We start from the raw sequence: 57,460 nt of genomic DNA, 5'->3' as shown, positions 1-57,460 counted from the left end.
CGACGGCGGCCGGAGCCCCGCGCGTCAGCGGTTCTCGCCGGGGACCCAGAGGATGTCGCCCACCTCCTTGTTGGCGGACCTGGCCAGGATGAACAGCAGGTCCGACAGCCGGTTGAGATAGGTGGCCGTCAGGCGGTTCATGACCTCGCCGTGCTCCTCCAGCGCCACCCACGTCGAACGCTCGGCGCGGCGCACGACCGTGCACGCCTGGTGGAGCAGGGCCGCGCCCGGGGTGCCGCCCGGGAGGATGAAGCTGCGCAGCTTCTCCAGATCGGCCAGGAAGCGGTCGCAGTCCGCCTCCAGCTTGTCGATGTAGCTCTGGCGCACCCGCAGCGGCGGGTACTCGGGGTTCTCCGCCACCGGCGTGGCCAGGTCCGCACCCACGTCGAACAGGTCGTTCTGCACCCGGACCAGGACCTTGGTGATCTCCTCGGGCAGATCGCCGAGCGCGATGGCCACCCCGATCGCGGCGTTGGCCTCGTTGGCGTCGGCGTAGGCGGAGATGCGGGAGTCGGTCTTGGCGGTACGGCTCATGTCGCCGAGGGCGGTGGTGCCGTCGTCGCCGGTGCGCGTGTAGATGCGTGTCAGGTTGACCATGGACCGAGCCTAGCCACGCACGGGCTCCGCCGAGCGCAGGTGTGCCCACCGTCACGGCACCGCCGCGCGTCCAGCCCACCGCACCGCCCAACTGCGCGCGGCGGGCGACCGGATGACCCACGCGAGTGTGATGTCCGCCATGTGAGACGTGACGCGCATCTCTTCCCCGCCCACCGCGCGCTCACGGGCGCTAGGGTCCGCCTGAGAGTCGCACCGCAAAGCCGCAGAGGGGACATACACGTGGCCAAGAAGCTCGCCGTCATCGGAGCCGGACTCATGGGATCGGGCATCGCCCAGGTCTCCGCCCAGGCGGGCTGGGACGTGGTGCTGCGCGACGTCACCGACGAGGCGCTCAGGCGCGGCACGGACGGGATCCGGGCCTCCTACGACAAGTTCGTCTCCAAGGGGAAGCTGAGCGCCCAGGACGCGGAGGCGGCGCTCGGCCGCATCACCGCCACCACCGACCTCGACGCCGCGTCCGAGGCCGACATCGTGGTCGAGGCCGTCTTCGAGCGGATCGACGTCAAGCGGGAGATCTTCCGCGCGCTCGACGGCCTGGTGAAGGAGGAGGCCGTGCTCGCCTCCAACACCTCCGCCATCCCGATCACCAAGATCGCGGCGGTGACGGAGCGCCCCGAGCGGGTCGTGGGCACCCACTTCTTCTCCCCGGTGCCGATGATGCAGCTGTGCGAGCTGGTGCGCGGCTACAAGACGAGCGACGAAACCCTCGCGGCGGCAAGGGAGTTCGCCGAGGGCGTCGGCAAGACCTGTATCGTCGTCAACCGGGATGTCGCGGGCTTCGTCACCACCCGGCTGATCTCCGCCCTGGTCGTCGAGGCCGCCAAGCTCCACGAGTCGGGCGTGGCGACCGCCGAGGACATCGACATCGCCTGCAAGCTGGGCTTCGGGCACGCCATGGGTCCGCTGGCCACCGCGGACCTCACCGGCGTCGACATCCTGCTGCACGCCACGGAGAACATCTACACCGAGTCGCAGGACGAGAAGTTCGCCCCGCCGGAGGGGATGCGGCGCATGGTGGACGCCGGGGACATCGGCCGCAAGAGCGGCCAGGGCTTCTACCGCTACTGAACGAACCCGTACGGCACACGGACGGGTCGCCCCTACGGGTGAATTCGGTGTCGATTCGGCGGCGGACGGCAACTCCGCCGCCGAACAGGCGGTCAGTTGTGGTGAGACATAGGCAGACAACAGTCACGGATGGACCACTTCTTTTCCGGGGGAGCGGATATGCACATCAGGGGCGACCACGCTGAACTGGTCGTCGGAGGTCGCCTCGACGTCCGCAACGCGGCGGACGCCCGTTCGGTCCTGCACACCGCGGTCGACTCCGGGGAGGGCGATCTCGTGCTGGACCTCGCCGAGCTGGACTCGTGGGACGCCACCGGCCTCGGCGTGATCATGGGCGCGCACCGGCGGGCGGGCCGGTGCGGGCGCCGCCTCGTCCTGCGGGACGTGCCGCCCCAGATGCAGCGCCTGCTGGTGGCCACCCGTCTGCACCGCATCCTGGCCATCGAGGGCGGCGGGCTCACCGAGGGCGGGACGCTGACCAAGCCATAACTATTGGGTCAGGGCTCCCGTCCGGGCTTGCCCCCACTCCCGGGCCAGGCAATAGGGTTCTGGAACCCGCCGCCTACACTGCGCTGCGGACGGCCACCGGACCACGAGCGAAGGCCAGCGTACGGTCGGCCCTGGAGAGCTGAGCTTCGAGTACGCACCGCATCTGGGGGCACCCACCATGGACCCGAACGACCGGGGACCCGAGGAACAGGACAGCGGGAGCATCACCCGCGCGATCCCGCTCATAGCGGGCGAGTACCTGCTGACCGTCAACCCCGTCGACGGCAGCGAGATAGAGCCCTGCCCGCCCGGTGAGCACCCCGGCGCGCCCCACAGGCGCACCCCGGGGTCCCGCGCCGAGCGGGAGCGCGCCGCCGTGGCACCGCTCCCGACCGGGATCTCCCTGCCCGACCTGCCGCTGCTGGAGCGCACGGCGGAGCGCGAGCGCCTCCTCCAACTGCTCAGACGCGGACGCTCGGTCCGGCTCACCGGGGCGCCCGGCTCCGGGCGCACCTCCCTGCTGGCCGCCGTCGCCGCCGAGTGCGCCGACCTCGCCCCGGACGGCGTCATCCGGCTCAACGGCTGCCGGCGCACGGCCTCGGACGTGCTGTACGAGCTGTTCGCCGCCGTCCACGAAGCGCCCCGGCACCGACCCGACCGCGCCGAGCTGGAGGAGGCGGTGCGCGGCGTGGGCGCGGTCGTCCTGCTGGACGACGCCGAGTTCGGCGGCGAGGCGCTCGACTCCCTCCTCGACGCCACTCCCGAGTGCGCCTTCCTGATCACGGCCGAGCCCGGCGCCCCCGCGCCCTCCGCCGACGCGCCCCTGGAGGAGGTCGCCCTCTCGGGGATCAGCCGGGCCGCCTGCCGGGAGCTGATGGAGCACATCGTGCGCCGCCCGCTGACCGAGGACGAGGCGGCCTGGGTCGGGGATCTGTGGTTCGAGTCCGAGGGGCTGCCGCTGCGTTTCGTCCAGGCCGGCGCGCTGCTGCGGCAGCGCGACGCGGAGTCCGGGGACGGCGGCGAGGCGGACGGCGGGAACGCCGGGGACGCCGGCGGCGCCGAGGGGAGCGGCCGGGCCGGCGCACCGCTGCCGACGCTGGCCGAGGGCGCGGCCCCCGCCGCCCTCCTGGCCGCCCGGCTCTCCGACAGCACCCGCGAGGTGCTGCGCTTCGCCGTGGCGCTCGGCGGAGTGCTGCCGCACCCGGCCCATCTGCCCGCGCTGGTGGACGACGCCGACGCCGACGCCTCCCTGGGCGAACTGCTCGCCTGCGGCCTGGTCACCACCGCCGGCACGTACTACCGGCTCGCCCCGGACGTGACCGGGCAACTGGCCGACGCCGGATACGCCGAAGGAGCCGACGACCGCGCCCGCACCGCCGCCCAGCACTACGCCTGGTGGACCGGCCACCCCTCGGTCACCCCGGAGCGGGTGGCGCAGGAGGCCGAGGCGGTGCTCGCCGCCGTCCAGGGCGCCAAGCGAGGCGGTCACGCGAGCGCGGCCGTGCTGCTGGCCCGTACCGCCGCGCCCATGCTCGCCGCCTCGCTGCACTGGGGCCCCTGGGAGCGGATCCTGCGGGGCGGCCAGGAGGCGGCGCGTACGGCGGGCGAGGTCGCCGAGGAGGCGTACTTCCACCACGACCTCGGCGTGCTCGCCCTGTGCACCGGCCACCTGGACCGGGCCCGCGCCGAACTCGAGGCGTCCATCGGGCTGCGCGGAGTGCTCGCGGACCGCCGGGGCACGGTCGCTGGGCGGCGCGCGCTGGCCCTGGTCGAGGACCGCTTCGCGATCGAGGCCGAGGGCGGCCCGGAGAAGGCGGGCAAGGCGGCCGGGGAGCCCGGTGACGGCGGCGAGGCACTCGGCGGGCCGCTGCCCGTCGTCGTACCGCCCGCCGCGCCCGACGCCTCCGCCCCGCCCGCCCTCCCCAGACGCCAGAGCACGGCGAAGCCGCCCGGGGCCTTTCCACCGCCGCCCGCGGCGCAGACGCCGCCCGGACCGCAGAGCACCGGCGGCACGCCGTCGCTCGACAAGCTCCCGCCCGCCCTGGCGGTTCCGCCGGTGACGGTGGGCAGCGCCTTCGACGAGACGCCCGGCGGCGGCACCTTCGGCAGCGAGGCGCTGACCCGGCCGACGCCGTTCGTACGGCCCGGGTACGGCGAGGACGGCCCGGACGACGGCCGTCGCGGCCCGCGCGGACTGGCCCTGCGGGGAGCCCGGCGCAACGTCTTCGCGGCGGGCGCGGGCGCGCTGCTGGCCGCGCTGGTGGGCACGGTCGTCACCATCGGCATGACCGCGGGGGGCGAGGAGCCCGCCGGCAACGTCAACCCGGCGGTCACCTCCCGGGAGGACGACGGCATCACCGTCGACGAGCCCGCGCCGAGCTCCAGCGACGAGCGGGGGAAGAAGCCGGGAGCGAGCAGCGCGCCGGCCGTCCCCGGCGAGCCGTCCGGCAGCGAGACGGGCTCGGCCTCCCCGGACGCCTCCGAGTCGGATGACGCGTCCGGGGAGACGGAGGAGGAGAGGGGCACGACCTCCGGGGGTGGGGAGAAGGACACCGAGAAGCCCGGTGGGTCGACCACATCGGGCGGCGGTTCAGGTGGTGCAGGCGGTTCGGATTCCGGTGGTTCGGACTCTGGTGGTTCGGATTCAGGCGGCTCGGGCTCTGGTGGTTCGGGCTCTGGTGGTTCGGATTCAGGCGGCTCCGACTCCGGTGGTTCGGACTCTGGTGGTTCGGATTCCGGCGGCTCCGACTCCGGCGGCACGGAACCCGGGGGCTCCGACTCCCCGTCCCCGTCCACATCCACTCCTTCGGAGCCGACCACGGGCGGAGCCGGCGGGAGCGTCAGCGCCAGCGGACCCGCGCCGAGCACCGCCGCGCCGAGCAGCGGTCAGGCGTCCCAGGACTCCACGGAGAGCCCGGTCATCTGATCCGGGCCCGGAAGCCCGCGCACACCGGGGCCGGGCAGCGCTCGACGCGCGGCCCGGCCCCGGTGTGCGTACCGGGCAGCTCGCAACGGTCAGAACAGCCGCAGCTTGTCGTCCTCGATGCCGCGCAGCGCGTCGTAGTCGAGGACGACGCAGTCGATGCCGCGGTCCGTGGCCAGCACGCGCGCCTGCGGCTTGATCTCCTGGGCCGCGAACACCCCCCGTACCGGGGCGAGACGGGGGTCGCGGTTGAGCAGTTCCAGATAACGGGTGAGCTGCTCGACGCCGTCGATCTCGCCGCGCCGCTTGATCTCGATCGCGACGGTGGTCCCCTCCGCGTCCCGGCACAGGATGTCCACCGGCCCGATGGCGGTGGGGTACTCACGCCGTATCAGCGACCAGCCCTCGCCGAGGGTCTCCATTCGGTCAGCGAGGAGTTCCTGAAGGTGTGCCTCCACACCGTCCTTGATCAGGCCGGGGTCGACGCCGAGTTCGTGTGAGGAGTCGTGCAGGACCTCCTCCATGGTGATGATGAGTTTCTCCCCCGATTTGTTGACCACCGTCCAGACGCCGACGCCGTCCTCCTCGCCCTCCTTGAGGGTGCATGGTGGAGACATCCAGTTGAGGGGCTTGTAGGCCCTGTCGTCCGCATGGACCGAGACCGATCCGTCGGCCTTCACCAGGATGAGACGGGGAGCCGAGGGGAGGTGGGCGGTGAGCCTTCCGGCGTAGTCCACGGAGCAGCGGGCGATGACGAGACGCATGGTCGGTCACGCTACTGGACGGTGGGCGGTCCACGCGATTCGCCCCTGCTTCTCCCCGTTCGATCACCGTTCGGGCGTGGCTGGTTGTGTGCCCACAAGCCTGGTGCGGCAGTACGTGCGGGCATAACGTTGCAGCCTGGGGGTCGCCGTGCGAGATCACCCGGTTACGCGCAGCCCCGACATCACGTCCCTGAGGTCCTGGTATGCCCGGGATCGCGAGAGGAGAACCCATGTCGCTCGACGTCTCACCGGCCCTCCTGGAGCAGGCCGAGCGAGGCGAGGTCGATGAGGCGGCCTTCGTCGACTGCGTCCGTACGTCCCTGCCCTACGCATGGGACATGATCAGTTCTCTGGTGGCCCAGCTGCGGGTGGACGGCGGGGAGTTCGCCGACAACCAGACGCCGCCGCCGGACGAGCGGGCGCGGGGTCAGCTGCTGCGCGCACTCGCCAGCGACGCGATACGCGGCGCCCTGGAGCGCCACTTCGGGGTGAGACTGGCCTTCCAGAACTGCCACCGGGTCGCGGTCTTCCCGGTGGACTCCTCCGCGGACGAGCGGCTCGCCCGCTTCACCTCCGTCCGCGGCCAGCTCCTCAACCAGTCGCCGGAACTGCGCGACTGCTGACCGCGGGCGGACGGCGAGCGGGCGGGCGGCGAGCGGGCGGGCGGCCGGTCAGGACGCCGTGCCCGTCTGCGCGCCCTCGTCGTCCGGCGCCGTGTCCGACGGCGCGGGAGCTGCCGCTGCTCGGGGGAGGAGCGGCAGCACCTCGGATCCCAGCCGCCAGACGTTCAGCTCGGTGGCGGCCAGGTCTCCGGACCCCTCGGCCAGCAGCGCGAACCGGCCGATCCCGGTCCGTTCGGCGGTGGCCGCGAGCCGGTCCGCGCACAGCCGCGGCGGGCCGACCGGGTGCAGCGAGCACAGCATCTCGGTGTAGGCGAGCGGGTCGCGCATCGAACGCGCCCGGCCGTCCACGGTCGTGTGGGCCTCCAGGCCCTGCCGCAGCCAGCCGGGCATCGCCTTGGTGAGCGTCTCCACGGCCTCGTCGCGGGTGTCGGCCACCTGCGCCACCCCGGCCGACACGTGCCCGGCCGCCGCCACGGCCTCCGGGTCCGCCCCAGCCGCCAGCGCCTCGCGCCGCCACAGGGCGACCATCTCCGCCTTCTGCTCGTCCCCGCAGTGCATTCCCAGCAGCATCGGCAGCCCGCGTGCCGCGGCCAGCCGCACGGAGGCGGGGGAGGTGCAGGCGACCAGCACGGGCGGTGCCTCCGGCCCGCCGAGGCCCTGGTCCGGGCGCGGTACGACGGGGACCTCGCGGAAGCGGTAGCGCTCGCCGTCCGCGCCGACGCGCGGCTCGCGCAGCCAGCGCAGCAGCAGGTCCAGCGACTCGGGGAAGCCTCGCTCGTACGCCTCGACGCCGCCGCCGAAGACCTCCAGGTCCACCCAGGGGCCGCCACGGCCGACGCCGAGGGTGAACCGGCCCTCGGAGACGAGGTGCAGCAGCGCGGTCTGCTCGCCCAGGGCGACCGGATGCACGGTGGGGAGCACGCTCACGGCCGTACCCACCTCGATGCGCCGGGTGCGCCCCAGCAGCAGCGCGGCCAGGGTGATCGCCGAGGGGCAGACCCCGTAGGGGACGAAGTGGTGCTCGGCCACCCACACGGAGTCCAGGCCGGCCCGCTCGGCGGCCTCCGCCGAGCGCAGGGCGCGGTGGAGCGCCTCTCCCTGCCCCTGCCCCGGGAACTGCCCCGCCGGCACGAAAGTCCCGATGTGCATCGCCACAGCCTCCTGCCCGGTACCGGGACCGCCCCGGCACCGCCGCGCGACGGCCTGCGGTGGCCCGCGGCGATGTGCGGCGGCCCTCCGAACGGACCGCCGGACGGTCCCCTTGAGGCAACAACGCCTGACACGTGCCAAGGGCACGGCCCGCCGGGATTTTTTTCGGACCGCGCGGGAGGGCGAGGGGAAGACGGGGGAGAGGCGCCGCGGGTGCGCGGCACGGAGCCGTCCGCGACCTGCGTAGGCTGGACGGAGCAGTCCGCCGACGGGCCCCGGAGGCCCCCGAGACCACGTGAGGTGCCTGTTGTCCCCGCGTCGAAACCGCCCGCGCGGCGGTGGCAGGTCCGCCCGCCGCGACGGGGAGGCGGACGGCCGCTACGGCATGGAGCACACCGACGAGTGGCGCGGCGAGGAGTGGGTGGTCCGGCAGATCAGCGGGCAGTCCGCGGCCAAGCACTACCGCTGCCCCGGCTGCGACCAGGAGATCCCGCCCGGGGTGCCGCACGTGGTGGCCTGGCAGCGCGACGGGCGGGTGGACGACCGGCGGCACTGGCACCGGGCGTGCTGGAACGCCAGGGACCGTCGGAGCGCGCGGCTCCAGCGGTCCCGCCAGGCCCCCAGGTACTGACCCGGCGGGGCGGGCGGAGGCGCCCGTCGGACGCCGCGGGCGGAGACGCGGGCGTACGCGCCGATCGGCGCTGCGAGCGCGAGCGTGACGCGAGCCGGCGGCCACGGCAGGCGCCGGGCCCCGTCCGGACCGGGAGGCCACCGGGAAGTTCGGTTCCCGTCCGCCCGTGGGGCCCGCGCGGGGCGCGGCGCCCCCGGAGGGCCGGGGCGGGAAGACGGCGGCGCCCCGCACCGCCCTCGGGCGGTGCGGGGCGCGGTGTCCCACCGTCTGCCGGTGCTGCCGGTCCGTGCCCGGCCTCAGCGCGACTGCTGGGCGGGAACGCCCAGCGACTCCTCGCCGCTGTCGGTGTTCGGCTGCCCGGTCGCGGCGACGGCCGCGCCGGTGAGCGTGGCCAGCATCTCGCGGACGTTGGTGAGCTGGGCGTTGATGCTGTCGCGGCGGTTGGTGAGAGCGGCCAGCTCGCGCTCGGACTCGCTGCGGATGCGGTCGGCCTTGGCGTTGGCGTCGGCCACGATGTCCTCGGCCTGGCGCTGGGCGGTCTCCACCGTCTGGCGGGCGCGGCGCTCGGCGTCGGTGCGCAGCTTCTCGGCCTCCAGGCGGAGCTGCTCGGCGCGGTGCTCGATCTCCGCCAGCCGCTTCTCGGCCTTGGCCTGACGGGACGCCAGGTCGCGCTCGGACTGCTCGCGGCGCTTGGCCAGGTTGGTCTCGAAGTCGGCGGCGGCCTGCGCGGCCTTGGCCCGGGTGTCCTCGAAGAGGGCGTCGGCCTCCTCGCGCTTGGCCTGGGCGTCCTTCTGCGCGTCCGCGCGCAGCGTGGCGGCCTCGCCCTTGGCCTTCTCGACGATACGGGCTCCCTCGTCCTCCGCCTTGGCCTTGCGGTCGGTGGCGTACGCCTCGGCGTCGTTGCGCACCTGCTGCGCGGCGGACTCGGCCAGCTCCCGGTGCTGCTCGGCGGCCCGGCGGGCCTCCTCGCGCAGGTCCTTGGCCTCCTCCTCGGCGAGACGGAGGATCTTCTCGACACGGGCGCCCAGTCCGGCGTACGACGGCTCGGAGTCGTTGATCTGCGCCTGTGCGTTCTGCGTCTCGAGGTGCAGCTCCTCGATGCGCTTCTCCAGCGAGGCGATACGGGCCAGCGCGTTGTCACGGTCGGCGACGAGCTTCGCGATGCGGTCGTCCACCTGACCGCGGTCGTAGCCGCGCCGCACGAGCTCGAAGCCGAAGGGAGAGGTGTTGTCGCTCATGGGGTTCCTGTCGGTCAGACGGGGTCGGACGGGAGAGTGATAGAGGGAATCCTAGGGGGGAAAGCGGCGTGTCTTCGAGAAGATGCCGGTTTGATATGCAGAATGTACGCCCGTTCGAGTGGCTCAGTTCTTGCCCTGTTTGCCGCCGCCATGCGTCGCTCCAGCTCCCGCACCGGCCTTGACCGCTCCGTTCGATCCCCCGTCAGAACCCTTCCCACCCTTGCCTTCCTTGTCGGACTTGCCCCTTCCGGGTGACTCGAAGGACTCCAGGGCCTCCAGTACGTCCTGCACGCGCGAGATCTCGGCGTTGATGTCCTCACGGCGACGGGTCAGCACCTCCAGTTCGCGCTTGCCCTTCTCCAGGGTCCGCTTGGCCTCGGCCTCCGCCTCGGCGAGCACCTTCTCGGCCTCCCGGACGATCGCGGCCTTCTTCTGCTCGGCCTCCTTGAGCAGCCCCTCGGCCTTGCGTACCGCGGCGATACGGACCCTGCTCGCCTCGGAGTCGGCCTCCGAACGGGTCTGACGGGCCTTCTCCCCTGCCTCGGCCAACTGCTCCTCGGCCGCCTTCACCAGCTTGTCCACACGCTCCCCGGCGGACCGCATCGCCTCGGCGGCCTCCCGGCGCGCCCGCTCGTGCAGCTCCTCGACCTCGGCCTCGGTGCGCGAACGCAGCTCCTCGGCCCGCTCCCGGATGGCGCTCGCGTCGCGGCGGGCCTCCTCCAGCATGGTGTCGGAGTCGCTGCGGGACTTCTCCACCAGCGAGGTGCTCTCGGTCCGGGCCCCGGCCACCAGCCGCTCGGCCTCCTTGCGGGCGGCGCCCACCATGGTGTCCGCCTGCTCCTCGGCGGACGCCGCGATGCGTACGGCCTCCTCACGGGCCTCGGCGACCAGCCGGTCGGCCTGCTCGGCCGCGTCGCCCAGCCGCCGCGCCGCCGCCTCACGGGCCTCGTCCCGTACGCGGTCGGCCTCGGCGCGGGTGCGCTCGGCCTCCTCGCCGGCGGTGGACCGGACCCGCTCCGCCTCGGCGATCGCCTCCGAAACGGTGCGTTCCGCCAGCGACTTGGCGGCGTCCGTCTCCTCCTTCGCCTCCCGGCGCAGGGCGGCCGCGGCGTGCTCGGCCGCGGAGCGCAGACCGGCGATCTCCTCCTCGGCCTGCTGGCGCAGCCCCGCGACCGAGTCGCGCACCTGCTGGGCCTTCTGCTCGGCGGCGGAGACCAGTTCGGCGGCCCGCCGCTCGGCCTCGGCCACCAGCCGCTCGGCCTCGGCCTGCGCCTCCTCGACCCGCTTGCGGGCCGAGGCGAGCAACTCCTCGCTCTGCTCCCGGGCCTGGGCCCGCTCCCGGTCCGCCTCCTGACGGGCGCCGGTGAGCAGCTCCTCGGCCTCGCGGCGGCGCCTGGAGGCCTCCTCCTGGGCGGCGGTCAGCGCCTCGGCGGCCTCGGCGCCCATGCGCTCGGCGGCCGCGTCCGCCTCCGCCCGCACCCGGTCGGCCGTCTCCTGCGCCTCGGTGCGCAGCCGCTCGGCCTCGGTCGCCGCCTCGGTGCGCAGCCGCACCGCCAGGGCCTCGCCCTCGGCGCGGGCCTGAGCGGCGTCGGAGACCGCCTCGGTGCGCAGCCGTTCGGCCTCCTCCTCGGCCTGCTCCCGCAGGGTGCGCAGCCGCTCCGCCGACTCCGCGCGCAGCCGCTCGGTCTCGGCGCGGGCCTCCTCGCGCAGCCGCTCGGCCTCCTCGTGGGCCCCGCGCAGCTCCTCCTCGGCGGCGGTCAGCCGCTGCTCGGCCTCCTCACGCAGCCGTTCCAGCTCCACGTCGGCCTCGGCGCGGCGGGCGGCGACGGCCTCCTCGGCCTCCGCACGCAGCCGCCGCCCGGTCTCCTCGGCCTCCTCGCGGGCCCGCTCGGCCTGCTGCTCGGCCGCCGTCCGCAGCTCCTCGGCCTCGGCGCGGGCCCGCTCCAGGGCCTCCTCGGCCTGGCGGCGCAGGGCGGTGGCCCGCTCGATCGCCTCGGTGCGCACCCGCTCGCCCTCGGCCACCGCGGCGCCGCGGGTCTCCTCGGCGTCCGCCTTGGCCTGGCTGAGCAGCTCCTCGGCGCGGCTGGCGGCCTCCTCGATCTGCTGGACGGCCTCGCGACGGGCCTCGCCGCGGATCCGCTCGCCCTCCTCGACCGCGTCGGCGCGCAGCTGCTCGGCCTCGCCGCGCAGCCGCCGCGCGTCCTCCTGGAGCTCGACGGTCCTGGCGCGGTACTCCTCGGTGTCGTCCTTGGCCGCGCCCTTGAGCTGCTCGGCCAGGTCGTGCGCCTCGGCGCGCAGCCGGTCGGCCTCCGCCTCGGCCTCCGCGCGCAGCCGCTCGGCCTCCTCGGTGGCGGCCCGGGTGGTGGCCTTGGCCTCCTCGGACGCCTTGGTGAGCACCTCCTCGGCCGTGCGCGCGGCCTCGGCGAGCTGGGCGGCCGACTCCTCGGCCGACTTGGCGCGAGCGCTCTCGCGGGCCTCGGCGATCAGCCGCTCGGCCTCGGCGCGGGCGTCGGCCCGCACCTGCTCGGCCTCGGCCTCGGCGGCCTCGGCGTCCTTGGTGGCCTCGGCGACCATGCGCGCGATCTCGGCCTTGGCGGTACGCCCGCGCTGCTCGTTCTCCGACTCGGCGTCGGCCAGCCGCTTCGCGGCGGCCTCGCGCGCCTCGGCCAGTACGCGGTCGGCCTCCGCACGGGCCTCGCGCAGCGCCGTCTCGGCCTCCTGCATCCGCTGCTCGGCCTGCCGGGCCAGCGCGGTGGCCTCGCGGCGGGCGGTCTCGGACTCGGCGGCGGTGGAGGTGCGCAGCCGCTCGGCGTGCTCGGTGGCCTCCTGAGCCTGGGTGGAGGCCGCGTTCAGCAGCCGCTCGGCGTCCGCACGGGCCCGGCGCAGCACCTGCTCGGCCTCGGTCCTGGCGGCCTCCGCCTCAGAGTTCAGGCGCTGCCGGGACTGCTCGGTCAGCCGCTGCACCTCGGCGCGGGCCGCGGCCAGGGTCTGCTCGGCCTCGGCCCGCGCCTCGTCCATCAGCCGGCGGGCCTGCGACTCGCTGCGGGCGCGCAGCTGCTCGGCCCAGGCGACGTTCTCGTTGACGTGCGACTCGACGGTCGCGCGGCGCTCGGCCAGCTCCTCGTCCAGCCGCTGGCGGCGGGCGACCGCCTCGGCGTGCAGCTCGGCCTCCATGCGGGCCTGCCGCTCGGCGTGCTCCTGGAGGATCCGCTGGGTCTGGGCCCGGGCCTCGCGCAGCTCGCGCTCGGCGTCCGCGCGCAACTGCTCAGCCTGCGTCTGGGCGTTGCGCAGCAGCTGCTCGGCCTGGTGCGACAGGTTGTCGTAGCCGGCCGGGCGCGCGGCTAGAGCGCGGCGCGCCTCGTGCAGCTTGGCGCGCAGCACTTCGACCTGATAGCCGAGGTCGTCGGCGTGGTCGACCGCCTTGTCCCGCTCGTCCTTCAGCCGCTTCATCTCGGCTTCGAGCTGAGAGAGGTGGTCGTCAGCCTCGTAGCGGTCGTAGCCCCGCACTGCGCGGTCCCATCCGTCCCCTGGTCGTGGTGAAGGTGAACTGACCCTTCGGAGAAATGGTGTCAGATCATCGGCGGAACATGGGACGGGCCCCTGCCGGCCCGCAGCCCCGGCCGAACGGTCACTCTACCGGCCGGGGGAGCGGTCGTCAGTGGTGTGAGGAAGCGGAGGTGACCAGTTCGGTGAGTACGCCGTGGCAGTCCTTGGGGTGGAGGAAGGTGATACGGGAGCCCATCGAACCGGTGCGCGGCTCGTCGTACAGCACCCGGACGCCCTTGTCGCGGATCGCCTCGGCCTCGCCGTCGACGTCCGCGGTGCCGAAGGCGATGTGGTGCACGCCCTCGCCGTTCTTCGCCAGCCACTTGGCCACCGTGGAGTCCTCGCGGGTCGGTTCCAGGAGCTGGAGGTAGGAGGCGCCGCCGTCGTCCGTGCCGTTGATCCGCAGCATGGCCTCGCGCACCCCCTGCTCCTCGTTCACCTCGGTGTGGAACACCTCGAAGCCGTAGGTGGCACGGTAGAACTCAACCGTCTTGTCCAGGTCGAAACAGGCGATACCGATGTGGTCGATGCGCGTCAGCATGGAAGACAGTGCACCGTCTCGGAGTGTGGTTACGCAACGTGCGCACGGTCACACCGACCGACCGGTGACCCGGGACGGTACCGCTCAGTACATTGGCGATAACCCTCGTTAACTCCCTGCTCCGAAGGGGCCGCACCGTGACCGAAAAGACGAACCCCGAGACCCGTTCGGCGTCCGCCGCCACCTCCGTGATCGTCGCGGGCGCCCGTACGCCCATGGGCCGCCTGCTGGGCTCGCTGAAGACCTTCTCCGGCGCCGACCTGGGCGGCTTCGCCATCAAGGCGGCCCTGGACCGCGCGGGCATCGGCGGGGACCAGGTCGAGTACGTGATCATGGGCCAGGTGCTCCAGGCCGGCGCCGGGCAGATTCCCGCGCGCCAGGCCGCGGTGAAGGCCGGCATCCCGATGAACGTCCCCGCGCTGACGATCAACAAGGTCTGCCTGTCGGGTCTGGACGCCATCGCGCTGGCCGACCAGCTCATCCGCGCCGGAGAGTTCGACGTGGTCGTCGCCGGCGGTCAGGAGTCCATGACGAACGCCCCCCACCTGCTGCCGAAGTCCCGCGAGGGCTTCAAGTACGGCGCGGTGCAGATGCTGGACGCCATGGCCCACGACGGCCTGACCGACTCCTTCGAGAACGTCGCCATGGGCGAGTCCACCGAGAAGCACAACACCCGCCTGGGCATCGGCCGCGCCGAGCAGGACGAGATCGCCGCCCTCTCCCACCAGCGGGCCGCCACCGCACAGAAGAACGGCCTGTTCGACGCCGAGATCACCCCGGTGGAGATCCCGCAGCGCAAGGGCGACCCGATCCTGTTCTCCAAGGACGAGGGCATCCGGCCCGAGACCACCGCCGAGTCCCTGGGCAAGCTGCGCCCGGCCTTCGCCAAGGACGGCACCATCACCGCCGGAACCTCCTCCCAGATCTCCGACGGCGCCGCCGCGGTGGTCGTGATGAGCAAGGCCCGGGCCGAGGAGCTGGGCCTGGAGTGGATCGCCGAGATCGGCGCCCACGGCAACGTGGCCGGCCCGGACAACTCCCTGCAGTCGCAGCCGTCCAACGCCATCCGCCACGCCCTGGGGAAGGACGGCCTGGAGGTCGGCGACCTCGACCTGGTCGAGATCAACGAGGCGTTCGCGGCCGTCGCGGTGCAGTCGATGAAGGACCTCGGCATCGACCACGAAAAGGTGAACGTCAACGGCGGCGCGATCGCGCTGGGTCACCCGATCGGTATGTCCGGCGCGCGCATCGTGCTCCACCTCGCCCTGGAGCTCAAGCGCCGCGGCGGCGGTGTCGGCGCCGCCGCGCTGTGCGGCGGCGGCGGTCAGGGCGACGCCCTGATCGTTCGGGTGCCGAAGAAGTGACGGAGCGGTCGCACGGGGCCGCACGCCGCACGTGAGGCAGGTGAGGCACGTGACGGGTGCGGGCCCGTGTGACCGGCGGCACGGCGGCGCGCGAGCGGCGCGGGGAAGAATGACGGCCGGACCAGGCGGCCGACCACAGCGGCCGCCAGGCGGCCGACAAGGGCCGGCGACGGCCGAGTATCGCGAGGAGCGCAGCACGTATGGCGGTGGACGTCCCCGGACTGGTGGAGCAGGCACGGCAGGGCAGGCCCCGGGCCGTGGCCCGGCTGATCTCGCTGGTTGAGGGGGCGTCCCCGCAGCTCAGGGAGGTCATGGCGGCGCTGGCGCCGCTGACGGGCAACGCGTACGTCGTCGGTCTGACCGGCTCGCCGGGGGTGGGCAAGTCCACCTCCACCTCGGCGCTGGTGAGCGCGTACCGCAGGGCCGGCAGGCGGGTCGGCGTCCTCGCGGTGGACCCCTCCTCCCCGTTCTCCGGCGGCGCGCTGCTGGGCGACCGGGTGCGGATGTCAGAGCACGCCTCCGACCCCGGCGTCTACATCCGCTCCATGGCCACCCGCGGCCACCTCGGCGGCCTGGCCTGGGCCGCCCCGCAGGCCATCCGCGTCCTGGACGCGGCCGGCTGCGACGTCGTCCTGGTCGAGACGGTCGGCGTCGGCCAGTCCGAGGTCGAGATCGCCTCGCAGGCCGACACCTCCGTCGTCCTCCTGGCGCCCGGCATGGGCGACGGCATCCAGGCCGCCAAGGCCGGGATCCTGGAGATCGGCGACGTGTACGTGGTCAACAAGGCCGACCGCGACGGTGCGGACGCCACCGCCCGCGAGCTCAACCACATGCTGGGCCTCGGCGAGGCCCGGAAGCCCGGCGACTGGCGCCCGCCGATCGTCAAGACCGTCGCCGCGCGAGGCGAGGGCGTCGACGAGGTGGTCGAGGCGCTGGAGAAGCACCGCGCCTGGATGGAGGAGCGCGGAGTGCTCGCCGAGCGCCGCCGGGCGCGCGCGGCCCGCGAGGTGGAGACCATCGCGGTGACCGCGCTGCGCGAGCGCATCGGCGATCTGCACGGCGACCGCCGCCTGGACGCGCTGGCCGAGCGGATCGCGAGCGGGACGCTCGACCCGTACTCGGCGGCCGACGAACTGGTGGCGGGGCTGACGGGGGATTGAGCCCCGCCGGGGGCGGTCGTCAGTCCTCGCGGCGGTCGTCGCGGTCGTCGTCGCCCTTGTCGTCGTCCCGGTCGTCCTTGCCGTCGTCGATGTCGGCACCGCGGTCGCCGTCCCGGTCGTCGCGGTCGTCGTCGCCCTTGTCGTCGTCCCGGTCGTCCGACCCGGCGCTCCGCTCCAGCACGTCGGCGCTGTCCGCGTCCACCGAGACCTCGTGCCAGGTGCCGTCCTCGCCCAGGACGTCGACCTCCCAGACCGGCCGGTCGCTGTCGTCGTCCTCCAGCTCGGCGGACTCCGCCGTGCCCGGTACGGCCTTCAGCGCGGCAGCGACGGCCTCCTGGAGGGTGACCCCGGCACCGCGCAGCGTCCGCGACTCGTCCCGGTCGTCGTCGTCGCGGTCGTCACCCTTGTCGTCGCCCCGGCTGTCGTCGCCGCGGTCGTCGGCTTCGTCGTCCCGGTCACCGGTGTCGGCGCCGGCCCGCAGGCTCGCGGCCAGAGCGTCCTGAGCGGTGTCGTCGTCGGCGAAGGCGAGGGTGCTCCCGCCGACGGCGAGGGCGGCGGTGGCGACGGCGGCGACGACCAGCTTGCGGTTCATGGTTGGTTTCCTCCCTGGAGACGGGGTCTCGCGTCTGACGTGGAACACCGTCCCAGGGCGCGGCTGAAGGCATCCTGAAAGCACCTGAAGATCTCTTCAGCTCCCTTTTGGCAGGCTGGCCCCATGCGCGTACTGATCGTGGAGGACGAGAAGCGGCTCGCCCTGTCACTGGCCAGGGGCCTGACGGCCGAAGGGTTCGCCGTCGACGTGGCCCACGACGGGAGGGACGGGCTGCACCGGGCGACCGAGGGCTCGTACGACCTGATCGTCCTCGACATCATGCTGCCGGGCATGAACGGCTACCGCGTCTGCTCGGCCCTGCGCGCCGCCGGGGACGAGACGCCGATCCTGATGCTGACGGCCAAGGACGGCGAGTACGACGAGGCCGAGGGTCTGGACACCGGCGCCGACGACTACCTCACCAAGCCGTTCGCCTACGTGGTGCTGCTCGCCCGGGTGCGGGCGCTGCTGCGCCGCCGCACCCGGGGCGGGGCGCCCGTGCTGCGGGTGGGCGGGCTGACCGTGGACCCCGCCGCGCGGCGGGTGACCCTGGAGGGGCGCGAAGTGGCGCTGACGGCCAAGGAGTTCGCCGTGCTGGAGTACCTGGCGGTACGCGCCGGGGAGGTGGTCTCCAAGTCGGAGGTCCTCGAACACGTCTGGGACTTCGCCTACGAGGGCGACGTCAACATCGTCGAGGTGTACGTCAGCGCGCTGCGCCGCAAGCTGGGCAGCGCGGCGATCGCCACCGTGCGCGGCGCCGGATACCGGCTGGTGAGGCCCGGTGCGTAGGCCCGCGCTCTCCCCGCTCGCCTGGCTCACCGTCCGGGCGCGCGCCGCGCTCGGCGCCACGCTCGTGGTGGCGGTGGCCCTGGTGGCCGCCGGGATCGGGGTGGTCGAGGTGCTCCGCGGGGGCCTGGCCGAGAACGCCCGGCTGCACGCCGAGACCACCGCCCGCGAGGTCGCCGCCGGGGTCGCCGACGTGCCGGCGGACCGGGTGGCGGAGGTGGAGGCGCTGGCGGACGACGAACCGGTGCAGGTCGTGGACGCCTCCGGCGCGGTGCTCGGAGCCGGTGAGCCGCTGCGCGGACGCGGGCCCGTGGCCGACTTCAACAGGCCGGACGAGCCCCGGCAGGCGCCCGCCACGCCCTCCCCGGAGGACGGCGGCGAGGACGGCGGCGAGGACGACGACGGTGACGACCGCGACGACCGCGACGACGACGATGACCGCGACGACGGCGCCACTCCGGAGCCGTCCGACGAGCCCGTCGCGGTGGACCGCAACAGCGTCACCCGGACCGTCGCCCTGCCCGTCGACGGGGACGGCGAGGTGACCTACGACCGCTCCCGGGCGGTGGCGACGCAGGACTTCCGCCTGGTCGCCGTGCAGAGCGTCACCCGCGACCGCGTCCCCGTCACCGTCTACGCCGGCGCCTCCCTCGCGGAGCAGGAGGAGGCCGTCTCGACCGTCACCGGCACCATGCTCGCCGGACTGCCCGCGCTGCTCGCCGTCGTCGGGGGCGTTACCTGGCTGGTCACCCGGGGCGCGCTGCGCCCGGTGGAGGGCATCCGGCGGGAGATGGCGGCCATCGCGGCCGGCAGCGACCTGTCCCGGCGCGTGCCCGAGCCCCCCTCCCGCGACGAGGTGGCACGCCTGGCGCGGACCACCAACGAGACGTTGAGCGCCCTGGAGGCGTCCGTCGAGCGGCAGCGCCGCTTCGTCGCCGACGCCTCGCACGAGCTGCGCAGCCCGATCGCCTCTCTGCGCACCCAGCTGGAGGTCGCCGCCGCCCACCCCGGGCTGCTCGACATCGACGGCGCGGTCCACGACACCGTACGGCTGCAGGCGCTCGCCGCCGACCTGCTGCTGCTGGCCCGCCTGGACGCCGGGGAGCGCCCCGGGGACGCGCGGGTGGACCTGTACGCGCTGGTGCGGGAGGAACTGGCGCAGCGCACCGGCGACCGGGTCGCCGTCGCCCTGGAGGACGGCGAGGACGGGGAGCCGGTGGAGGTGGCCGGCTCGCGCGGTCAGCTCGCCCGGGTGCTCGGCAACCTGCTGGACAACGCCCAGCGCCACGCGGCCTCCCGCGTCCGGGTGCGGGTGGGCCGCGAGCACGGGCAGGCCGTGCTGGAGGTCGCCGACGACGGCGCCGGGGTGCCGGAGGAGGAGCGGGAGAGGATCTTCGAGAGGTTCGTACGGCTGGACGACGCGCGCAGCCGGGACGACGGCGGCGCCGGACTGGGGCTGGCCATCGCCCGCGACGTGGCGGTCCGGCACGGCGGAGGCCTCACCGTCGGCCGGGCGGCCGGGGGCGGGGCGCTGTTCACCCTGCGGCTGCCCGCCGCGGCCCCGGCCCCGCCCGGGCGGGACGGGCGGGCCGGGGATTCCGGGCGGGCTTAGGGAACGTTGCTGTCGCCGATCCAGTCCAGGGTGTCGGTCCCGCCCCCGTCATCCCACTTGATCTTGATGCTCTCGCCGTCCGAGGTTTTGTTGGCGGTGCCGGCGATGTACTCCTCGTCGTCGCCCTCGCCGCACTTGAGCGCCATCCGGTAGCCGCGGCTCTGGTTCTCGCCGATCCCCACGCATATGCCGTCGCCGCCGAACTCGATCCAGGAGACCGAGTTCTTCCCCTCGGCCTCCCCGCTCTCGAACACCTTGCCGACGGTCAGCGTTTTGGCACCCTCGCCCTGCCACTGCCCCTTGAAGTCGTTCCGGGAGGGCGGCTCCCCGGTCGGTTCGTCGGTGGGCTCGTAGTCGTCGAGCGGGTCCTCCGCCGTCTCCTCGGGGGTCGGCTCCACCGGCTCCTCCGCCTCCTGCGACGGCTCGGGGGAGAGACTCGGGGACGGGCTCACGGTGGCGGCCGCGCCGGGCTCGCCGTCGTCGTCACCGACCGCCAGGTAGACCCCGCCTCCGATGAGGGCGAGCGCCACCACGGCGCCGCCGACGATGAGGGCCACCCTGCCCTTCGCGCCCTTCGGCCCGCCGCCTCCGCCGCCCTGCGGGGGCGGGGGATAGGCGGCGTACGGGTTGGGCTGCCCGTAGGGCTGCTGGGGCGGCTGCCCGCCCTGGGGGTAGGCGTAGCCGGACTGCCCGCCCTGGGGGTACGCCGCCGGGCCGCCGTAACCCGGGGGAGGCGCCTGCGGAGGCCCGCCCTGCGGCGGCGGGGGCGGCTGCTGCTGGGGCTGCTGCGGCTGCCCGCCCGGGTACTGCGGAGGGCCGAAGCCGTCGTGCGGCGGCTGGCCCGGTGGTGGCTGGCTCATCGGAGGTCACCTCTGGCGCGGGTCCGGCGGCAGAGGACCCTCCCGCTCGTCCGGTCCAGCGCTCCCCCGGAAAGGGCCGGTCAGCCGCGGACCCGCCGCGTCTTGTCCGTCACGGCAGTCGAGCGGGTCCCCCTCATCATCCCCCAAGAACTCCCCCCGGGGCGCGGGGGTTCGGCGGGGCGCCTCAGCCGCGCCCGCGCTCAGCCGCGCCCGCGCAGCGACCGCAGATGCTCGGCGACCGGGACCAGCGAGCCGTGCAGCCCGCCGAGCGCCTCGGGCGTGAGCAGGTCGATGAAGTGGCGCCGCACCGAGGCGACGTGGTGCGGCGCCACCTCGCGCATCGTCCTCCAACCGTGCTCGGTCAGCACCGCGAACAGCCCGCGCCTGTCGGACTCGCAGTTCTCCCGGCGCACCAGCCCGGCCTTCTCCATGCGGGTGATCTGGTGGGACAGGCGGCTCTTGGACTGCAGGGTGGCGGCGGCCAGATCGCTCATCCGCATCCGGTGGTCGTCCGACTCGGAGAGGTTCACCAGGATCTCGTAGTCGTTCATGGTCAGCCCGAACGGCTGGAGGTCCCGCTCCAGTTGGTGCGTGAGGAGCCTGTTGACATCGAGGTGGACGCGCCAGGCGCGCTGCTCCTCTCCGCTCAGCCAGCGGGTTTCCTTGTCGCTCTCCATGCCGTCGGACTCTACCCGGCGACCGGGAGCGCTCTCGCTGCGGACCCTCACCGCGGGAAGTGATCCGGTCACAGTCCGAAACGGCGCTGGATGTCGCCCAACTGGCCCGGGAGCTGAGGCATCTGCTGCCCGCCGCGCCCGCCGTGTCCGCCGCCCGCGCCGGGGACGCCCGGCTGCGACGGCGCGGGGGCGCCGGTGTCCCGTTCCTCCAACAGCGCCTCGGTCGACTGGATCAGCACCGTGCCCGCCCCGGTGAAGTCGAACTGGTGCTCCTCGCCGGAGACTCCGCCGATCCCGGTCATCGCCCGCAGCCCGCCGAGCACGCCGCGCATGTACTGGTGGTCGTAGTGGTGGCAGGGCGAGGGGCAGTCCGCCCAGCCGACCAGCGCCTGCGGATCGACCCGGACCGGCGGCTCCACGAAGTGCACCTCGCCGTTGGAGGCGGCCACGAACTTCCCCGTTCCCAGCAGGGTCACGAAACCGGGGATGATCGACTGCTTCAGCGCCAGGCTCGGCTCGAAGGCCAGCAGGTTGCCCGAGCGGATGGTGAGGTTGCCGTCCTGAAGGTCGTACGAGTTCACGTCGAAGGCGCGGTCGGCGAGCAGCATCTTGCCCTTGCCCTCGGCGACCACCCAGTCCGAGGCGTGCAGCGGGGAGTGGAAGCTGGTGGCGACCAGCCGGTCCAGGGGGCCGTGGCCGATGCCGTTGAAAGTGATCTGCCCGTAGTAGGCGATCATCTTCCCCTTCTGCAGGAACCACCGGCCCGACAGGTCCACGCAGAACGTGTAGGAGTCGACGTTGTCGTTCGACGGCAGTGTGTGGGCGTCGTGGACGATCGGAGTGTTCAAAGCTTCTCCTCGCTGGCCTGTACGAACACCTCGCCCTGCCCGGACAGTTCCAGCTGGAACGCCTCGCCCGAGCCGCGCCCGACCATGTCCCGCCAGCCGAGCGCCGTGGAGAGCTTGTTGCGTACGTCCCCGTGGTGGGCGACGTACGCCTGCGGGTCGACGTGGACGGGGCGGCCCGGGGTGATCGGGAGCCGGATCACCCCGCCGTGGGCCATCACGGCCACCGAGCCGTGCCCGGAGAGCGTCGTGGTGAACAGCCCCTGCCCGGTCACCTGGCCGCGCACCATGCCCATGACCCCGCCCTGGGAGCCCATGAACATCGTGCCCTGCTCCAGCGTCCCGTCGAAGGCGAGCAGCCGGTCGGCCTCCACATAGAGGGTGTCGCCGGACAGCTCGACCACCTCGACGTGGTGGCCGCCGTGGCCGAACAGCACCGTGCCGTCGCCCTCGACCACCATCAGCGGAGCCGCCTCGCCGGCCAGCCGCCGCCCGATCATCGAGCCGATGCCGCCCTGGCCGCCCTGGATGCTGGGCGTGAAGGAGACCTCGCCCTTGTACGCGATCATCGCGCCGCGCTGGCTGAACATCCGCTGCCCGGGCGCCACCCGGGCCTCGACCATCTTGGAGCTGATCTCCCGGAACGGCATCAAGCACCCCCTTCGTGAGCTTCTCCGCCCGTGCGGCGCGGAGGTGCGGGTTCGGTGGTCGTCTGCGGGCCGGTGGCCGCACGTGCGTCGCTCACGGTCAGACATCACCGCCGATCGTGTTCCGCTCGCTGGGCTGGACGTAGACCAGCCCCTCGCCCTCGAAGCGGATCTGGAAGGACTCGCCCGATCCCTCGCCCATGAAGGTCCGGAAGTTCACGCCCGTCTGGAACTCCTGCCGCAGGTCCCCGGTGTGGGCCACGTACGCCCCCGGGTCCACCTGGAGCGGAAACCGCTGTGTGACGCGCAGCACCACCGCCGGGCCGTCCGACATCAGCGCGGCCGTGCCGGTGCCCTCGACGGTGGTGGTGAACAGGCCGTTGCCCTGGGAGGCGCCGCGCAGCCCGGTGAAGGTGGTGCCGGTGCGCAGGGAGCCGTCGGCGCACAGCAGGTTGCTGGACTCCACATGGAGCTTCTGCCCCTGGAGCGCCACCAGGCTGATGTCGCTCGCGCGGTCGGCGAAGTAGCAGGTGCCCTGCCCCTTCACCTCCATCATCTCCATCTGTTCGCCGGTGAGGCGGCGGGTGACCATGCCGCGCAGGCCCTCACCGCCGCCGGTGAGCTTCTTGAAGGCCATCCGGCCTTCGTAGGCGACCATCGAGCCGTTCTTGGCCCTGACCGTGTCGCCTGCCAGGTCGACGGCGAGGACCTTGCCGCCTTGGAGTCGGAACTGAGCCACGGTGCGAATCTACCCGGATGCGGGCGCCCGGCGGGAGGCTGCCACAATGGCAGAGCTTGTGCATCCCTTCACAAAGGATCTCCCGTGGACCTCAAGACCGCTTCGGCGCTCCGCCGCCTCCGGCTCGTCTCCACCCCGGAGGCGGTCTCCTTCCTGCTGCTTCTGGTGTGCTCCGTGCTCAAGCGCACGACCGAGTTCAACGCGGTGCCGGTGATGGGCGCCGTCCACGGCGCCCTCTTCGTGCTCTACGTGATCTTCTGGCTGGACGCCTGGAACCGCGCCAGGTGGCCGCTGGGCCGCGCCGCGCTCTACTTCGTACTCTCGGTGCTGCCCGGCGGCGGTTTCTACGCCGACCGGCTGCTGCGCCGCGAGGCCGAGGCGAGCGTGATCGCCGCCCGGGCCCGCGCCGAGCACGCCAAGCAGACCGAGCGGCCCCGCACGGGGGCGGTGGACGCGTGATCGTCGCCTTCTCGGTCACTCCGCTCGGGGTCGGCGAGGACGTGGGGGAGTACGTCGCCGACGCGGTGCGCGTGGTCCGCGAGTCCGGGCTGCCCAACCGCACCGACGCGATGTTCACCTCCATCGAGGGCGAGTGGGAGGAGTGCATGGAGGTCGTGCGGCGGGCGGTGGCCGCCGTCGAGGCCCGGGCGCCGCGCGTCTCGCTCGTCCTCAAGGCCGACATCCGCCCTGGTGTCACCGACGGTCTGACCTCCAAGGTCGCCACCGTCGAGCGGCACCTGGGCTGAGCGCCGTCCCACCCCGTCCCGTCCGGCGGTGGCGACGCCGGACGGGACGGACCGAGTGCTGAGACGGAGCTGACCACGATATGACCGGCCGGTAAGGTCGTAGCCGTGCCGAAGCCGCTCAGCCTGACGTTCGACCCGATCGCCCGCGCCGGCGAACTGTGGAAGCAGCGATGGGGCTCCGTGCCCTCGATGGCCGCGATCACCTCGATCATGCGCGCGCACCAGATCCTGCTCGCCGAGGTCGACGCCGTCGTCAAGCCCTACGGTCTGACCTTCGCCCGCTACGAGGCGCTGGTGCTGCTGACCTTCTCCAAGGCGGGCGAGCTGCCGATGTCGAAGATCGGCGAGCGGCTGATGGTCCACCCCACCTCCGTGACCAACACCGTCGACCGCCTGGTGAGGTCCGGCCTGGTGGCCAAGCGCCCCAACCCCAACGACGGCCGCGGCACGCTCGCCTCCATCACCGACCGGGGGCGCGAGGTGTGCGAGGCCGCCACCCGCGACCTGATGGCGATGGACTTCGGACTGGGTGCGTACGACGACGAGGAGTGCGACGAGATCTTCGCGCTGCTCAGGCCGCTGCGTGTGGCCGCGGGGGACTTCAGGGAAGGCTGAGCCGCGCTCTTGCCGGGTACTCGCCGGACCGCCGGGTTCCGCCGCCCCGGGGCCCCGGCCGGGCGCCGCGCGGTGCCGGTTACGCTCGTGTGCATGAAGAAGAGCGTGCTCACCCGCTACCGGGTGATGGCCTACGTCACCGGTGTCCTGCTGGTCCTGCTGGTCATCGGCATGATCGGCAAGTACCTGCTGGAGATGGAGGCGGCGGAGGGCTTCACCTACGTCGTCAGCCTCGCCCACGGCTGGCTGTACGTGCTGTACCTGATCTTCGCCTTCGACCTGGGATCCAAGGCGAAGTGGAAGTTCGGCAAGCTGGCCTGGGTGCTGCTCGCCGGCACCGTCCCCACCGCCGCGTTCTTCGTCGAGCGGAAGGTCTCGCGCGAGGTCGAGCCGCTGGTCGAGGACGCCGAGGCCGTCCCCGCCGAGGCCTGAGGGCTCCCCGGGAGCCCGGGCCCGCGGTCGAGGCCCGCTGGACCGTCCGTGTGCGCCACACCGCACCGGGCGGTCCTCCATCGACAATTACTTGGACGTCCTAGTAAATTTGTGCGTATGGACGCTGACGCCATCGCAGAGGGCCGCCGCCGCTGGCAGGCCCGGTACGACGCCGCACGCAAGCGGGACGCCGACTTCACCACGCTCTCCGGCGACCCCGTCGAGCCGGTCTACGGCCCCGCGCCCGGCGACACCGTCGAGGGGTTCGAGAGGATCGGCTGGCCCGGGGAGTTCCCCTTCACCCGCGGTCTGTATCCCACCGGCTACCGCGGCCGGACCTGGACCATCCGCCAGTTCGCGGGCTTCGGCAACGCCGAGCAGACCAACGAGCGCTACAAGATGATCCTCGCGGCCGGCGGCGGAGGGCTGTCGGTCGCCTTCGACATGCCCACCCTGATGGGCCGCGACTCCGACGACCCGCGCTCGCTGGGCGAGGTCGGCCACTGCGGTGTCGCCATCGACTCCGCCGCCGACATGGAGGTCCTCTTCCGGGACATCCCGCTGGGCGACGTCACCACCTCGATGACGATCAGCGGCCCGGCCGTGCCGGTGTTCTGCATGTATCTGGTGGCCGCCGAACGGCAGGGCGTGGACCCCGCCGTCCTCAACGGCACGCTCCAGACGGACATCTTCAAGGAGTACATCGCGCAGAAGGAGTGGCTCTTCGAGCCGGAGCCGCACCTTCGCCTGATCGGCGACCTGATGGAGCACTGCGCCCGGGGCATCCCGGCGTACAAGCCGCTGTCGGTCTCCGGCTACCACATCCGCGAGGCCGGCTCGACGGCCGCGCAGGAGCTGGCGTACACCCTCGCCGACGGCTTCGGCTACGTGGAGCTGGGCCTCTCGCGCGGCCTGGACGTGGACGCCTTCGCGCCCGGCCTGTCGTTCTTCTTCGACGCGCACCTGGACTTCTTCGAGGAGATCGCCAAGTTCCGCGCCGCCCGGCGGATCTGGGCGCGCTGGATGCGGGACGTGTACGGCGCGAAGAGCGAGAAGGCGCAGTGGCTGCGCTTCCACACCCAGACCGCGGGCGTCTCGCTCACCGCCCAGCAGCCGTACAACAACGTGGTGCGCACCGCCGTGGAGGCGCTGGCCGCGGTGCTGGGCGGCACCAACTCCCTGCACACCAACGCCCTGGACGAGACCCTCGCCCTGCCCAGCGAGCAGGCTGCGGAGATCGCGCTGCGCACCCAGCAGGTGCTGATGGAGGAGACGGGCGTGGCCAACGTGGCCGACCCGCTGGGCGGCTCCTGGTACATCGAGGCGCTGACCGACCGGATCGAGGCCGACGCCGAGAAGATCTTCGAGCAGATCAGGGAGCGCGGCCGCCGCGCGGTGCCGGACGGCAACCACCCCATCGGCCCGATCACCTCCGGCATCCTGCGCGGCATCGAGGACGGCTGGTTCACCGGGGAGATCGCCGAGGCCGCCTTCCGCTACCAGCAGTCGCTGGAGAAGGGCGAGAAGAAGGTCGTCGGCGTCAACTGCCACACCGGCTCGGTCACCGGAGACCTGGAGATCCTGCGGGTCAGCCACGAGGTGGAGCGCGAGCAGGTGCGGGTGCTGGCCGACCGCAAGGCCGCACGCGACGACGCGCGCGTGCGCGCCGCTCTGGACGGGATGCTGGCCGCAGCCCGGGACGGCTCCAACATGATCGAGCCCATGCTGGAGGCGGTGCGTGCCGAGGCGACGCTGGGCGAGATCTGCGGGGTGCTGCGCGAGGAGTGGGGCGTCTACACCGAGCCCGCCGGTTTCTGAGGCGGCACCCGGCACGCGGTCGACCACCGTGCGCAGCGCCGTGTTCCGGGCCCCGCCCGGCTCCCGTCCCTCCGGTACGGGAGCCGGGCGTCCGGCCTGCCACCGCGCCTCCGGACGGCACCGGAGGCCGTCAGGCGCCCACGGAGCCGGGTCCGTCCGGGGCGGGCCGGGAGCCGGGCGACAGACCGTGCAGCAGCAGGGCGGTCAGGGCGCGGGCCCACATCGGGGTGATGCTCTCCGCGCTGACCAGCGAGCGGTGGACGACCGCGCCCGCGATCACGTCGAAGATCAGGTCGACGGCGCGGTCCGCCGCGGCGGCGCCCTCCGGGCCGGGCGCGTCGGGCGGGAGCTCGCCGCGGGCCTGGGCGCGGCGGCGGCCCTCGACCACCAGGTGCTTCTGGCGCTCCACGATGGCGGTGCGGATGCGGGTGCGCAGCGCGTCGTCGCGGGTGGCCTCGGCGACGACGGCCATCAGGGCCGTCTTCGTCTCCGGCCGCTCCAGCAGCGCGGCGAAGGCGAGCACCACGCTCTCGACGTCCGCCCGCAGGCTGCCGAGGTCGGGCAGCTCCAACTCGTCGAAGAGGACGGCGACGGCGTCCACGACCATCTCGCTCTTGTTCGCCCAGCGGCGGTAGAGGGTGGTTTTGGCCACCCCCGCGCGCATGGCCACGTCCCCCATGGTCAGCCCGCCCCAGCCCAGCTCGACCAGCGCCGAGCGCGTCGCGTCGAGGATCGCGCGGTCGGCCGCGGCGCTGCGCGGCCTGCCCGTGCGTCGAGCGGAATCGGCCATGGGGTGACTGTAACCGGGGTCGTGAGTTACGCTACGAGGCGTATCGAAACGCCCGCTCCGAGGGCCCGGAACGGGCGGCGATCACGCGACAACCACTGGCGCCGGACGGGGACCCGGCGCCGATGTGCGACACGCTGCACGGAACGGTCCGGAAACGGGGGAGACTGGTCACATGCAGCCACGCAACATGTCCATGAGCGGAGTGGTCGACCTCGCCGCGGTGAAGGCGGCCGGGGAGGCCAAGCAGAAGGCCGAGGAGGCCCGTGCCCGGGCCGCACGGCAGCAGGGCGGGGCCGGTGGTGCCGACGCGGCCGGAGCGGTCCCGGTGTCCCTGGTGATCGACGTCGAGGAGGCGGACTTCGAGCAGGAGGTGCTCCAGCGCTCCGCCGAAGTCCCGGTGGTCATCGACTTCTGGGCCGAGTGGTGCGGTCCGTGCAAGCAGCTCGGCCCGCTGCTGGAGCGGCTGGCGCACGAGTACGCCGGGCGCTTCCTCCTCGCCAGGATCGACGTCGACCGCAACCAGGCGCTCTTCCAGCAGTTCGGGGTGCAGGGCATCCCGGCCGTCTTCGCGGTGGTGGCCGGCCAGGCCCTGCCGCTGTTCCAGGGCGCGGCGCCCGAGCAGCAGGTGCGCGAGGTGCTGGACCAGCTCGTCCAGGTCGCCGAGCAGCGCTTCGGCATCACCGGCATCTCCGTGGAGGGCGGCGAGCAGGCCCCGGCCGCGCCCGTCGCGCCGGAGGACCCGGCGCTGGCGGCCGCCCACTCCGCGCTGGACGCGGGGGACCTGGGCGGCGCGATCCAGGCGTACCGGAACGTACTCGCCGACGACCCGGCCAGCACCGAGGCCAAGCTGGGCCTGGCACAGGCCGAGCTTCTGCAGCGTGTCCAGGGGCTGGACGCGGCCCAGGTGCGCAAGGAGGCGGCCGAGGCGCCCGCCGATGTCCGGGCACAGCTGAGGGCGGCCGACCTCGACCTGGCCGGCGGGCACGTGGAGGACGCCTTCGGGCGGCTGGTGGAGGCGGTCCGCCGTACGGCGGGGGACGACCGGGAGACCGCCCGGGTGCGTCTGCTGGAACTCTTCGAGGTGGTCGGGAACGAGGATCCGAGGGTGGTCGCGGCACGCGGTGCCCTTGCCCGAGTGCTTTTCTGACCTGCCGGTTCCGGTGGTCCGGGACTTATTGACATAACGATCAACAGCGGCCGCGACTTTACCGAAACTTGGTAATCGCGGCCGCTGTTACTCGTAGTAAGCCGCCTGGGGTGTTCGGTCCCGCAAAGTCCGTTTGATCCGCTCGCCCATCGTTTCTCCCGGCAACCCTGGGTGCCTGATTGATCACTTTCGGCGCAGGCCCCGTCATCTTCCCGTTACTCGCAAGTAACGAGCCCCTTGTGCCCCGGCCTCTCATGCACCACGATCGGCCACGCTCGGTCCATCGTCCGCAGCCCGGCACACCACGCCCGGGCAGAGCCGGGCCATGGGTCCCCACCGGGTGGGCCGGCGTCGGTGACGCCGGTCGCGGACAGGGGGGTCTCTGCCCAACGGCGGGGCCTGTCCGGCAGGTTGCGCGAGAGCGTGGCCAGTGGTTGTCGCTCGGGGGTGATCGCCGGCGCTCCGGAAGCAGGTGAATCCGGGGAACGGCGCTCTCCTTCCCGAGGACGTAGCACTTCTCCCATCCCGTCCGGGCCGGGCCCGGACCGGAGATGTACGTCCGAGAAGGAGGAAAGTCATGGAGTCTGTGGCTCGTGGCGGGACCAGATGGAAGCGGTTCGCCGTCGTCATGGTCCCCAGCGTCGCCGCCACGGCGGCGGTCGGGGTCGCCCTGGCACAGGGTGCACTCGCCGCGTCGTTCAGCGTCTCCGGTCAGCAGGCGAAGGTCTCGGTTGACCGGCTGGACGGCAAGGGGTTCGTGCAGTACGGCACGATCGACACCGTGCACGGGGGCAAGAAGGTCCCCGTCGCCGTGTCGGCCTTCAAGAGCGCCGAGCTCAGGGGCCTGTGCCAGTCCGTCGTGATCCCCGTTCCGGTCTTCGGCGATGTCTCGGTGAAGCTGAACGCGGGCAACAACGGCAAGGTCGTCGAGGCGAAGAACCTCTACATCGACCTCGACCAGCTCGACGCCGACGCCACGTTCAAGAACATCAACATCGGTGTCTCGGCGAACGACACGAGCAAGGGCCCGGGCCTGAAGGACGGCGACTCCGTGCTTCCGGGCTCCTTCGCCCAGGAGGCCGACGAGGCGGTGCTCACCGGCGTCAAGCAGACGTCCTGGGCCACCAGCGCCGGCACCTTCAAGCTCTCCGGCCTTTCGCTGAACGTCGCCAAGGGCAAGAACGAGTGCTTCTGACGCACTGAGCGGAGAGGGGGCGGGGGACCGCCGAGCCGGCCCCCGCCTCCCCGCAGTGCCATCGATCTTTATGGACAGTTCGGCCCTAGGGAGCTGTTTTCTGATGAGTGCCGAGTCGCCGGGAGCGCGTGAACGCATCAGCCACTGGCGGCAGTCGTTCCGCCTGTGGCGCTGGCAGCGCCCCTTCTGGGCGGGACTGCTGACGCTGCTGGGCGGTGTGCCGATCATCTGGATCCCGTACGCCGACCCCAGCCTGAGCCAGTTGTCCTTCCGGCTGGCGACCACCACGGGCTCCGGATCGCTGATCATCGGCGTGCTGCTGTTCGTGCTGGGCCTGACCCTGTGGTTCCAGCCGCACTCCCGGGTGTTCAGCGGAGTCGCCGCCATCCTGCTGGCCCTGGTCTCGCTGGTGGTCTCCAACCTCGGGGGCCTCTTCGTGGGCTTCCTGCTGGCGATGGTCGGCGGCGCGATGGCCGTCTCCTGGGTGCAGAGCAAGGAGCGGCCGGCCGAGCCCGCGGAGACCGGGGAGGTCCCCGGTGGTCCCGCACCCGAAGAGGCTCCGCAGGAGGTGGGCCTGAACATCGTCGAGCCGGCCCCCGCCGGGGCGGACGACGGACAGAACGGGGCGCACCGTGACGCCTGAGGAGTTGAACCGTGAGGACCGGGAGGCTGCGGCCGCGCCGGCCCGGCGGACGAGAACCGGGCCGCGCCACGCCGCCCCCAGGAAGCCGCTGCTGACCCGGCTGCACGTTCCCGCCGGCAAGGCGATAGCCCTGGCCGCCATGCCGTCGGCCGTGCTCATGGGCATGGGGCTCACCCCCAGGCTCGCCCTCGCCGAGCCGCTGCCCGAGAACCCCTTCAGGGACGGGCCGTGCGTGACCGCGCCCGACAAGGAGGCGGAGGAGGACAGCGGGCAGAAGGCGGAGAAGGACGAGTCCGGCCAGGGCGGTAAGGACGGCGGAAGCGGCCGGAACGAGTCCGGCAAGGACGCGAAGCCGGGCGCCACCCCCGCGCCGGAGCCCGGCGCCACGGCGCCCGCCGAGCCGCCGGCCGACGGCGGCGCCGGAGGCGGCGAGGAGGAGGACGCCGGTACGCCGGAGCCCGAGCCGACCCCCTCGGAGTCCGAGGAGCGCAACCCGCTGGACCCGCTGGGCATCGGCGACGCCATCAAGGACCTGTTCACCCCGGACGAGGAGAAGGACGAAAGCGCGCGGGCCGAGGCCGCGGCCGAGCCCTCCGCCTCGCCGAGCCCGTCGCAGTCCGGGGAGTCCGGGGAGTCCGGGGACGGAGGCTCCGACACCCCGGTGAAGGACGCCGTCGAGAGTGCCGCCGGCAGTGTCGGGAAGGGGCTGAAGGACACCACCGACCGCGTCGGCGACGCGGTGGAGGACACCACCGGCAAGGCGCGCGAGAAGGCCGGGGAGGCGGCGGACGACGCGACCGCCCCCGGGACGGACGCGTCCGGCAAGGAACCCTTCCCCTGCCCGACCTACGACGCCGAGGCGCTGGCCGAAGCCGAGGAGGAGCAGACCGAGGCGGTGCTGCCCAACGCCCCGTGGCTGCTGGAGACCAGCCTGCTCACCCTCCACGGCCTGGACTACCACGGCATCGTCAAGGTCCGCACCCACAACGGCACGGTCAAGAACGTCCTGAAGTTCACCGCCCGCTCGGTGGACATCCGGGACCTGCACCAGCTGGTGGAGGGCCCCGGCGGCAGCACCGCGCACGTCAGGGCCGCCAAGGGCAGCACCTCCACCATCCGCAACGGCACGGTGACGATGTACACCGAGGAGCTGAAGGGCAAGCTCTTCGGGCTCATCCCGATCACCTTCAGCCCCGAGTCGCCGCCGCCGCTGAACATCCCCGAGGTGTTCTTCACGGACGTGTCGGTCAGGCAGGCCGGCCAGTTCGGCGGAGACCTGCACATCCCGGGCATGAAGCTCTACAACGAGAACTGACACCCGCCGCCGTTCGCCGCGCCGCGGGCGAGGGGCCGGGTGGCCGGCCGGTCAGCGCTTGTCGCTGCCCAGGTGGTGCACCAGCACCATGTTGGTGGTACCGGGGATACCGGGAGGCGAGCCGGCCGTCATGATCATGGTGTCGCCGATGTTGTACCGCTGGAGCTTGAGCAGCTCGGCGTCGACCAGGTCCACCATGTCGTCGGTGTGGTCCACGTGCGGCACCACGAAGGACTCCACGCCCCAGCTGAGCGTGAGCTGGCAGGCGGTGGAGGGCTCGGTGGTGAAGGCCAGGATCGGCTGGGCGGCCCGGTAGCGGGAGAGCCGCCGGGCGGTGTCGCCGGACTTGGTGAAGGCGACCAGCGCCTTGCCGTTGAGGAAGTCCGCCATCTCGCAGGCCGCGCGGGCCACCGAACCGCCCTGGGTGCGCGGCTTCTTGCCGGACACCAGCGGCTGGAGGCCGCGCGAGAGCAGCTCCTCCTCGGCGGCCTGGACGATCTTCGACATCGTCTTGACCGTCTCGATCGGGTACTGGCCCACCGAGGACTCCGCCGAGAGCATCACCGCGTCCGTGCCGTCCAGGATCGCGTTGGCCACGTCGGAGGCCTCGGCGCGGGTGGGCCGGGAATTGGTGATCATCGACTCCATCATCTGGGTCGCCACGATCACCGGCTTGGCGTTGCGGCGGCACATCTCGATCAGCCGCTTCTGCACCATCGGGACCTTCTCCAGCGGGTACTCCACCGCCAGGTCGCCGCGGGCCACCATCACGCCGTCGAACGCGAGGACCACGTCCTCCATGTTCTCCACCGCCTGCGGCTTCTCCACCTTGGCGATCACCGGGACCCGGCGGCCGACCTCGTCCATCACCCGGTGGACGTCGCGGACGTCGGCGGCGTCGCGCACGAAGGAGAGCGCCACCATGTCGCAGCCCATCTCCAGCGCGAACCTCAGGTCCTCGACGTCCTTGTCCGACAGGGCCGGGACGTTGACCGCCACACCGGGCAGGTTGATGCCCTTGTGGTCGGAGATCACACCGCCCTCGATGACGATGCAGCGCACCCGGGGACCGTCCACGTCGATCACCTGGAGGGCGACGTTGCCGTCGTTGATCAGGACCGTCTCGCCCTTGGAGACGTCGCCGGGCAGGCCCTTGTAGGTGGTGCCGCAGATGGTGCGGTCGCCGGGGACGTCCTCGGTGGTGATGGTGAACTCGTCGCCGCGCACCAGCTCGACGGGACCGTCGGCGAAGGTCTCCAGGCGGATCTTGGGCCCCTGGAGGTCGGCGAGCACGCCGATGGCGCGCCCGGTCTCCTGGGAGGCCTTGCGCAGACGGTGGTAGCGCTCCTCGTGCTCGGCGTGGCTGCCATGGCTCATGTTGAAGCGGGCCACGTTCATGCCGGCCTCGATCAGCGTCTTGAGCTGATCGTAGGAGTCCACGGCGGGGCCCAGGGTGCAGACGATTTTGGAACGGCGCATGGGGGCGATCCTATCTTTTGTTCAGTGGCGGAACGTTCCAGGGGGTGAGCTGGCTCACTTCCGTCCCGTGGTGCCGTCGCCCACCAGCGCATACGTCTGGCCGGCGATCTCCAGCTCCTCGTCGGTGGGCACCACGGCCACCGCCACCCGCGCGTCGGGCGGGGATATCAGCCGGGGCCCGCCGCCGCGCGCGGCGTTCAGCTCCGCGTCCACGGCCAGGCCCAGACCCTCCAGCCCGTCGACGGCGGCCCGCCGCACCGGTGCGGCGTTCTCACCGACCCCGGCGGTGAAGGCCACCACGTCCACCCGGCCCAGCACCGCGCAGTAGGCGCCGATGTACTTCTTCAGCCGGTGGACGTAGATCTCGAAGGCCAGCCCCGCCGACTCCGCGTCCGGCCCCTCGCCCGCCATCCGGCGCAGGACCTCCCGCATGTCGTTGTCCCCGCACAGGCCCAGCAGACCGCTGCGCTTGTTCAGCAGGACGTCGATCTCGTCCACCGACATCCCGGCCACCCGCGCCAGGTGGAAGACCACCGCCGGGTCGATGTCACCCGAACGGGTGCCCATCACCAGGCCCTCCAGCGGGGTGAGCCCCATGGAGGTGTCCACGCACCGCCCGCCGCGCACCGCCGAGGCCGATGAGCCGTTGCCCAGGTGCAGCACGATGACGTTCACCTCGGACGGATCCCGGTCCAGCAGCTCGGCCGCCCTGCGCGAGACGTACGCGTGCGAGGTGCCGTGGAAGCCGTAGCGGCGCACCCGGTGGGCGTCGGCGACGGCGGTGTCGATGGCGTACCGGGCGGCGTACTCCGGCATCGTCGTGTGGAAGGCGGTGTCGAAGACCGCCACCTGCGGCAGGTGCGGCGCCAGCTCGACGGCCGTGCGGATGCCCGCCAGATTGGCCGGGTTGTGCAGCGGCGCGACGGGCACCAGGCGCTCGATCTCGGCCAGCACCGCGTCGTCGATCACGGTCGGCTCGGTGAAGCGTCGCCCGCCGTGCACCACCCGGTGGCCGATGGCGGCCAGTTCGGGGGAGTCCAGTCCCAGCCCGTCGCGGGCCAGTTCACCGGCCACCGCCTCCAGCGCCGCCTGGTGGTCGGGGACCGGCTCCTCGCGCTCGCGGCGCGGCCCGCCGGCCGGGTCGTGGCGCAGGTACGAGGTGCGCTCGCCGATCCGCTCGACCAGGCCGGCGGCCGGGCGGGAGCCGTCGGCCATGTCCAGGAGCTGGTACTTCACCGACGAGGAACCGGTGTTCAGGACGAGGACGCGGGTGCCTCTCACTCGCTCGCAGCCTTCCCCTCGGGGCCGGTCGGTCCGGCGGATTGCGCGGACCCGGCGGATTCGGTCGATCCGGCCGGCCCCGCGGGCCCCGCCGGGCCGGCCGCAGCGCCCGCGGCCCGCCGGCTGTGCTGTGCCTGGATCGCGGTGATCGCCACGGTGGTGACGATGTCCTGCACCAGCGCGCCGCGCGAGAGGTCGTTGACCGGCTTGCGCAGACCCTGCAGGACCGGGCCGACGGCCACCGCGCCGGCCGAGCGCTGGACGGCCTTGTAGGTGTTGTTGCCCGTGTTCAGGTCCGGGAAGACCAGCACGGTGGCCCGTCCCGCGACCTTCGACTCCGGCAGCTTGGTCGCCGCCACCGACGGCTCCACCGCCGCGTCGTACTGGATCGGACCCTCCACCAGCAGGTCCGGGCGGCGCTCGCGCACCAGTTCCGTCGCCCGCCGCACCTTGTCCACGTCCGCGCCGGAGCCGGAGGTGCCGGTGGAGTACGACAGCATCGCGATCCGCGGGTCCACGCCGAACCGGGCGGCGGTGGCGGCGGACTGGACGGCGATGTCGGCGAGCTGCTCGGCGTCCGGGTCGGGGTTGACCGCGCAGTCGCCGTACACCAGCACCTTCTCGGCCAGGCACATGAAGAACACCGAGGAGACGATCCGGGCGTCCGGCTTGGTGCGGATGATCTCGAAGGCCGGCCGCAGCGTCGCCGCCGTCGAGTGGGCCGCGCCCGAGACCATGCCGTCGGCCAGCCCCTCCTGGACCATCAGGGTGCCGAAGTAGGAGACGTCGGCCACCTGGTCGTAGGCCAGCTCGTGGGTGACGCCCCGGTGGGCGCGCAGCTTCGCGTACAGCTCGGCGAAGCGCTCGCGCAGCGGCGAGGTGTACGGGTCCACGGCGCGGGCGGAGGCGCCCGTCCCCTCGGGCAGCTCCTCGGGCCCCAGCAGGCCCAGGTCGATGCCCAGCTCGGCGGCGCGCTTGCGGATCTCGGTCTCGTCGCCCAGCAGCGTCAGATCGCACACCCCCCGGCGCAGCAGCACCTCGGCCGCCCGCAGCACCCGTTCCTCGGTGCCCTCCGGCAGGACGACGTGGCGGCGGTCGGACCGCGCCCGCTCGATCAGCTCGTGCTCGAACATCATCGGGGTGACCCGGTCGCCGCGGCTCACCGAGAGCCGCTCGGTGAGCCGGGCGGTGTCCACATGGCCCTCGAAGAGGCCGAGGGCGATCTCGGCCTTGCGCGGATTGGCCGTGGTCAGCCTGCCCTCCAGGGACATCAGCTCCCCGGCGGTGGAGAACGACCCGCCGGGCACCGACAGCACCGGAGTGCCCGGGGAGAGCCGGGCGGCCAGTGCCATCGTCTCCTCGCCGGGGTGCTCCCCGACGGTCAGCAGCACCCCGGCGATGGCGGGGGAGCCCGCGGAGTGGGCGGCCAGCGCGCCGACGACCAGGTCCGCTCGGTCGCCGGGGGTGAGGACCAGGCATCCCTCGGTGAGGGCGGGCAGGAAGGTCGGCAGCGTGGCGCCGCCGAAGACGAAGCCGCGCACATCGCGGGCGAGCCCGGCCGGATCCCCCTGGAGGACCTTCGCCCCCAGCGACTGGGCGACCTGGGTGACGGTCGGCGCGGCCAGCGCGGGGTCCTCGGGCAGGGCGTACACCGGCACCGGAAGATGCCCGTCCAGTCCGACGGCGCCGGCCGCCGCGCCGTCCGCCACCCGGTTGGCGATCATCGCGAGGACCTCACAGCCCAGCGAGGCGTACGCGTGGTAGGCGTTGCGGATCTCGGCGGTCAGCGAGTCGGTGTCCTGACCGGTGCCGGCCACCACCGGCAGCACCGGGGCGCCGAACTCGTTGGCCAGCCGGGCGTTGAGCGCCAGCTCCGCGGGCAGGCCGGTGTCGGCGAAGTCGGTGCCCAGGACGAGGACGGCCTCGTAGTCGCGGGCGACGGTGTGGAAGCGGTCGACCAGCCGGGACACCAGTTCGTCGGTGCCCCGGTCGGCCAGGACGGCCACCGCCTCGTCGTAACCGAGCCCGACCACGGTCCCGGCGGGCTGAGAGAGCCGGTAGCGGCTGCGCAGCAGGTCGTAGATGGGGTCGGGGCCGTCGTGGGCGAGCGGGCGGAAGACGCCGACCCGGCCGGTCCGCCGGGACAGGAGTTCCATGACTCCCAGCTCCACGACCTGGCGGCCGTCCCCGCGGCCGATGCCGGTCACGTACACGCTGCGCGTCACGTGTGCTCTCCCTGCTCGTCGTGCCCTGGACCCTCCGGGCCCTGTCCTTCCCGTCGGGTACCCGGGCACGCCGCGGCGGAAAAGCGCCGAAGAGACCGCAGGGGCCGCAGAGGCCGCGGGGACCCGGCGGGAGTCCCGCCGAAGGCCGCGGAAACCTGCGGAGACCTGCGGAGACCGGCCGGTCCGGCCTGATGGCCGGGCCGGCCGGAACAGCCCCGAAGGAGCCCGTCCGGACGCTTGTTCCTCTGACTGGTCCCGACCCTACCGCCGTGCCCCTCGGCGCCGCTCGCCGGTCGTGTCTCGAACGGTATGTGAGACGGAAGGCGGGAATGCGTTCAGAGCGTGAAACAATCGCGGCGGCGCACCCCCGAACCAGCAGCGAGCAGGAGAAGCGATCCCATGCGCATCGGAGTCCTCACCGCAGGCGGCGACTGCCCCGGTCTGAACGCCGTGATCCGTTCGGTCGTGCACCGCGCCGTGGTCGACCGGAACGACGAAGTCATCGGCTTCGAAGACGGCTTCAAGGGGCTGCTCGACGGCCGCTACCGCGAACTCGACATCGACTCCGTCTCCGGCATCCTCGCCAGGGGCGGCACCATCCTGGGCTCGGCCAGGCTGGAGCGCGACCGGCTGAGGGAGGCATGCCGGAACTCCGAGGAACTGCTGGAGCGGCTCGGCCTCGACGCGCTCATCCCGATCGGCGGCGAGGGCACCCTCACCGCCGCCCGGATGCTCGCCGACGCCGGGCTGCCGGTGGTGGGCGTGCCCAAGACGATCGACAACGACATCTCCGCCACCGACCGCACCTTCGGCTTCGACACGGCCGTCACCGTGGCCACCGAGGCCATCGACCGGCTGAAGACGACGGCCGAGTCCCACCAGCGGGTGATGGTCGTCGAGGTCATGGGACGCCACGCGGGCTGGATCGCGCTGGAGGCCGGCATGGCCGGCGGCGCCCACGGCATCTGCGTGCCCGAGCGGCCCTTCCAGATCGACGGTCTGTGCAAGATGATCGAGGAGCGCTTCGCGCGCGGCAAGAAGTTCGCGGTCGTCTGCGTCGCCGAGGGCGCTCGTCCGGCCGAGGGCTCGATGCCCTACGAGAAGGGGCAGATCGACCAGTACGGGCACGAGCGCTTCACCGGCATCGGCAACCGGCTGGCCATCGAGCTGGAGCACCGCCTGGGCAAGGAGGCCCGCCCGGTCATCCTCGGCCACGTGCAGCGCGGCGGCACCCCCACCGCGTACGACCGCGTGCTGGCCACCCGCTTCGGCTGGCACGCCGTGGAGGCCGCGCACCGCGGCGACTTCGGCATGATGACGGCCCTGCGCGGCACCGAGATCGTCATGGCGCCGCTGGCGGACGCGGTCACCGAGCTGAAGACGGTGCCGCAGGACCGGATGGACGAGACCGAGGCCGTCTTCTGACCTGTCCGGTGCGGTCGTCCCGGTGCCCGCGCCGCCGGGACGACCGCACCGCCGCCGGCTCTCGCACCGGCCCCTCCCGCCAGCCTTTCTCAGTGCCTTTTGGCGATGAGCCGGTCGAGGACCGGGCGTGGATCGTCCCCCTTCCGGACGACTTTGGTGTACAGCCCCGCCAGGCGGCCGGCGAGCTGGACGTTCAGGCCGCCCTCGCCGATGGCGTTGTCCATCTGATGGAGCGAAACCACGACGACGGCGCAGCCGCGCTCGACGAAGACGTCGCGGACGCCGACCTTCGCCGGAGCCATCGCGAAGGCCAGGCAGGCCGCGGGGTCGGCCGCGTACTCGATGATGTCGATCTTCTCCTCCGTCAGGCCGCGGTTGAGCATCTCCCTCACGCGGAGGATCCGTTTCCTGTCCTTGCCGATGAACGCCCCCCTGGCGTCGGCCCTGGTGGTGCCGGCCACGACGACCTTGGTCCGGGCCCCGGCGCACCGGACGGTCCTCATGACCCGGACCCGCCCCGCCGCCAGCTCCGGTACGTAGCCCGCCAGTATTCGCTCCACCAGCTCCGGGGCCGTCGGCGACAGCCGTGCCGCGCCGTCCGGACCAGGGGACCGGACCAGCGCGGTGACGCTGTCGCCGGCACGCAGGGGGCGTTTCCGGAAGTCCCGGATCTCGCGTAAGTCCACGGCACTCAGTGTCGCCCGGTGCTCCCGGCCGGTGCCCGGCTGGCGGATCCGGCACTCGAAGCCCGCTGGTCCGTCACCGACGACGTGGGCGACGACGGCCGCACCGGGTACGAGGGGGTCGGCCGCGGCGCCGTCCAGGATGTACGCCGCCGCCTGGTCCGGCGTCACACCGAACGCCTCGGCCGTGAGCCGCACCGGTCCGACCTTCTCCTTCGGGTCGCAGCGCGGGCACCGTACGAGGTTGCCCCCGTGCAGCCTCAGCGGCAGGTCCTCCGGGTGGTCCCCGGTGTCCCTGGGACAGGACCACCTTTCGCCGCCGTCGGAACGGGAGCCCAGACCGGGCAGAAGCGACCGGACGGGCACGGTGTTCGCCTCCGCGATCCGCTGGTCGAGCCGGCTGACCTGGTCGAGCCGGGCGAGGTCGGGCACCGGCCTGTCGGACCGCCTGCTCTCGGTGCGGTGCGCGTTCGCCCTCATTCTGATGCCCTCCAGGTCGATGCCCTGGAACGGGTCGTCCTTGCCCGTGGGGACGGGCTCGGTGCCGGTGGAGAGGAAGGGGAGGCGCCATCTGTCGCCCCTGCGCCGTAGCCGCCCGGCCTGGGCCAGCATGGTGAAGGCGTCCGCGCCCCGGTCCGGCGGCACCATGCGCAGCCGCCAGGCGGAGCGGACGGTGCGCGCGGCGGCCGGGGCGAGTGTCCCGTCGGGCCCGGGGGCGTAGGGGACCCAGCGGACACCCTCGCAGCGGGGTCCGCCGAGTTGGGCCCATTCCGGGGCCTTCTCCGGTGTCCCGGAGTCGCCGGGGCCCACCCCCTGCGTGTTCACCTCCGAGAGTTCCAGGAGGACTCCGTCGACGTGGACGTCGATCCAGCGGGCGAAGAACCCGTGGACCGCGGCGTAGGGCACGAGACCCGAGGAGCCGGGCGGGGCGAGGAAGACGGTCCGCGATCTCGTGTCCTCCCAGGACAGTTCACTGCCCCTCAGGGCGTCGAGCACGGCCTCGGCCGGGTCCTCGGCGCCGTCCGTGCCGGGCCCCCAGGCGATCTCCACCGTTTCGAGGCCGGGGGGAGCGGGGGGCGCATCGGTCGTGCGGACAGCGAACACGTAATCCGTGAGACGGCGCATGGGGCCTCCTCGGCGCCCGCCTGCCGGGGCGCCTCCGGTCATCGGTCGGCTACTTTCCGTTGCACCCGCCCAGCCTGCCCGGGGTTCGCCGTGAACTCAACAGCCGAGACTGGAGCCGGAGCCGAAACCGGAGCCGAAACCGGAGCCGGAGCCGGGCGTGGCCGCTTCGGACCGGGCGTGGCCGGACGTCAGCCGCACCGGCGGTAGTGCGGCTCCGGCCGTCCCGCCCGCCCGGCGCCGGCCGGGTAATCCAGGTGGCGGGCGGTGATCCGGCTGACGCACATCCGCCCGGCCACCACGGCGGCCACCACCACGACCTGCGTCGCGAAGAGCCGGCCTGCCAGGCTGCGGGGGCGGAACGGACGCACGGGCCCCGGTCCGCCCGTTCACCCGGCCGGGCGGTTCCCGCGGGAGGACCGGAGCGGCCCGGATCCCGCCGCCCGGACGGGTTTTCCGCGCACGTAATGCACACAACCGTGATCGGCCCCACAGCCGGGTGCATAGTCGCCGGGACTCCACGCGAGTCGGAGCCGCAACACGGAGGAGCCCGACGTGCCACCGCAGAACGAACCGACCGCGCAGGACGAGCGGAACGCGCGGGCCGCGCGGGCCGCGCGGCCCGCGGGACGGGACCGCACCCACTACCTCTACATCGCCGTGATCGCCGCCGTCCTGGCGGGCATCGCGCTCGGTTTCGCCGCCCCGGGGGCGGCCCGGGAGCTCAAGCCGCTGGGCACCGGATTCGTCGACCTCATCAAGATGATGATCTCGCCGGTGATCTTCTGCACCATCGTGCTGGGCATCGGCTCCGTGCGGAAGGCCGCCAAGGTCGGCGCGGTGGGAGGGCTCGCGCTCGGCTACTTCCTGGTGATGTCCACCGTCGCCCTGGCCATCGGCCTGGCCGTCGGCAACGTACTGGACCCCGGATCCGGGCTCCGGCTCACCGAGGAGGCCAGGAGCGCCGGCGCGGCGCAGGCCGGGGGCGCCGGCGAGGGCACGGTCGACTTCCTGCTGGGCGTCATCCCGACGACGCTGGTGTCCGCCTTCACCGAGGGCGAGGTGCTCCAGACCCTGCTGGTGGCCCTGCTGGTGGGCTTCGCGCTCCAGGCGATGGGCCGGTCCGGTGAGCCGGTGCTGCGGGGCATCGGCCACATCCAGAGGCTGGTCTTCCGGGTGCTGGCCATGATCATGTGGGTGGCCCCGGTCGGAGCCTTCGGCGCCATCGCCGCGGTGGTCGGCGAGACCGGCGTGGACGCGCTGACGTCCCTGGCCGTCATCATGATCGGTTTCTACGCCACCTGCCTGCTGTTCGTCCTCGTCGTGCTGGGCGCGCTGCTGAGGCTGGTGGCGGGGGTGAACATCCTCACCCTGCTGAGGTACCTGGGACGCGAGTTCCTGCTGATCCTGTCCACCTCCTCGTCGGAGTCGGCGCTGCCGCGCCTGATCGCGAAGATGGAGCACCTGGGGGTGAGCCGGCCGGTCGTGGGCATCACCGTCCCCACGGGCTACTCCTTCAACCTCGACGGCACCGCGATCTATCTGACGATGGCCTCCCTGTTCGTGGCCGAGGCGATGGGCGACCCGCTCTCGTTGGGGCAGCAGGTCTCCCTGCTCGTCTTCATGATCATCGCCTCCAAGGGCGCGGCCGGCGTCACCGGCGCGGGCCTGGCCACCCTCGCCGGCGGCCTGCAGTCCCACCGCCCGGAGCTGGTGGACGGCGTCGGCCTGATCGTCGGGATCGACCGGTTCATGAGCGAGGCCCGCGCGCTGACGAACTTCGCCGGCAACGCCGTCGCCACGGTGCTGGTCGGCACCTGGACCAGGGAGATCGACAAGGAGCGGGTCGGCGAGGTGCTGGCCGGCCGCCTCCCCTTCGACGAGCGGACCCTCCTCGACGACCCCCACTCCCACGACACCGGCCCCGGCACTCCCGGCCGGAGCGCCGGCGACGGGACCACGCGGGACCCGGCCCTCACCGGGACCGCCACCGAGAGGCCCGCGGGCGTGTGACCTCCCCGTGAACGCCCCGGGCCACCCGCGGCGGCCCCGCCCCGTCTCCCCCGCAGGGCAGGGCCGCCGCGTCCCCGCCTGAGCCGTACGCCGCTACGGCGGCGTACGGCTCAGGCGGGGACGAGCCAGATCGTCGCCAGCGGCGGCAGCGTCGGGGCGATGCCGGCCGGGCGGCCGTGCGCCGGGGCCGCGTCCGCCTTCAGCACCCCGGAGTTGCCCACGCCGCTCCCGCCGTACCGCGCCGCGTCCGTGTTGAGCACCTCCCGCCAGGCGGCGATCCCCTCGGGGACACCGATCGGGTAGTCGGACCGCACGACGGGTGAGAAGTTGGAGACGGCGATCAGCGGCGAGCCGTCGGCGGCGTACCGCAGGAACGCGAGGACGTTGTCGTCGGCCGCGCCCCCCTCGATCCAGGAGAATCCGGCCGGATCGGTGTCCAGCTCCCACAGGGCGGGCGTGGCGGTGTAGACGCGGTTGAGGTCGCGGACCAGATCCCGCACCCCCTGGTGGTCGCCGGCGGCCGAGTACGCCGGGTCCAGCAGCCACCAGTCCGGCCCGTGCGCCTCCGACCACTCCGCGCCCTGGGCGAACTCCTGCCCCATGAAAAGCAGTTGCTTGCCCGGGTGGGACCACATGAAGCCCAGGTACGCCCGGTGGTCGGCCCGCTGCTGCCACCAGTCGCCCGGCATCTTCGACACCAGCGACCGCTTGCCGTGCACCACCTCGTCGTGGGAGATGGGCAGGATGTAGTTCTCCGAGTAGGCGTACACCATCGAGAACGTCATCTCGTTGTGGTGGTACCTGCGGTGGACCGGCTCCCTGACCATGTACTCCAGGGAGTCGTGCATCCACCCCATGTTCCACTTGAAGCCGAAGCCCAGCCCGCCGAAGCCGCCCGGTCCGGTGTGGTGGGTGGCGCGGGTGACGCCGTCCCAGGCGGTGGACTCCTCGGCGGCGGTGATCACGCCGGGGCAGCGGCGGTAGACGGTGGCGTTCATCTCCTGCAGGAAGGCCACCGCGTCCAGGTTCTCCCGGCCGCCGTACACGTTGGGGGTCCACTGGCCGGACTCGCGCGAGTAGTCCAGGTAGAGCATCGAGGCGACGGCGTCCACGCGCAGGCCGTCGATGTGGAACTCCTCGCACCAGTAGACGGCGTTGGCGACCAGGAAGTTGCGGACCTCGGTGCGGCCGAAGTTGAACTCCAGAGTCCCCCAGTCCGGGTGCTCGGCGCGGGCCGGGTCGGAGTGCTCGTACAGGGCAGTGCCGTCGAAGCGGGCCAGCGCCCACTCGTCCTTGGGGAAGTGCGCGGGCACCCAGTCCATCAGAACCCCGATGCCCTCCTGGTGGAGGCGGTCCACCAGATACCGGAAGTCGTCGGGGGTGCCCATGCGCGCGGTGGGGGCGTAGAAACCGGTGACCTGGTAGCCCCAGGAGCCGCCGAAGGGGTGCTCGGCGACGGGCATCAGCTCCACATGGGTGAAGCCCAGGTCCTTCACGTACGCCGGGAGCTGCTCGGCCAGCTCGCGGTAGGTCAGCCCGGGGCGCCAGGAGGGCAGGTGCACCTCGTAGACGGACAGGGGCGCCTGGTGGGGAGCGCGTTCGGCGCGGCGGGCCAGCCACTCCTCGTCGTGCCAGGTGTACGCCGAATCCTCCACGATCGAGGCGGTCGCCGGCGGGACCTCGGTGCGGCGGGCCATCGGGTCGGCGCGCAGGGTGTGGGAACCGTCCGGGCGGGTGATGTCGAACTTGTACAGCGCGCCCGCCCCGACCCCGGGCAGGAACAGCTCCCACACGCCGCTGCCGCCCAGCGAGCGCATGGGGCAGGCGGTGCCGTCCCAGCAGTTGAAGTCCCCGGCGACCCGCACCCCCAGGGCGTTGGGCGCCCAGACGGTGAAACGGGTGCCGGCCACCCCGTCGACGGTCATGGGGCGTGCGCCCAGCGCCCGCCACAGCTCCTCGTGGCGGCCCTCGCCGATCAGGTGCAGGTCCAGTTCGCCGAGCGAGGGCAGGAAGCGGTACGGGTCCTCGGTCTCGACCTCGTCCTGGCCGGGCTCCTCCCCGTAGCGCACCAGCAGCCGGTAGGAGGGCATCGAGGGCTCGGCGGCCAGCGGGAGCACGCCGGAGAACAGCCCGTCCCCGTCGTCGTGCAGCTCGGCCCGCACGCCCTGGGCCAGGACGGCGACACAGCGGGCGTAGGGCCGCAGCGCCCGGAACAGCACCCCGCCGGGCACCCGGTGCGCGCCGAGCACCGTGTGCGGGTCGTGGTGGGAGCCGTGCAGCAGGCGCTGCCGCTCACCGGGGTCGAGCGCGGCGGCGCGCCCGACGCCCTGCCCGGCCGGGGCGTCGTCGCTCCGGCGCGGTGCGGGCGGGCGGGCGCCGGGCCAGTTGGGGGCGTGGTCCTTCAGCGGCTCCCCCTGGCGCAGGGCCACGGGCTCGGACGCCGCCTTCCCGGCCGCGACCTTCTTCGCGGGGGCCTTGCCGGCGGCCCTGGCCGCGGTCCTGTCCGCCGGGGCCTTCTTCGCGCCGGCCTTCCCGGGCACCGCCTTCTTCCCGGACGCCGCCTTCTTCCCGGACGCCGCCTTCTTGGCGGCGGTCTTCTTCGCGGCGGCCTTCTTGGCCACCGCCTTCTTCGCCACGACCTTCTCGGTCGCGGTCTTCTTGGCGGCCGTCCGCCTGGCGGAGGTCTTCTTCGCCGCGGCCTTCCCGGCGGCGGCCTCTCCTCCGGCGGGGTCCGCGGCGCCGGCCGGGCCCTTCGGGCCGGCGGCTCCCCGGGGGGCGGCCGGGGCGGCGTCCTCGTCCCGGCCGCCGGTGCGGACGGGCCGCGGGGAGGTCTCGGAGAACGGTCGGCTGTCGGGACGGGGGGTCACGGAAGGGGCCTCCTGTGCACGGAATCGTTCAGGTGTCCGCGAGCCGCTGGACGGCGGACATCGGGATGGCGAGCCAGGCGGGGCGGTGCCTGGCCTCGTAGAGCACTTCGTAGACGGCCTTGTCCGTCTCGTACGCGCGCAGCAGGACGTCCTCGTCGCGCGGGTCGGAGCCGGAGGCGTCGGCGTAGCCGGAGCAGTAGGCGTCACGATTCTTCTGGGACCACTCGCGGGCCCACCCGGCCTCGCCGGGGGAGGACCGGGCGTGCTGGCACGCCGCGTAGTCGAAGGAGCGCAGTATCCCCGCGATGTCCCGCACCACCGGCTGGGGGCGGCGGCGTTCGGCGATGGGACGGGCGGGCTCGCCCTCGAAGTCGATGACCGACCAGCGGCCGTCGTCCCCCGCGCACAGCGCCTGGCCCAGATGGAGGTCGCCGTGGATGCGCTGGGCGGACCAGGACCGCCCGCCGCGGCCGAGCCCGGCGACGGCGTCGAAGACGGTGTGCAGCTTCCCCCGGTAGGGGCGCAGGGCGGGTACGGCGGCGGCCGCGGCCTCCAGCCGCTCGTTCATGCCGGAGGCGATGAACTCCAGCTGGCGGCGGCCCAGCGCCGTCACCGGCAGGGCCTGCGCCAGCGTGGTGTGCACCTCGGCGATCGCCCGGCCCAGCGAACGCGCGGAGCCGGAGAAGTCGCCGTGCGAGGCCAGCGAACCCAGCGCGAGCTGCCACCCGTCGCTGGTGCCGGGCAGGAAGGGCTGGAGCACGCCCAGCGTCATCGGCTCGCCCGCCTCGCCGCCCTCGCCGGGGCGTTCGCCCGGGCGCGCCTCGAACCAGGCGGCCGGCGCGGGCACCCGGTCCGACCCGGCCCGCGCCAGGGCCAGCGGCAGCTCCAGATCGGGGTTGACTCCGGGGCTGACACGGCGGAACAGCTTGAGGATGTGGCTGTCGCCGTAGACCACCGAGGAGTTCGACTGCTCCACGCTCAGCGGCCTGGGCGGCAGTCCCTGCGGGATCGTGGTGCCGCGCTCCCGCTGGAAGAGCAGCGGGCCGAGCCGCCCGGGGGAGCGCAGCCGCTCCAGCAGTACGGCGGCCAGCCGCGGATCGTGCAGGGCCTCGTACACCGTGCGGCCGGCCAGCGGCCCGTCGGCGGGGTGCCCGATCAGGGACCCGGCCAGCGGCGGCGGCAGGGCGTCGCGCACGCCCAGCAGCAACTGGTAGCAGTCGGCGGGAACCGGATGGGTCTGCTCCGGCCCGCCGGGCTGGCGGGCCCGCACCAGCAGGTGCAGCAGACCCGGCGCGGCGCCGCTGGTGCACGGCAGCAGCTCGGTGGCGGCGACGAGGGCGAATCCGCTGACGGGCCGCCCCTTGCCGGCGAACCAGCGTTGCCGCGGAAGCCATTCGGTGAGCAGTGGCGTGAGCGAACGCAGCAGCGCCGCGCCCTCCGGCTCGCGCGTGGCGACGACGGCGGCGCGCGGCGAGGAGCTGTCCGACATGGCGTCCTTTCCCCGGGCACACGAAAGGTACGGCAGAGTGTCCCGGATTGCGGCTGTGGCTGTCCGGCGGTGCGGGACGTGTCGGGGAGTACCCACCAAGCGGGCTAGCGAACTGCTTCGAGCGGTGCGATCGGTGGTGGGAGGAATACTGCCCGCGGCGGCCCGGGCCCAATCCGTGTCCGGACTCGTTCCCGGGCCGCCGCCGTCCATGCCTGCCCTACCCCCGCCTCACGCCTGCTCGCGCAGCCGGAACCAGTAGAAGCCGTGTCCGGCCAGCGTCAGCAGGTACGGCAGCTCCCCGATGGGAGGGAACCGCACCCCGCCGATGAGTTCCACCGGGTGGCGTCCGCCGAAGGCGTTCAGATCCAGCTCGGTGGGCTGCGGGAACCGCGAGAAGTTGTTCACGCACAGCACCAGGTCGTCGCCGTACTCGCGCAGGAAGGCGAGCACCGCCGGGTTGGACGAGGGCAGTTCGGTGTACGTGCCCAGCCCGAAGGCCGGGTTCTGCTTGCGGATCTCGATCATCCGGCGGGTCCAGTGCAGCAGCGAGGAGGGGCTGCTCATGGCGGCCTCGACGTTGGTGACCTGGTAGCCGTGGACCGGGTCCATGATCGTGGGCAGGAACAGCCGGCCCGGATCGCAGGAGGAGAAGCCCGCGTTGCGGTCGGGCGTCCACTGCATCGGGGTGCGCACCGCGTCCCGGTCGCCCAGCCAGATGTTGTCGCCCATGCCGATCTCGTCGCCGTAGTACAGGATCGGCGAGCCCGGCAGGGACAGCAGCAGGGCGGTGAACAGCTCGATCTGGTTGCGGTCGTTGTCCAGCAGCGGGGCCAGCCGCCGCCGGATGCCGATGTTGGCGCGCATCCGCGGATCCTTGGCGTACTCCGCGTACATGTAGTCGCGCTCCTCGTCGGTGACCATCTCCAGGGTCAGCTCGTCGTGGTTGCGCAGGAAGATGCCCCACTGGCAGCCCGAGGGGATGGCCGGGGTCTTGGCCAGGACCTCGGAGACCGGGTAGCGCGACTCGCGCCGCACCGCCATGAAGATGCGCGGCATGACGGGGAAGTGGAACGCCATGTGGCACTCGTCGCCGCCCCTGGAGTAGTCGCCGAAGTAGTCGACGACGTCCTCCGGCCACTGGTTGGCCTCGGCCAGCAGCACGGTGTCGGGGTAGTGGGCGTCGATCTCGGCGCGGACCTTCTTGAGGAACTCGTGGGTCTGGGGGAGGTTCTCGCAGTTGGTGCCCTCCTGCGCGTACAGGTAGGGGACCGCGTCCAGCCGGAACCCGTCGATGCCCAGGTCCAGCCAGAACTTCAGCGCCGAGATCATCTCCTCCTGGACCTGCGGGTTCTCGTAGTTGAGATCCGGCTGGTGGGAGAAGAAGCGGTGCCAGTAGTACTGCTTGCGCACCGGGTCGAACGTCCAGTTGGACGCCTCGGTGTCGACGAAGATGATGCGGGCGTCCGGGTACTGCTTGTCGTCGTCGGCCCACACGTAGTAGTCGCCGTAGGGGCCGTCGGGATCGCGCCGGGACTCCTGGAACCACGGGTGCTGGTCGCTGGTGTGGTTCATGACCATGTCGATGATGATCCGCATGCCGCGCTGGTGTGCGGCGTCCACGAACTCCACGAAGTCGGCGAGGTCGCCGAACTCGGGGAGGACGGAGGTGTAGTCGGCGACGTCGTAGCCGCCGTCCCGCAGCGGGGACTTGAAGAACGGGGGCAGCCAGAGGCAGTCCACGCCCAGCCACTGCAGGTAGTCGAGCCGGGCGGTGAGGCCCTTCAGATCGCCGATGCCGTCGCCGTTGCTGTCCTGGAAGGAGCGGACCAGCACCTCATAGAAGACGGCCCTTTTGAACCAATCGGGATCGCGGTCCTTGGCGGGCGTGTCCTCGAACGTGTCGATGACGGGTTCATTGACGGTCATGGTTGGGTGACCCTCCGGTCTGTGGGGACGGTCGCAGGGAGAGGATGTGCGCGGGCGCCGCGCCGCGGCCCGGCTCCAGGCGCACATAGTTGTCCCTGCCCCAGTGATAGGTCTCGCCGGTGAGCTCGTCGCGCACCGGAAAAGGTTCGGCGCCATCCGCCTGGGCGGGGGTGAGGCCGAGTTCCGCCAGGTCCAACGAGACCGTGGCCTCGTGGGTGTGGTGGGGGTCGAGGTTGACCACCGTGAGAACCGTGTCGGCGTACGGGTGTGCGCAGTGCTTCGAGTAGACGATGATCGACGGGTTGTCGCTGTGGTGGAAGCGCAGGTTGCGCAGCTCCTGCAGTGCCGGATGGCGGCGGCGCAGCCGGTTCAGTTCGGTGAGGAGCGGGGCGATGGTGGTGCCCGCACGCTCCGCGGCCGCCCAGTCGCGCGGGCGGAGCTGGTACTTCTCCGAGTCAAGGTACTCCTCGCTGCCCGGCCTGACCGGTGTCGACTCGCACAGCTCGTAGCCCGAGTAGACCCCCCAGGAGGGAGAGAGGGTCGCGGCGAGCACCGCGCGGACCTCGAAGGCGTGGCGCCCGCCGTTCTGCAGGTAGGCGTGGAGGATGTCGGGAGTGTTGACGAAGAAGTTGGGCCTCATGTACGAGGCGGCGTCCCCGGAGAGTTCGGTGAGGTACTCGGTCAGCTCGTCCTTCCCGTTGCGCCAGGTGAAGTAGGTGTAGGACTGCTGGAAGCCGATCTTGGCGAGGGTGTGCATCATCGCCGGGCGGGTGAACGCCTCGGCCAGGAAGAGGACGTCGGGGTCGGTCCCGTTGATCTCGCCGATCACCTTCTCCCAGAAGACGACCGGCTTGGTGTGCGGGTTGTCCACGCGGAAGATCCGCACCCCGTGGGACATCCACATCCGCAGGATCCGCACGGTCTCGGCGACCAGCCCGTCCATGTCCGCGTCGAACGCGATGGGGTAGATGTCCTGGTACTTCTTCGGCGGGTTCTCGGCGTAGGCGATCGTCCCGTCGGGGCGATGGTGGAACCACTCCGGGTGCTCCTTGACCCAGGGGTGGTCCGGGGAGCACTGCAGGGCGAAGTCCAGGGCCACCTCCATGCGCAGTTCGCGGGCGCGCGCCACGAAGCGGTCGAAGTCCTCGAAGGTGCCCAGGTCCGGGTGGATCGCGTCGTGCCCGCCGGCGGCCGAGCCGATGGCCCAGGGACTGCCGACGTCGTGGGGACCGGCGGTCAGGGAGTTGTTGGGCCCCTTGCGGAACGATTCGCCGATGGGGTGGACCGGCGGCAGGTAGACCACGTCGAAGCCCATGTCCGCGATCGCGGGCAGCCGCTCGGCGGCCGTGCGCAGGGTGCCGGGGACGGGCGGCTCGCCCTCCTTCACCACCGCGCCCTCGGAGCGGGGGAAGAACTCGTACCAGGAGCCGAACAGCGCCCTCCTGCGCTCCACCAGCAGCGGCAGGGGGCGGGTGGCGGTGACCGCTTCGCGCAGCGGGTGGCGGTCCAGCGCGGAGACCACCTCGGGCGCCAGCGCGGCGGCCAGCCGCGCGGCGACCGGGCGGGAGGCGTCGCGCAGGGCCTCAACCGCCTCCAGCACGGCCGCGCGGCCGCCGTCCTCGGGCACCCCCGCGGCGGCCCGCTCGTGCAGCAGCGCGCCCTCGGCGAGGGTCAGCTCGGCGTCGATCCCCGCCGGGACCTTGATCCTCGCGTTGTGCCGCCAGGTGCCGACCGGATCGCCCCACGCCTCGACGGTGTAGGACCAGCGCCCCTCCGAGCCGGGGGTGACGTCGGCGCCCCAGCGGTCGGTGCCCGGCGCCAGCTCCCGCATCGGCGTCCACGGACCCGGACTTCCGCTCGGGTCCCGCAGGACGACGTTGGCGCCGACCGCGTCATGGCCTTCGCGGAAGACCGTGGCCGAGACCCGGAAGGTCTCGCCGGCCACGGCCTTCGCCGGGCGGCGCCCGCAGTCGACGAGCGGATGGACGTCCAGTACGGGAATGCGACCGATCATTGGATCACCTGGTGGCGTTACGGATGGTTTTGTTCTTTCTATCTGTTCCACAGACCGTTGACGGGCCGGGGGCATGGCCGCTCCTGTCCGCTTTCACTCGGCTGGCGTGACGGTTGTCCCGGGAGAACCCGGGAAGGGCGGTAGGAGGAGAGACTGCCCGCCCGGACGGGACGGGCATCCGCCTCAATGTGAACTACTGGTAAGCAAAAGTGCCCAACCTGACCGTTCCCGCCACGAGCCGGGAAACTCCTTCTCTCTTCGCGCCGGTGGCGGCACCGGGTGCCAGGCGGAGGGCCGGCGGAAGGCGGACCGGGGCGCCGTGCGCGGGCGCACGACGAGTGCTCGCATATGCGCCTATGGGTCCGTTGGTGATGTGATGACGGGTTACCGGGCGAAATGGGGAGCGAATCCGGCTACCGTCGAGGTGTGAAGGCCATTCGTCGATTCTCTGTACGTCCCGTCCTTCCGGAGCCCCTACGACCGCTCAGCGACCTGGCGCACAACCTGCGCTGGTCCTGGCACCCCGAGACCAGAGAGCTCTTCCGCCGCGCCGACCCCGACGGCTGGCGGGCATCCGGCGGCGACCCGGTGCGGACACTGGGCACCGTCCCCGCCCGGAGGCTGGAGGAGCTGGCCCACGACCGCGACTTCCTGGAGCGGCTGTCCGCCGCCGCGGCGGATCTGCGCGAGTACCTGACCGAGCCGCGCTGGTACCAGCACGCGGAGGGTGAACTGCCCGCCGCCATCGCTTACTTCTCCCCCGAGTTCGGCATCACCGCCGCTCTGCCCCAGTACTCCGGCGGGCTCGGCATCCTCGCCGGGGACCACCTCAAGGCCGCCAGCGACCTCGGCGTCCCGCTGATCGGGGTGGGCCTGCTGTACCGCCACGGCTACTTCCGCCAGAGCCTGTCGCGCGACGGCTGGCAGCAGGAGCACTACCCCGTCCTGGACCCCAACGAGCTGCCGCTGGAGGTGCTGCGGGAGCCGGGCGGCGCCCCGGTCCGCGTGGACCTGCGGCTGCCCGGCGCACGCACCCTGCGCGCCCAGGTCTGGCAGGCCCGCGTCGGCCGCGTCCCCCTGCTGCTGCTCGACTCCGACGTGGAGGACAACGCCCCGCGCGAACGCGACGTCACCGACCGGCTCTACGGAGGCGGCAGCGAGCACCGGCTGCTCCAGGAGATGCTGCTGGGCATCGGCGGAGTGCGGGCGGTGCGCGCGTACTGCCGTGTCACCGGTCACCCGGAACCCGAGGTGTTCCACACCAACGAGGGGCACGCCGGCTTCCTCGGACTGGAGCGCATCCGGGAGATGAGCGGGGAGGGCGTGCCCTTCGACACCGCGCTGGAGGCCGTGCGCGCCGGGACGGTGTTCACCACCCACACCCCCGTCCCCGCCGGCATCGACCGCTTCGACCGCGAGCTGGTCGCCCGCCACCTCGGCGACGACGGCGAGCTGCCCGGCGTGGACGTGGAGCAGATGCTGCGGCTGGGCACCGAGACCTACCCCGGCGGTGACCCGGGACTGTTCAACATGGCCGTGATGGGCCTTCGGCTCGCCCGGCTCGCCAACGGCGTCTCCACACTGCACGGTGCGGTCAGCCGGGAGATGTTCGCCGGGCTGTGGCCGGGCTTCGACGCCGCCGAGGTGCCCATCACCTCCATCACCAACGGCGTCCACGCCCCCACCTGGACCGCCGACGAGATGCGGGCGCTTCCCGCCGACACCGGCGGCGCCGGGCTGTGGGAGGCCCGCCGCACCCTGCGCGAGCACCTCGTGCACGAGGTGCGCCGGCGACTGCGCGCCTCCTGGCGGCAGCGCGGCGCCTCGGACGCCGAACTCGGCTGGATCGACGGAGTCCTGGACCCGGACGTGCTCACCATCGGCTTCGCCCGCCGCGTCCCGTCCTACAAGCGGCTGACGCTGATGCTGCGCGACCGCGAGCGGCTCACCGAGCTGCTGCTGCACCCCACCCGCCCCGTCCAGCTCGTGGTCGCGGGCAAGGCGCACCCGGCCGACGACGGCGGCAAGCGGCTCATCCAGGAGCTGGTGCGGTTCGCCGACGACCCGCGGGTTCGCCACCGGATCGTCTTCCTGCCCGACTACGGCATGGCCATGGCGCAGAGCCTCTACACCGGCTGCGACGTCTGGCTGAACAACCCGCTGCGCCCGCTGGAGGCGTGCGGGACCTCCGGGATGAAGGCGGCGCTCAACGGCTGCCTCAACCTCTCGGTACGGGACGGCTGGTGGGAGGAGTGGTACGAGCCGGACTTCGGCTGGGCCATCCCGACCGCCGACGGCGGCGGGCCCGGCGCGGCGCACGAGAGCGCGCAGGACCGCCAGCGGCGCGACGACATAGAGGCCGCGGCGCTCTACGAACTGCTCCGCGAGCATGTGGCGCCGTGCTTCTACGACCGCGGACCGGCCGGCGACGGGCTGCCCGGGCGGTGGATCGAGATGGTCCGCCAGACCAGGCAGAGGCTCGGGCCGAAGGTGCTCGCCGACCGGATGGTGCGCGAGTACACCGAGCGGCTGTACGCCCCCGCCGCCCGTGCCCACCGGGCCCTGGACGCCGGCGCCGCCGGGCGGCTGGCGGCCTGGAAGGCGCGGGTGCGCGCGGGCTGGCCGCGGGTGGCGATCGACCATGTGGAGTCGGTCTGCGAGTCCGTGGAGCTGGGCGGTTCGCTGTCGCTGCGGGTGCGGGTGGCCCTGGGGGGCCTGGACCCGGACGATGTGGAGGTGCAGGCGGTCGCCGGGCGGGTGGACGAGTCGGACTCGATCGCGGGCGACGAGGCGGTGCGCGTACCGCTCAAGCCCTCCGGCGGGCCGGAGGAGGACGGGAGCCGGCTGTACGAGGGGCCGCTGGCGCTGGACCGCACCGGGCCGTTCGGCTACACCGTCCGCGTCCTGCCCTCCCATCCGCTGCTGGCCGGCCCGGCCGAGATGGGGTTGGTGACCCTGCCGCCGGACGACCTCGGCGCCCGGGAGGCCGCCGGGGTGCTGCTGCGCTGAGGGACAGGCGGGCGGAGCCGGGAGACGAGGGGAGGGGAGCCGCGCCTCCGGCGCGGCTCCCCTCCCGTGTTTCCGTTCCCTTGTCTCCGTTCCCGTCGTTCCGCTCTCACCGGCCCGGAGCGCGGGCCGGGAGGCGGATCAGAACGTCAGCTTCCAGCTGTTGACGTAGCCGGAGTCGGAGCGGTAGACGTCCTGGACGCGCAGCTTCCAGGTGCCGGAGGCAGCCTCGGAGGAGGCGTTGACCGTGTAGGACGCCCGGACGTCGTCGCCCGAGTCCCAGGAGCTGTTCTTGAGGCGGTAGGTGCTCCCGTCCGGCGCCACCAGGTCGATGACGAGGTCACCGCGGTAGGTGTGGACGATGTCCACGTCCACCTTCAGTGTGCTGGGCGCGTTGCCGGACCTGTTCACCGTGATCGGCGACTCCACGGTGCCCGGGTCCGGGATGGCGTAGTCGTCGGTGTTCTCGAAGACGTTGTCGCCGGGCTCCTGGCCGCCGCCGTCATCGGGCCGGGAGCCGACGTTGACCGCGGCCCAGGCGTGGGCCACCGCCTTGTGCTGGACGCTGTCGGCGCCGAACAGGTCGGCCGCGGCGGAGAGGGTGGCGGTGCGGGCGCCCGCGTAGGTGGTCGTCGACGTCATCTTCTCGGTGAGCGCCTTGAACCAGATCTTCTCGGCGGCCGCGATCCCGACACCGGTCACCGGCTTGCCGTCGGAGGTCGGCGAGTCGTAGGAGACGCCGTTGATGGTCTTGGCGCCGCTGCCCTCGCTGAGCAGGTAGAAGAAGTGGTTGGCCGGGCCCGAGGAGTAGTGGACGTCGATGCCGCCGATGCCGGAGTACCAGTAGTCCTTGGAGCTGCCGTCCCGGCTGGGCTTGTCCATGTAGCGCAGCGGGGTGCCGTTGCCGCGGATGTCGATCTTCTCGCCGATGAGGTAGTCGCCGACGTCCGAGCTGTTGTTCGCCCTGAACTCCACGGCGGCGGCGAGGATGTCGGAGGTCGCCTCGTTCAGGCCGCCGGACTCGCCGCTGTAGCGCAGCCCCGCGGTGTTGGAGGTCAGACCGTGGGTCATCTCGTGGGCGGCGACGTCGATGGAGGTGAGCGGCTTGGAGTTGTTCGCGCCGTCGCCGTAGGTCATGCAGAAGCAGGAGTCGGACCAGAAGGCGTTGACGTAGGCGTTGCCGTAGTGCACCCGGCTGTACGGGGCCTTCCCGTCGCCCCGGACGCCGTTGCGGCCGTGGACGTTCTTGTAGTAGTCCCAGGTCAGGGCCGCTCCGTAGTGGGCGTCCACACCGGCTGTCTGGCGGTTGGACGGCGAGCCGTTGCCCCAGAGGTCGTCGGCGTCGGAGAACAGGGTGCCGGTGCCGGAGGAGCCGCCGTTCAGGTCGTAGGTCCGGTGGTTGCCGCGGTTCACGTCGGTCATCGTGTAGGAACCGCTGGACCCGCTGGTGCCCAGGGAGACCCGGCCGCTGTACATGCTCTCGCCGGTGCCGGTGTGCACGCCCTCCCACTCGGCCAGCTTCTCGCCGGTGGCCGCGTCGGTGACGATGTGCAGCTCGCTGGGGGTGCCGTCCTCCTGGGTGCCGCCGACCACGCGCTCCCAGGCGAGCACGGGCTTCCCGTCCGCGGCCCAGACCACCTTGCGGGGCGCGGTGCTGCCCTCGGCCGCGGCCTCGGAGGGCTTCTTCGAGGCCGGGGCGGCGGTGGAGGGGACGGCTATCTTCGCCGCGGTGGCCTTGGCGACCTCGGCCACCGCACCGCCGGGCGACTGCTCGACGACCAGATCGCCGCCGAGTACGGGCAGCCCGTCGTAGGTGCGCTCGTAGCGGGTGTGGACGGTGCCGTCGGCGTTCTTGATCACGTCGCGGACGACGAGTCTTTCCTTGGCGCCGAGGCCGAGGGCCCTGGCGGTGGCGGAGCTGCCGGCCTCCGCGTCGCGGAGCAGTTCGGCCCGCTGTGAGGGGGAGAGCTCGACGGAGAGGGCGCCGGGGTCGGGCTTGGCCTGGGGGGCGGCGGTGGAGACCTGCGACTGGAGGCCGACGGCCAGCAGCGCCGACGCGGCGACGAGGGCGCCGGTGGCGGTGGCACGTCTGCGGGGGGTGGATCTGCCTGTCACGCTGAACTCCTCGCTGGAGAGCGGTGTGGAGACGGACATGGTGCGCCTGAGGGTGTGGGGACCCGTGGGGGGAGCGGCTGTGCACAGCGTGGAGAGAGTGGCACCGAAACGGTGATGATGACAGGGTCAGGTCAAGAAAATGGCCGGAACCTGTCCGCTGTCGGAAAATCGCTGTCCGCTGACCGAACGCGATGGAAACGGCGGAGAAACCGGGCCGTCACGGGCGTCCGCCAGGCTCGGGGGATCCGGGTGCGGGAGTCCCGCCCGGCGGGTGCGGCCCCGCCGGGCGGTGCGCCGGGCTTGTGCGTTGGGCTCTGCGCCCGGTCAGGCCAGGCTGTCGCGCCAGGCGCGGTGGAGTCCGGCGAAGCGGCCGTCCCCCGCGACGAGATCGGCCGGCGAGCCGTCCTCGACGATGCGCCCCGCCTCCATGACCAGCACCCGGTCGGCGATCTCCACCGTCGACAGCCGGTGGGCGATCACCACGGCGGTGCGCCCGCGCAGCATCGTGTCCATGGCCCGCTGGACCGCGCGCTCACCGGGGATGTCCAGGGAGGAGGTCGCCTCGTCCAGGATGAGCACGGCCGGATCGGCCAGCAGCGCCCGGGCGAAGGCGACCAACTGGCGCTGCCCGGCGGAGATCCGGCCGCCGCGCTTGCGCACGTCGGTGTCGTACCCCTCGGGGAGGGCGGCGATGAAGTCGTGGGCGCCGATCGCCCGCGCCGCCCGTTCGATCTCCTCCCGGCTCGCCTCCGGGCGGCCGATCGCGATGTTGTCGGCGACCGTCCCGGAGAACAGGAACGCCTCCTGGGTCACCATGATCACCTCGCGCCGCAGCTCGGAGGTGGCCAGCTCCCGCAGATCGGCGCCGTCCAGCAGCACCCGGCCCGCCGTGGGGTCGTAGAAGCGCGCCAGCAGCTTGGCGAGCGTGGACTTGCCCGCGCCGGTGGAGCCGACCACCGCGACCGTCTGCCCGGCCGGGATCTCCAGATCGAAGTGGGGCAGCACCTCGCCGCCCGTGCGGTACGCGAAGCGCACCCCCTCGAAGACCACCGTGCGGCCCGGCCGCCCGCCGGCCGGCGGCGGCAGCCGCCGGGGGTGCTCCGGCTCGGGGACCCCCGGCGCCTGGGCGAGCAGCCCGGCGATCTTCTCCAGTGAGGCCGCCGCGCCCTGGTAGGAGTTGAGGAACATCCCCAGCCGGTCGATCGGGTCGTACAGCCGCCGCAGGTACATCGCCGCCGCCGCCAGCACGCCCAGCTCCAGCGAGCCGGACGCCACCCGGTAGGCGCCCCACAGCACGATGGCGGCCAGCGCGGTGTTGGCCACCAGCCGGGAGGAGACCACATAGCGGGCCATCTCCAGGATGGCGTCCCCGTTGTACCGCAGGTGGCGGTCGTTGAGCCGGCCGAACTCCGCCTCACCCGCCCGCTCGCGGCGGAACGCCTGTACCGGGCGGATGCCATTCACCGTCTCCACGAACTTCACGATCATCGCCGCGGTGGCCGTGGACTTCCTGCGGTAGACCCGCAGCGAGCGGCGCCGGAAGTTCCGCACGATCAGCAGGAGCGGAACGAAGGAGAGCAGTGCCGCGCCGCCCAGGCCCAGGTCGAGCCAGAGCAGCACCGAGCAGATGTAGACCACCGACAGGATCACGCCCAGCAGTTCCTGCAGCCCCTCGTCGAGCAGCTCGCGCAGCGCCTCGACGTCGGTGGTGGCGCGGGAGATCAGCCGTCCGGAGGTGTAGCGGTCGTGGAAGTCCACGCTGAGCACCTGGGCGTGCCGGTAGATCCGGCCGCGCAGCTCCAGCAGCACGCTCTGGTTGACCCGGGCGGCGGCGCGGACGAAGGCGTACTGCAGGCCGCCCGAGGACAGCGCGCACACCGCGTACCCCGCCGCGACGGCGGCCAGTGGGCCGCCGTCACCGCCGCGCAGGGCGGGCACCGCCCGGTCGATGGCGTACGCGACCAGCAGCGGACCGGCCTGTACGGCGGCCTGCTGGAGCAGCAGCAGGAGGGCGGCCACCGCCACCCGCGGCCGCAGCGGGCGCAGCAGCGAGCCGAGCAGCCGGAGCGAGGCGCCCTTCGGCGCGGGCAGCACATCGCGGTCGAAGGCGTCGGGCGCCCCGGGGCGCCCGGACTCCTCCGCCGGTCCGGGCGGGCCGGGCGGTGCGGCCGGTCCCGTGCCCGGTGCGGCCTTCGCGTCCGGTGAGTCCCGTGCGTCCCCGTCTCCGGAGGACGGTTCGGTG

General features: G+C 72.8%; 45 protein-coding genes. 21 read left to right on the top strand and 24 right to left on the bottom strand.

The window, feature by feature from the left end; all coding sequences use genetic code 11:
• Positions 1-24: 24 nt before the first annotated feature.
• Complete coding sequence (locus tag ACW69E_RS07950) at positions 25-597, bottom strand: cob(I)yrinic acid a,c-diamide adenosyltransferase (RefSeq protein ID WP_457497478.1); 573 nt, start codon at positions 595-597, stop codon at positions 25-27.
• A gap of 240 nt (positions 598-837) precedes the next feature.
• Here ACW69E_RS07950 and ACW69E_RS07945 point away from each other — a divergent pair, with 240 nt between their 5' ends.
• From ACW69E_RS07945 to ACW69E_RS07935, 3 genes are all read left to right on the top strand, one after another.
• The gene (locus ACW69E_RS07945) at positions 838-1,686 is read left to right on the top strand and encodes a 3-hydroxyacyl-CoA dehydrogenase family protein (protein WP_457497477.1); all 849 of its coding nucleotides are present in this window, start codon (positions 838-840) and stop codon (positions 1,684-1,686) included.
• A gap of 159 nt (positions 1,687-1,845) precedes the next feature.
• The gene (locus tag ACW69E_RS07940) at positions 1,846-2,175 is read left to right on the top strand and encodes an STAS domain-containing protein (RefSeq protein WP_457497476.1); all 330 of its coding nucleotides are present in this window, start codon (positions 1,846-1,848) and stop codon (positions 2,173-2,175) included.
• Between the two features lie 178 nt (positions 2,176-2,353).
• Positions 2,354-5,101, top strand: coding sequence for an ATP-binding protein (locus ACW69E_RS07935; protein ID WP_457497475.1), 2,748 nt, complete (start codon positions 2,354-2,356; stop codon positions 5,099-5,101).
• Between the two features lie 89 nt (positions 5,102-5,190).
• Here the strand turns inward: ACW69E_RS07935 and nucS are convergent, their stop codons facing one another.
• Positions 5,191-5,862 carry an endonuclease NucS gene (gene nucS / locus ACW69E_RS07930; protein ID WP_457497474.1) on the bottom strand — a complete coding sequence of 224 codons (672 nt, stop codon included), beginning with the start codon at positions 5,860-5,862 and terminating at the stop codon, positions 5,191-5,193.
• A gap of 230 nt (positions 5,863-6,092) precedes the next feature.
• On the opposite strand from nucS, the gene ACW69E_RS07925 reads away from it, so the two are divergent.
• Complete coding sequence (locus tag ACW69E_RS07925) at positions 6,093-6,485, top strand: SCO5389 family protein (protein ID WP_206349617.1); 393 nt, start codon at positions 6,093-6,095, stop codon at positions 6,483-6,485.
• A gap of 48 nt (positions 6,486-6,533) precedes the next feature.
• On the opposite strand, the gene ACW69E_RS07920 is transcribed toward ACW69E_RS07925, so the two are convergent.
• A complete protein-coding gene (locus tag ACW69E_RS07920; RefSeq protein ID WP_457497473.1) occupies positions 6,534-7,634 on the bottom strand; it encodes an LLM class flavin-dependent oxidoreductase in 1,101 nt (366 codons plus the stop codon).
• A 307-nt stretch (positions 7,635-7,941) separates the two neighbouring features.
• Between ACW69E_RS07920 and ACW69E_RS07915 the strand changes: the two genes are divergently transcribed.
• Positions 7,942-8,265: an ATP/GTP-binding protein gene (locus tag ACW69E_RS07915; protein WP_237878627.1), complete on the top strand. Its 324-nt coding sequence runs from the start codon at positions 7,942-7,944 to the stop codon at positions 8,263-8,265.
• Between the two features lie 296 nt (positions 8,266-8,561).
• Here ACW69E_RS07915 and ACW69E_RS07910 read toward each other — a convergent pair whose 3' ends face one another.
• The 3 genes from ACW69E_RS07910 to mce form a co-directional block, all read right to left on the bottom strand.
• Positions 8,562-9,503, bottom strand: coding sequence for a cellulose-binding protein (locus ACW69E_RS07910; protein WP_457497472.1), 942 nt, complete (start codon positions 9,501-9,503; stop codon positions 8,562-8,564).
• Positions 9,504-9,626: 123 nt separating this feature from the next.
• Positions 9,627-13,010 (bottom strand): polarized growth protein Scy, encoded by a 3,384-nt coding sequence (scy, locus tag ACW69E_RS07905; protein WP_457497471.1) that lies wholly within the window; start codon positions 13,008-13,010, stop codon positions 9,627-9,629.
• A 148-nt stretch (positions 13,011-13,158) separates the two neighbouring features.
• The gene (mce, locus tag ACW69E_RS07900) at positions 13,159-13,590 is read right to left on the bottom strand and encodes a methylmalonyl-CoA epimerase (protein WP_457497470.1); all 432 of its coding nucleotides are present in this window, start codon (positions 13,588-13,590) and stop codon (positions 13,159-13,161) included.
• A gap of 137 nt (positions 13,591-13,727) precedes the next feature.
• Here mce and ACW69E_RS07895 point away from each other — a divergent pair, with 137 nt between their 5' ends.
• The gene (locus ACW69E_RS07895; protein WP_457497469.1) at positions 13,728-14,954 is read left to right on the top strand and encodes an acetyl-CoA C-acetyltransferase; all 1,227 of its coding nucleotides are present in this window, start codon (positions 13,728-13,730) and stop codon (positions 14,952-14,954) included.
• Positions 14,955-15,154: 200 nt separating this feature from the next.
• Complete coding sequence (gene meaB / locus ACW69E_RS07890) at positions 15,155-16,114, top strand: methylmalonyl Co-A mutase-associated GTPase MeaB (protein ID WP_457497468.1); 960 nt, start codon at positions 15,155-15,157, stop codon at positions 16,112-16,114.
• Positions 16,115-16,133: 19 nt separating this feature from the next.
• Here meaB and ACW69E_RS07885 read toward each other — a convergent pair whose 3' ends face one another.
• Positions 16,134-16,706 (bottom strand): PepSY domain-containing protein, encoded by a 573-nt coding sequence (locus tag ACW69E_RS07885; RefSeq protein ID WP_457497467.1) that lies wholly within the window; start codon positions 16,704-16,706, stop codon positions 16,134-16,136.
• A 123-nt stretch (positions 16,707-16,829) separates the two neighbouring features.
• Here ACW69E_RS07885 and ACW69E_RS07880 point away from each other — a divergent pair, with 123 nt between their 5' ends.
• Together ACW69E_RS07880 and ACW69E_RS07875 are read left to right on the top strand one after the other, a co-directional pair.
• Positions 16,830-17,495: a response regulator transcription factor gene (locus tag ACW69E_RS07880; protein WP_457497466.1), complete on the top strand. Its 666-nt coding sequence runs from the start codon at positions 16,830-16,832 to the stop codon at positions 17,493-17,495.
• Entirely contained in the window at positions 17,488-19,104 is a 1,617-nt protein-coding gene (locus ACW69E_RS07875; protein WP_457497465.1) for a sensor histidine kinase, read from the top strand. The genes ACW69E_RS07880 and ACW69E_RS07875 overlap by 8 nt, the downstream gene beginning before the upstream one ends.
• On the opposite strand, the gene ACW69E_RS07870 is transcribed toward ACW69E_RS07875, so the two are convergent.
• The 5 genes from ACW69E_RS07870 to ACW69E_RS07850 form a co-directional block, all read right to left on the bottom strand.
• On the bottom strand, positions 19,101-19,964 hold the full coding sequence (locus ACW69E_RS07870) for a hypothetical protein (protein WP_457497464.1): 864 nt from the start codon (positions 19,962-19,964) through the stop codon (positions 19,101-19,103). The two genes, ACW69E_RS07875 and ACW69E_RS07870, sit on opposite strands and share 4 nt — an antisense overlap.
• Before the next feature lie 200 nt (positions 19,965-20,164).
• Positions 20,165-20,641, bottom strand: coding sequence for a MarR family winged helix-turn-helix transcriptional regulator (locus ACW69E_RS07865; protein WP_457497463.1), 477 nt, complete (start codon positions 20,639-20,641; stop codon positions 20,165-20,167).
• A 68-nt stretch (positions 20,642-20,709) separates the two neighbouring features.
• The gene (locus ACW69E_RS07860; protein WP_457497462.1) at positions 20,710-21,489 is read right to left on the bottom strand and encodes an AIM24 family protein; all 780 of its coding nucleotides are present in this window, start codon (positions 21,487-21,489) and stop codon (positions 20,710-20,712) included.
• Positions 21,486-22,136: an AIM24 family protein gene (locus tag ACW69E_RS07855; RefSeq protein WP_457497461.1), complete on the bottom strand. Its 651-nt coding sequence runs from the start codon at positions 22,134-22,136 to the stop codon at positions 21,486-21,488. Before ACW69E_RS07855 ends, ACW69E_RS07860 begins: the two co-directional genes overlap by 4 nt.
• Positions 22,137-22,233: 97 nt before the next feature.
• Positions 22,234-22,872, bottom strand: a complete 639-nt coding sequence (locus ACW69E_RS07850; protein WP_457497460.1) for an AIM24 family protein — start codon at positions 22,870-22,872, stop codon at positions 22,234-22,236.
• An 84-nt stretch (positions 22,873-22,956) separates the two neighbouring features.
• Here ACW69E_RS07850 and ACW69E_RS07845 point away from each other — a divergent pair, with 84 nt between their 5' ends.
• The 5 genes from ACW69E_RS07845 to ACW69E_RS07825 all read left to right on the top strand — a co-directional run bounded on the left by ACW69E_RS07845 (position 22,957) and on the right by ACW69E_RS07825 (position 26,483).
• Positions 22,957-23,331, top strand: a complete 375-nt coding sequence (locus tag ACW69E_RS07845) for a DUF3817 domain-containing protein (protein WP_457497459.1) — start codon at positions 22,957-22,959, stop codon at positions 23,329-23,331.
• Positions 23,328-23,618, top strand: coding sequence for an MTH1187 family thiamine-binding protein (locus ACW69E_RS07840; RefSeq protein ID WP_237878614.1), 291 nt, complete (start codon positions 23,328-23,330; stop codon positions 23,616-23,618). The genes ACW69E_RS07845 and ACW69E_RS07840 overlap by 4 nt, the downstream gene beginning before the upstream one ends.
• 105 nt (positions 23,619-23,723) lie before the next feature.
• A complete protein-coding gene (locus ACW69E_RS07835) occupies positions 23,724-24,233 on the top strand; it encodes a MarR family winged helix-turn-helix transcriptional regulator (protein ID WP_457497458.1) in 510 nt (169 codons plus the stop codon).
• Positions 24,234-24,326: 93 nt separating this feature from the next.
• Complete coding sequence (locus ACW69E_RS07830) at positions 24,327-24,665, top strand: DUF3817 domain-containing protein (protein ID WP_457497457.1); 339 nt, start codon at positions 24,327-24,329, stop codon at positions 24,663-24,665.
• 117 nt (positions 24,666-24,782) lie between these two features.
• Positions 24,783-26,483: an acyl-CoA mutase large subunit family protein gene (locus ACW69E_RS07825; protein WP_457497456.1), complete on the top strand. Its 1,701-nt coding sequence runs from the start codon at positions 24,783-24,785 to the stop codon at positions 26,481-26,483.
• A gap of 130 nt (positions 26,484-26,613) precedes the next feature.
• Here the strand turns inward: ACW69E_RS07825 and ACW69E_RS07820 are convergent, their stop codons facing one another.
• A complete protein-coding gene (locus tag ACW69E_RS07820; RefSeq protein WP_457497455.1) occupies positions 26,614-27,273 on the bottom strand; it encodes a TetR/AcrR family transcriptional regulator in 660 nt (219 codons plus the stop codon).
• Between the two features lie 172 nt (positions 27,274-27,445).
• Between ACW69E_RS07820 and ACW69E_RS07815 the strand changes: the two genes are divergently transcribed.
• The 4 genes from ACW69E_RS07815 to ACW69E_RS07800 all read left to right on the top strand — a co-directional run bounded on the left by ACW69E_RS07815 (position 27,446) and on the right by ACW69E_RS07800 (position 31,573).
• Entirely contained in the window at positions 27,446-28,420 is a 975-nt protein-coding gene (locus ACW69E_RS07815; protein WP_457497454.1) for a tetratricopeptide repeat protein, read from the top strand.
• Between the two features lie 577 nt (positions 28,421-28,997).
• Positions 28,998-29,615 carry a DUF6230 family protein gene (locus ACW69E_RS07810; protein WP_457497453.1) on the top strand — a complete coding sequence of 206 codons (618 nt, stop codon included), beginning with the start codon at positions 28,998-29,000 and terminating at the stop codon, positions 29,613-29,615.
• 103 nt (positions 29,616-29,718) lie between these two features.
• A complete protein-coding gene (locus tag ACW69E_RS07805; RefSeq protein WP_457497452.1) occupies positions 29,719-30,258 on the top strand; it encodes a DUF6114 domain-containing protein in 540 nt (179 codons plus the stop codon).
• Positions 30,259-30,262: 4 nt separating this feature from the next.
• Positions 30,263-31,573 (top strand): hydrogenase expression protein HypF, encoded by a 1,311-nt coding sequence (locus tag ACW69E_RS07800; RefSeq protein ID WP_457497451.1) that lies wholly within the window; start codon positions 30,263-30,265, stop codon positions 31,571-31,573.
• Positions 31,574-31,624: 51 nt separating this feature from the next.
• Here ACW69E_RS07800 and pyk read toward each other — a convergent pair whose 3' ends face one another.
• From pyk to pta, 3 genes are read right to left on the bottom strand one after another with little or no spacing between them, the layout of a single operon-like run.
• On the bottom strand, positions 31,625-33,052 hold the full coding sequence (pyk, locus tag ACW69E_RS07795; RefSeq protein ID WP_457497450.1) for a pyruvate kinase: 1,428 nt from the start codon (positions 33,050-33,052) through the stop codon (positions 31,625-31,627).
• 54 nt (positions 33,053-33,106) lie between these two features.
• Complete coding sequence (locus tag ACW69E_RS07790; protein ID WP_457497449.1) at positions 33,107-34,333, bottom strand: acetate kinase; 1,227 nt, start codon at positions 34,331-34,333, stop codon at positions 33,107-33,109.
• The gene (pta, locus tag ACW69E_RS07785) at positions 34,330-36,558 is read right to left on the bottom strand and encodes a phosphate acetyltransferase (RefSeq protein ID WP_457497448.1); all 2,229 of its coding nucleotides are present in this window, start codon (positions 36,556-36,558) and stop codon (positions 34,330-34,332) included. Before pta ends, ACW69E_RS07790 begins: the two co-directional genes overlap by 4 nt.
• 399 nt (positions 36,559-36,957) lie before the next feature.
• Here pta and ACW69E_RS07780 point away from each other — a divergent pair, with 399 nt between their 5' ends.
• Complete coding sequence (locus tag ACW69E_RS07780) at positions 36,958-37,983, top strand: ATP-dependent 6-phosphofructokinase (protein ID WP_206349589.1); 1,026 nt, start codon at positions 36,958-36,960, stop codon at positions 37,981-37,983.
• Positions 37,984-38,072: 89 nt separating this feature from the next.
• Here the strand turns inward: ACW69E_RS07780 and ACW69E_RS07775 are convergent, their stop codons facing one another.
• Both ACW69E_RS07775 and ACW69E_RS07770 read right to left on the bottom strand, forming a co-directional pair.
• Entirely contained in the window at positions 38,073-39,791 is a 1,719-nt protein-coding gene (locus ACW69E_RS07775; RefSeq protein WP_457497447.1) for a hypothetical protein, read from the bottom strand.
• A 188-nt stretch (positions 39,792-39,979) separates the two neighbouring features.
• Entirely contained in the window at positions 39,980-40,159 is a 180-nt protein-coding gene (locus ACW69E_RS07770; RefSeq protein WP_457497446.1) for a hypothetical protein, read from the bottom strand.
• Positions 40,160-40,442: 283 nt separating this feature from the next.
• Between ACW69E_RS07770 and ACW69E_RS07765 the strand changes: the two genes are divergently transcribed.
• Positions 40,443-41,801 carry a cation:dicarboxylate symporter family transporter gene (locus tag ACW69E_RS07765; protein WP_457497621.1) on the top strand — a complete coding sequence of 453 codons (1,359 nt, stop codon included), beginning with the start codon at positions 40,443-40,445 and terminating at the stop codon, positions 41,799-41,801.
• 110 nt (positions 41,802-41,911) lie between these two features.
• Here the strand turns inward: ACW69E_RS07765 and glgB are convergent, their stop codons facing one another.
• From glgB to ACW69E_RS07745, 4 genes are all read right to left on the bottom strand, one after another.
• Positions 41,912-44,668, bottom strand: coding sequence for a 1,4-alpha-glucan branching enzyme (gene glgB, locus ACW69E_RS07760; protein WP_457497445.1), 2,757 nt, complete (start codon positions 44,666-44,668; stop codon positions 41,912-41,914).
• Positions 44,669-44,696: 28 nt separating this feature from the next.
• Positions 44,697-46,157 carry a maltokinase N-terminal cap-like domain-containing protein gene (locus tag ACW69E_RS07755; protein ID WP_457497444.1) on the bottom strand — a complete coding sequence of 487 codons (1,461 nt, stop codon included), beginning with the start codon at positions 46,155-46,157 and terminating at the stop codon, positions 44,697-44,699.
• Between the two features lie 228 nt (positions 46,158-46,385).
• The gene (gene treS, locus ACW69E_RS07750) at positions 46,386-48,083 is read right to left on the bottom strand and encodes a maltose alpha-D-glucosyltransferase (RefSeq protein WP_457497443.1); all 1,698 of its coding nucleotides are present in this window, start codon (positions 48,081-48,083) and stop codon (positions 46,386-46,388) included.
• Entirely contained in the window at positions 48,070-50,097 is a 2,028-nt protein-coding gene (locus ACW69E_RS07745) for an alpha-1,4-glucan--maltose-1-phosphate maltosyltransferase (RefSeq protein ID WP_457497442.1), read from the bottom strand. The genes treS and ACW69E_RS07745 overlap by 14 nt, the downstream gene beginning before the upstream one ends.
• Positions 50,098-50,523: 426 nt before the next feature.
• Here ACW69E_RS07745 and glgP point away from each other — a divergent pair, with 426 nt between their 5' ends.
• Positions 50,524-53,106 (top strand): alpha-glucan family phosphorylase, encoded by a 2,583-nt coding sequence (glgP, locus tag ACW69E_RS07740; RefSeq protein ID WP_457497441.1) that lies wholly within the window; start codon positions 50,524-50,526, stop codon positions 53,104-53,106.
• 138 nt (positions 53,107-53,244) lie between these two features.
• Here glgP and ACW69E_RS07735 read toward each other — a convergent pair whose 3' ends face one another.
• Both ACW69E_RS07735 and ACW69E_RS07730 read right to left on the bottom strand, forming a co-directional pair.
• Positions 53,245-55,257, bottom strand: a complete 2,013-nt coding sequence (locus ACW69E_RS07735) for a M4 family metallopeptidase (RefSeq protein ID WP_457497440.1) — start codon at positions 55,255-55,257, stop codon at positions 53,245-53,247.
• A gap of 285 nt (positions 55,258-55,542) precedes the next feature.
• Positions 55,543-57,460 (bottom strand): ABC transporter ATP-binding protein (locus ACW69E_RS07730; protein WP_457497439.1); only part of this gene is annotated, 1,918 nt, incomplete at its 5' end.

Source organism: Streptomyces sp. SS8 (assembly GCF_054072955.1).
Note: the sequence above shows the minus strand (reverse complement) of the source record. Positions and strands in the feature narration are given on the sequence as shown.

Bases quoted from the DNA above. Each gene is read 5' to 3' on its own strand.
- ACW69E_RS07950 (WP_457497478.1), bottom strand. From the start codon at position 597: ATGGTCAACCTGACACGCATCTACACGCGCACCGGCGACGACGGCACC.
- ACW69E_RS07940 (WP_457497476.1), top strand. From the start codon at position 1,846: ATGCACATCAGGGGCGACCACGCTGAACTGGTCGTCGGAGGTCGCCTC.
- ACW69E_RS07935 (WP_457497475.1), top strand. From the start codon at position 2,354: ATGGACCCGAACGACCGGGGACCCGAGGAACAGGACAGCGGGAGCATC.
- nucS (WP_457497474.1), bottom strand. From the start codon at position 5,862: ATGCGTCTCGTCATCGCCCGCTGCTCCGTGGACTACGCCGGAAGGCTC.
- ACW69E_RS07925 (WP_206349617.1), top strand. From the start codon at position 6,093: ATGTCGCTCGACGTCTCACCGGCCCTCCTGGAGCAGGCCGAGCGAGGC.
- ACW69E_RS07920 (WP_457497473.1), bottom strand. From the start codon at position 7,634: ATGCACATCGGGACTTTCGTGCCGGCGGGGCAGTTCCCGGGGCAGGGG.
- ACW69E_RS07910 (WP_457497472.1), bottom strand. From the start codon at position 9,503: ATGAGCGACAACACCTCTCCCTTCGGCTTCGAGCTCGTGCGGCGCGGC.
- mce (WP_457497470.1), bottom strand. From the start codon at position 13,590: ATGCTGACGCGCATCGACCACATCGGTATCGCCTGTTTCGACCTGGAC.
- meaB (WP_457497468.1), top strand. From the start codon at position 15,155: ATGGCGGTGGACGTCCCCGGACTGGTGGAGCAGGCACGGCAGGGCAGG.
- ACW69E_RS07885 (WP_457497467.1), bottom strand. From the start codon at position 16,706: ATGAACCGCAAGCTGGTCGTCGCCGCCGTCGCCACCGCCGCCCTCGCC.
- ACW69E_RS07880 (WP_457497466.1), top strand. From the start codon at position 16,830: ATGCGCGTACTGATCGTGGAGGACGAGAAGCGGCTCGCCCTGTCACTG.
- ACW69E_RS07870 (WP_457497464.1), bottom strand. From the start codon at position 19,964: ATGAGCCAGCCACCACCGGGCCAGCCGCCGCACGACGGCTTCGGCCCT.
- ACW69E_RS07865 (WP_457497463.1), bottom strand. From the start codon at position 20,641: ATGGAGAGCGACAAGGAAACCCGCTGGCTGAGCGGAGAGGAGCAGCGC.
- ACW69E_RS07855 (WP_457497461.1), bottom strand. From the start codon at position 22,136: ATGCCGTTCCGGGAGATCAGCTCCAAGATGGTCGAGGCCCGGGTGGCG.
- ACW69E_RS07830 (WP_457497457.1), top strand. From the start codon at position 24,327: ATGAAGAAGAGCGTGCTCACCCGCTACCGGGTGATGGCCTACGTCACC.
- ACW69E_RS07825 (WP_457497456.1), top strand. From the start codon at position 24,783: ATGGACGCTGACGCCATCGCAGAGGGCCGCCGCCGCTGGCAGGCCCGG.
- ACW69E_RS07820 (WP_457497455.1), bottom strand. From the start codon at position 27,273: ATGGCCGATTCCGCTCGACGCACGGGCAGGCCGCGCAGCGCCGCGGCC.
- ACW69E_RS07815 (WP_457497454.1), top strand. From the start codon at position 27,446: ATGCAGCCACGCAACATGTCCATGAGCGGAGTGGTCGACCTCGCCGCG.
- ACW69E_RS07810 (WP_457497453.1), top strand. From the start codon at position 28,998: ATGGAGTCTGTGGCTCGTGGCGGGACCAGATGGAAGCGGTTCGCCGTC.
- ACW69E_RS07805 (WP_457497452.1), top strand. From the start codon at position 29,719: ATGAGTGCCGAGTCGCCGGGAGCGCGTGAACGCATCAGCCACTGGCGG.
- pyk (WP_457497450.1), bottom strand. From the start codon at position 33,052: ATGCGCCGTTCCAAAATCGTCTGCACCCTGGGCCCCGCCGTGGACTCC.
- ACW69E_RS07780 (WP_206349589.1), top strand. From the start codon at position 36,958: ATGCGCATCGGAGTCCTCACCGCAGGCGGCGACTGCCCCGGTCTGAAC.
- ACW69E_RS07775 (WP_457497447.1), bottom strand. From the start codon at position 39,791: ATGCGCCGTCTCACGGATTACGTGTTCGCTGTCCGCACGACCGATGCG.
- ACW69E_RS07755 (WP_457497444.1), bottom strand. From the start codon at position 46,157: ATGTCGGACAGCTCCTCGCCGCGCGCCGCCGTCGTCGCCACGCGCGAG.
- treS (WP_457497443.1), bottom strand. From the start codon at position 48,083: ATGACCGTCAATGAACCCGTCATCGACACGTTCGAGGACACGCCCGCC.
- ACW69E_RS07745 (WP_457497442.1), bottom strand. From the start codon at position 50,097: ATGATCGGTCGCATTCCCGTACTGGACGTCCATCCGCTCGTCGACTGC.
- ACW69E_RS07735 (WP_457497440.1), bottom strand. From the start codon at position 55,257: ATGTCCGTCTCCACACCGCTCTCCAGCGAGGAGTTCAGCGTGACAGGC.